The 57,671-nt window shown below is 61.8% G+C and carries 44 protein-coding genes and 3 pseudogenes (2 of these 47 cut by a window edge); 19 read left to right on the forward strand and 28 right to left on the reverse strand.

Annotated elements, in window-relative coordinates; all coding sequences use genetic code 11:
* Together hemA and ACWGS9_RS19485 are read right to left on the reverse strand one after the other, a co-directional pair.
* On the reverse strand, positions 1-448 hold the beginning of the coding sequence (hemA, locus tag ACWGS9_RS19480; protein WP_454506811.1) for a 5-aminolevulinate synthase. Its footprint begins 782 nt before the window's first position; only the first 448 of its 1,230 coding nucleotides appear in the window; it begins with the start codon at positions 446-448; the stop codon falls past the left edge of the window.
* A 65-nt stretch (positions 449-513) separates the two neighbouring features.
* The gene (locus ACWGS9_RS19485; protein ID WP_454506765.1) at positions 514-1,881 is read right to left on the reverse strand and encodes an NAD(P)/FAD-dependent oxidoreductase; all 1,368 of its coding nucleotides are present in this window, start codon (positions 1,879-1,881) and stop codon (positions 514-516) included.
* A gap of 336 nt (positions 1,882-2,217) precedes the next feature.
* Here ACWGS9_RS19485 and ACWGS9_RS19490 point away from each other — a divergent pair, with 336 nt between their 5' ends.
* Both ACWGS9_RS19490 and cydB read left to right on the forward strand, forming a co-directional pair.
* The gene (locus ACWGS9_RS19490) at positions 2,218-3,621 is read left to right on the forward strand and encodes a cytochrome ubiquinol oxidase subunit I (RefSeq protein WP_454506766.1); all 1,404 of its coding nucleotides are present in this window, start codon (positions 2,218-2,220) and stop codon (positions 3,619-3,621) included.
* Positions 3,618-4,628 (forward strand): cytochrome d ubiquinol oxidase subunit II, encoded by a 1,011-nt coding sequence (cydB, locus tag ACWGS9_RS19495; RefSeq protein ID WP_454506767.1) that lies wholly within the window; start codon positions 3,618-3,620, stop codon positions 4,626-4,628. Before ACWGS9_RS19490 ends, cydB begins: the two co-directional genes overlap by 4 nt.
* A gap of 75 nt (positions 4,629-4,703) precedes the next feature.
* Here the strand turns inward: cydB and ACWGS9_RS19500 are convergent, their stop codons facing one another.
* Entirely contained in the window at positions 4,704-5,249 is a 546-nt protein-coding gene (locus ACWGS9_RS19500; RefSeq protein ID WP_454506768.1) for a TetR/AcrR family transcriptional regulator, read from the reverse strand.
* A gap of 78 nt (positions 5,250-5,327) precedes the next feature.
* On the opposite strand from ACWGS9_RS19500, the gene ACWGS9_RS19505 reads away from it, so the two are divergent.
* Positions 5,328-6,029 (forward strand): MBL fold metallo-hydrolase, encoded by a 702-nt coding sequence (locus ACWGS9_RS19505; RefSeq protein WP_454506769.1) that lies wholly within the window; start codon positions 5,328-5,330, stop codon positions 6,027-6,029.
* Between the two features lie 217 nt (positions 6,030-6,246).
* Here the strand turns inward: ACWGS9_RS19505 and ACWGS9_RS19510 are convergent, their stop codons facing one another.
* The 13 genes and pseudogenes from ACWGS9_RS19510 to ACWGS9_RS19570 all read right to left on the reverse strand — a co-directional run.
* Positions 6,247-7,227: a 3-hydroxyacyl-CoA dehydrogenase NAD-binding domain-containing protein gene (locus ACWGS9_RS19510; RefSeq protein WP_454506770.1), complete on the reverse strand. Its 981-nt coding sequence runs from the start codon at positions 7,225-7,227 to the stop codon at positions 6,247-6,249.
* A 22-nt stretch (positions 7,228-7,249) separates the two neighbouring features.
* Positions 7,250-8,158: a 3-hydroxyacyl-CoA dehydrogenase gene (locus ACWGS9_RS19515; protein WP_454506771.1), complete on the reverse strand. Its 909-nt coding sequence runs from the start codon at positions 8,156-8,158 to the stop codon at positions 7,250-7,252.
* 24 nt (positions 8,159-8,182) lie between these two features.
* Positions 8,183-9,415, reverse strand: a complete 1,233-nt coding sequence (locus ACWGS9_RS19520) for a CaiB/BaiF CoA transferase family protein (protein ID WP_454506772.1) — start codon at positions 9,413-9,415, stop codon at positions 8,183-8,185.
* A gap of 174 nt (positions 9,416-9,589) precedes the next feature.
* Complete coding sequence (locus ACWGS9_RS19525; RefSeq protein ID WP_454506773.1) at positions 9,590-10,444, reverse strand: enoyl-CoA hydratase-related protein; 855 nt, start codon at positions 10,442-10,444, stop codon at positions 9,590-9,592.
* Between the two features lie 61 nt (positions 10,445-10,505).
* Entirely contained in the window at positions 10,506-11,729 is a 1,224-nt protein-coding gene (locus ACWGS9_RS19530) for an acyl-CoA dehydrogenase family protein (protein ID WP_454506774.1), read from the reverse strand.
* 559 nt (positions 11,730-12,288) lie between these two features.
* Entirely contained in the window at positions 12,289-12,621 is a 333-nt protein-coding gene (locus ACWGS9_RS19535; protein ID WP_454506775.1) for a hypothetical protein, read from the reverse strand.
* Positions 12,600-13,565 carry a helix-turn-helix domain-containing protein gene (locus ACWGS9_RS19540; RefSeq protein ID WP_454506776.1) on the reverse strand — a complete coding sequence of 322 codons (966 nt, stop codon included), beginning with the start codon at positions 13,563-13,565 and terminating at the stop codon, positions 12,600-12,602. Before ACWGS9_RS19540 ends, ACWGS9_RS19535 begins: the two co-directional genes overlap by 22 nt.
* A gap of 1,042 nt (positions 13,566-14,607) precedes the next feature.
* Positions 14,608-16,128, reverse strand: a complete 1,521-nt coding sequence (locus ACWGS9_RS19545) for a mechanosensitive ion channel domain-containing protein (protein WP_454506777.1) — start codon at positions 16,126-16,128, stop codon at positions 14,608-14,610.
* 22 nt (positions 16,129-16,150) lie between these two features.
* Positions 16,151-17,128: an HlyD family secretion protein gene (locus ACWGS9_RS19550; RefSeq protein WP_454506778.1), complete on the reverse strand. Its 978-nt coding sequence runs from the start codon at positions 17,126-17,128 to the stop codon at positions 16,151-16,153.
* Complete coding sequence (locus ACWGS9_RS19555; protein ID WP_454506779.1) at positions 17,118-19,457, reverse strand: ABC transporter permease; 2,340 nt, start codon at positions 19,455-19,457, stop codon at positions 17,118-17,120. The genes ACWGS9_RS19550 and ACWGS9_RS19555 overlap by 11 nt, the downstream gene beginning before the upstream one ends.
* The gene (locus ACWGS9_RS19560; RefSeq protein ID WP_454506780.1) at positions 19,457-20,413 is read right to left on the reverse strand and encodes an HlyD family secretion protein; all 957 of its coding nucleotides are present in this window, start codon (positions 20,411-20,413) and stop codon (positions 19,457-19,459) included. Before ACWGS9_RS19560 ends, ACWGS9_RS19555 begins: the two co-directional genes overlap by 1 nt.
* 749 nt (positions 20,414-21,162) lie before the next feature.
* A complete protein-coding gene (locus ACWGS9_RS19565; protein WP_454506781.1) occupies positions 21,163-22,257 on the reverse strand; it encodes a patatin-like phospholipase family protein in 1,095 nt (364 codons plus the stop codon).
* Positions 22,258-22,608: 351 nt separating this feature from the next.
* Positions 22,609-22,929 (reverse strand): annotated as a pseudogene (locus ACWGS9_RS19570) (NADPH-dependent FMN reductase); the annotation flags it as partial.
* Positions 22,930-23,579: 650 nt separating this feature from the next.
* On the opposite strand from ACWGS9_RS19570, the gene ACWGS9_RS19575 reads away from it, so the two are divergent.
* Together ACWGS9_RS19575 and ACWGS9_RS19580 are read left to right on the forward strand one after the other, a co-directional pair.
* Positions 23,580-23,678, forward strand: a complete 99-nt coding sequence (locus ACWGS9_RS19575) for a DUF680 domain-containing protein (protein WP_454506782.1) — start codon at positions 23,580-23,582, stop codon at positions 23,676-23,678.
* Between the two features lie 410 nt (positions 23,679-24,088).
* Positions 24,089-24,955, forward strand: coding sequence for a helix-turn-helix transcriptional regulator (locus tag ACWGS9_RS19580; RefSeq protein ID WP_454506783.1), 867 nt, complete (start codon positions 24,089-24,091; stop codon positions 24,953-24,955).
* A 121-nt stretch (positions 24,956-25,076) separates the two neighbouring features.
* Here ACWGS9_RS19580 and ACWGS9_RS19585 read toward each other — a convergent pair whose 3' ends face one another.
* On the reverse strand, positions 25,077-25,328 hold the full coding sequence (locus ACWGS9_RS19585) for a SemiSWEET transporter (protein ID WP_454506784.1): 252 nt from the start codon (positions 25,326-25,328) through the stop codon (positions 25,077-25,079).
* A complete protein-coding gene (locus tag ACWGS9_RS19590; protein ID WP_454506785.1) occupies positions 25,328-25,582 on the reverse strand; it encodes a SemiSWEET transporter in 255 nt (84 codons plus the stop codon). The genes ACWGS9_RS19585 and ACWGS9_RS19590 overlap by 1 nt, the downstream gene beginning before the upstream one ends.
* 264 nt (positions 25,583-25,846) lie before the next feature.
* Here ACWGS9_RS19590 and ACWGS9_RS19595 point away from each other — a divergent pair, with 264 nt between their 5' ends.
* Positions 25,847-28,723, forward strand: coding sequence for an ATP-binding protein (locus ACWGS9_RS19595; protein WP_454506786.1), 2,877 nt, complete (start codon positions 25,847-25,849; stop codon positions 28,721-28,723).
* A gap of 43 nt (positions 28,724-28,766) precedes the next feature.
* Here the strand turns inward: ACWGS9_RS19595 and ACWGS9_RS19600 are convergent, their stop codons facing one another.
* From ACWGS9_RS19600 to ACWGS9_RS19610, 3 genes are all read right to left on the reverse strand, one after another.
* Positions 28,767-30,413, reverse strand: a complete 1,647-nt coding sequence (locus ACWGS9_RS19600) for a dihydrolipoyl dehydrogenase family protein (RefSeq protein ID WP_454506787.1) — start codon at positions 30,411-30,413, stop codon at positions 28,767-28,769.
* Between the two features lie 14 nt (positions 30,414-30,427).
* Complete coding sequence (locus ACWGS9_RS19605; protein WP_454506788.1) at positions 30,428-31,924, reverse strand: cytochrome P450 family protein; 1,497 nt, start codon at positions 31,922-31,924, stop codon at positions 30,428-30,430.
* Between the two features lie 216 nt (positions 31,925-32,140).
* Entirely contained in the window at positions 32,141-33,181 is a 1,041-nt protein-coding gene (locus ACWGS9_RS19610) for an AraC family transcriptional regulator (RefSeq protein ID WP_454506812.1), read from the reverse strand.
* 242 nt (positions 33,182-33,423) lie between these two features.
* Here ACWGS9_RS19610 and ACWGS9_RS19615 point away from each other — a divergent pair, with 242 nt between their 5' ends.
* From ACWGS9_RS19615 to ACWGS9_RS19645, 7 genes are all read left to right on the forward strand, one after another.
* Entirely contained in the window at positions 33,424-33,678 is a 255-nt protein-coding gene (locus ACWGS9_RS19615) for a DUF6489 family protein (RefSeq protein ID WP_454506789.1), read from the forward strand.
* A gap of 397 nt (positions 33,679-34,075) precedes the next feature.
* Positions 34,076-35,722 (forward strand): fatty acid--CoA ligase, encoded by a 1,647-nt coding sequence (locus ACWGS9_RS19620; protein ID WP_454506790.1) that lies wholly within the window; start codon positions 34,076-34,078, stop codon positions 35,720-35,722.
* A gap of 53 nt (positions 35,723-35,775) precedes the next feature.
* Positions 35,776-36,246: a MaoC family dehydratase gene (locus tag ACWGS9_RS19625; RefSeq protein ID WP_454506791.1), complete on the forward strand. Its 471-nt coding sequence runs from the start codon at positions 35,776-35,778 to the stop codon at positions 36,244-36,246.
* Positions 36,243-37,949, forward strand: a complete 1,707-nt coding sequence (locus tag ACWGS9_RS19630) for an alpha/beta fold hydrolase (protein ID WP_454506792.1) — start codon at positions 36,243-36,245, stop codon at positions 37,947-37,949. Before ACWGS9_RS19625 ends, ACWGS9_RS19630 begins: the two co-directional genes overlap by 4 nt.
* Before the next feature lie 58 nt (positions 37,950-38,007).
* The gene (gene phaZ, locus ACWGS9_RS19635; protein WP_454506793.1) at positions 38,008-38,874 is read left to right on the forward strand and encodes a poly(3-hydroxyalkanoate) depolymerase; all 867 of its coding nucleotides are present in this window, start codon (positions 38,008-38,010) and stop codon (positions 38,872-38,874) included.
* A gap of 120 nt (positions 38,875-38,994) precedes the next feature.
* The gene (locus ACWGS9_RS19640; RefSeq protein ID WP_454506794.1) at positions 38,995-39,375 is read left to right on the forward strand and encodes a phasin family protein; all 381 of its coding nucleotides are present in this window, start codon (positions 38,995-38,997) and stop codon (positions 39,373-39,375) included.
* 69 nt (positions 39,376-39,444) lie between these two features.
* Entirely contained in the window at positions 39,445-39,657 is a 213-nt protein-coding gene (locus ACWGS9_RS19645; RefSeq protein ID WP_454506795.1) for a dodecin family protein, read from the forward strand.
* Between the two features lie 256 nt (positions 39,658-39,913).
* Here the strand turns inward: ACWGS9_RS19645 and ACWGS9_RS19650 are convergent, their stop codons facing one another.
* A complete protein-coding gene (locus ACWGS9_RS19650) occupies positions 39,914-40,927 on the reverse strand; it encodes an Lnb N-terminal periplasmic domain-containing protein (protein ID WP_454506813.1) in 1,014 nt (337 codons plus the stop codon).
* 541 nt (positions 40,928-41,468) lie between these two features.
* Here ACWGS9_RS19650 and ACWGS9_RS19655 point away from each other — a divergent pair.
* The 4 genes from ACWGS9_RS19655 (at position 41,469) to ACWGS9_RS19670 (ending at position 45,160) form a co-directional block, all read left to right on the forward strand.
* Entirely contained in the window at positions 41,469-42,116 is a 648-nt protein-coding gene (locus ACWGS9_RS19655) for a hydrolase (RefSeq protein ID WP_454506814.1), read from the forward strand.
* Positions 42,117-42,181: 65 nt separating this feature from the next.
* The gene (locus tag ACWGS9_RS19660; RefSeq protein WP_454506796.1) at positions 42,182-42,460 is read left to right on the forward strand and encodes a XapX domain-containing protein; all 279 of its coding nucleotides are present in this window, start codon (positions 42,182-42,184) and stop codon (positions 42,458-42,460) included.
* A 32-nt stretch (positions 42,461-42,492) separates the two neighbouring features.
* Entirely contained in the window at positions 42,493-44,382 is a 1,890-nt protein-coding gene (locus tag ACWGS9_RS19665) for an amidohydrolase (protein ID WP_454506797.1), read from the forward strand.
* 160 nt (positions 44,383-44,542) lie between these two features.
* A complete protein-coding gene (locus ACWGS9_RS19670; protein ID WP_454506815.1) occupies positions 44,543-45,160 on the forward strand; it encodes a DUF1275 family protein in 618 nt (205 codons plus the stop codon).
* Positions 45,161-45,169: 9 nt separating this feature from the next.
* Here the strand turns inward: ACWGS9_RS19670 and ACWGS9_RS19675 are convergent.
* From ACWGS9_RS19675 to ACWGS9_RS19695, 5 genes and pseudogenes are all read right to left on the reverse strand, one after another.
* Positions 45,170-45,931, reverse strand: a pseudogene (locus tag ACWGS9_RS19675) (SDR family NAD(P)-dependent oxidoreductase); the annotation flags it as partial.
* Positions 45,932-46,004: 73 nt separating this feature from the next.
* Positions 46,005-46,373 carry a GNAT family N-acetyltransferase gene (locus tag ACWGS9_RS19680; RefSeq protein ID WP_454506798.1) on the reverse strand — a complete coding sequence of 123 codons (369 nt, stop codon included), beginning with the start codon at positions 46,371-46,373 and terminating at the stop codon, positions 46,005-46,007.
* A gap of 176 nt (positions 46,374-46,549) precedes the next feature.
* A pseudogene (locus ACWGS9_RS19685) lies at positions 46,550-46,837 on the reverse strand (GNAT family N-acetyltransferase); the annotation flags it as partial.
* Between the two features lie 108 nt (positions 46,838-46,945).
* A complete protein-coding gene (locus tag ACWGS9_RS19690; RefSeq protein WP_454506799.1) occupies positions 46,946-53,416 on the reverse strand; it encodes an MBG domain-containing protein in 6,471 nt (2,156 codons plus the stop codon).
* An 8-nt stretch (positions 53,417-53,424) separates the two neighbouring features.
* Positions 53,425-55,242, reverse strand: a complete 1,818-nt coding sequence (locus tag ACWGS9_RS19695) for a ShlB/FhaC/HecB family hemolysin secretion/activation protein (RefSeq protein WP_454506800.1) — start codon at positions 55,240-55,242, stop codon at positions 53,425-53,427.
* 356 nt (positions 55,243-55,598) lie between these two features.
* On the opposite strand from ACWGS9_RS19695, the gene ACWGS9_RS19700 reads away from it, so the two are divergent.
* Both ACWGS9_RS19700 and ACWGS9_RS19705 read left to right on the forward strand, forming a co-directional pair.
* A complete protein-coding gene (locus tag ACWGS9_RS19700; protein WP_454506801.1) occupies positions 55,599-56,465 on the forward strand; it encodes a hypothetical protein in 867 nt (288 codons plus the stop codon).
* A 64-nt stretch (positions 56,466-56,529) separates the two neighbouring features.
* Positions 56,530-57,444, forward strand: coding sequence for a hypothetical protein (locus tag ACWGS9_RS19705; RefSeq protein WP_454506816.1), 915 nt, complete (start codon positions 56,530-56,532; stop codon positions 57,442-57,444).
* 14 nt (positions 57,445-57,458) lie between these two features.
* Here ACWGS9_RS19705 and ACWGS9_RS19710 read toward each other — a convergent pair whose 3' ends face one another.
* On the reverse strand, positions 57,459-57,671 hold the 3' portion of the coding sequence (locus ACWGS9_RS19710) for an ROK family transcriptional regulator (protein ID WP_454506802.1). 990 nt of this gene lie beyond the right edge of the window; only the last 213 of its 1,203 coding nucleotides appear in the window; its start codon lies beyond the right edge, outside the window — the gene reads right to left on this strand; the stop codon is at positions 57,459-57,461.

Below are 57,671 nucleotides of genomic sequence, written 5' to 3' on the forward strand. Positions count from 1 at the left end.
GGCGGACACCCTCGATGATGGATGAATGGTTGAGCTCGTCAGACAGGATCAGGCAATCCGGCATCAGCTTCGCGATAGTCGAGATGCCAGCCTGGTTGGAGATGTAACCCGACGTGAAGATCAAAGCCGCCGGCCTGCCGTGCAGATCGGCAACCTCATGCTCGAGCCCGACTAGCGGAGAGTTTGTTCCGGCGATATTGCGCGTGCCGCCTGCACCAGCCCCGACACGCATCGCGGTCTTGCACATGGCATCCAGCACTTTCGGATGCTGGCTCATTCCCAGATAATCGTTGGAGCACCAGACGGCGATTTCCCGCGGCCCATCGGGAGATTGCCACATCGCCCACGGGCAGCGGCCGGCTATTCGCTCGATCTCGATGAAGACCTGGTAGCGTCGCTCCTGGCGCAGCCGTGCGAGAGCGCCGGCAAAGAAGCCGTCGTAGTTCAACGCCGTCACTAATGGAGAGTTGCCGGGTTGGCGGCGGCCACCGGTCAGCTCGATTGCTGAGGCCGTCACGGCGCAACTGGCTCCTGTTTCACGCCTTGCGCATTTTTCGCAGGCCGCGGCGGCTCGGCGATCAACCGCGAGCTCCGCTGCCCCGTCACATACGACCATAGCCATTGCGATTGCACCCTCCAGCGATTTTGCAGCTGTGGGAGAGAGGTCAGGTGAACGAAAGCCCAGATGAGCCAGGTGACGAAGCCGCTCGTCTTGATTTTGCCGGCCTCGAGAACTGCGAAATTCTTGCCGACGACTGCCATGTTGCCTTTGTCGTGGTATCTGAAGGCGCCCTTCGGCTGCCGGCCGTTGATCCGATCCGATATCAGACGTCCCACATAGTTGCCTTGCTGAATTGCCGCTTGCGCGACACCTGGGACCGGTCGACCATCTTGCAGAATGGAGGCGGTGTCACCCACGGCGAACACATCCGACATGCCTGGAATGTTCAGGCCAGGCTCCACCACGGCTCTGCCGGCGCGATCGGTATTGGCGCCGAGCAACTTCACGATCGGCGATGCGGCGACACCCGCCGTCCACAGGACGGTGGCGCTTGCGATCCTCTCACCGGCCGCGATCACGCCAATCTCGTCGACCTTGTCCACCTTGACGCCAGTGAGCACCCGAACGCCCAATTTGGCGAGTCGCTTGGCCGCCTTTGCCGACAGCGACGGCGCGAAGCTCGGCAGAATCCGATCGCCGCCGTCGAGCAGGATAATCGTGCTCATTGAAGGGTCGATGCGGCGAAAATTCCCGCGAAGGGTGACCGACATCATGTGGGCCAACGATGCCGCGAGTTCCACACCTGACGGGCCGGCACCGACCAGCACGAAAGTCATTTGTCTGGTCCGCTCGTTCTCGTCATCGGTCGCTTCGGCCGTTTCCAGGGCGCTGAGGATTTTCGTCCGGATCAGATCGGCATCGCCGAGGGTTTTCAGTCCTGGGGCGTGAAGCGCGTATTCGTCGTGACCAAAATAGCTCGGCTGCATGCCGGTAGCGACCACGAGGAAGTCGAACCGGATTTTGCGCATGCCGATGCCTGGGCTCACGACATCGACGGCCCGCCGGGCCAGGTCAGCGCCAGTGACTTCGCCAAGCAGGACATTCAGGTTTGCCTGCTTCACTTCCAGTTGCCGAACCGGTGCCGCTATTTCGGAAGGAGCAAGCACCGCGGTCGCGACCTGATAGAGGAGTGGCTGAAATATGTGATGATTACGCCGGTCGATTAGAAGAACGTCCGCCTCAGATCCTTTCAGGGCTCGCGCCGCGGCAATTCCTGCAAAGCCTGCACCAACGATCACCACTCTGGGACGTGCGGCCTTCCCGCCATCCGTGGGTCCCAGATCCTCTTGAGGGCCATTCTGTGCGTACAGTGCGCTCACCGGGAGATACCTCGCAACATCTTATTCGATCGCGTGTCCAGACTGGCGCCCGGATGCTGATCCAATAGCTCGTGGGCAGACGTCGCTTCTTGTACGGCATTGCCATCGGTTGAACGTCTTCGCCCTGTTCCGCCCGTTGGATGCCTGTTTCAGATCGACTGTTTCCCAACGGATCCGCGTGCTGAATCGTCGACAGTTAGCCGCCAGCCCGAAAAAGGCGAAAACGTTCCTGAAGAGGCAACGCCATACAAGAAACGCGAGCCAATTAGAGCCAAATCCATCAGTCAGTATCCGAGCGCCGTGGCGTCCTGGCGCGCACCGCGGAAAGGCTGCAACATGGACTTCGATCCCGTATTTCTATCTCGCATCCAATTTGCCTGGGTTATTGGCTGGCATATTCTTCTGCCCGCCTTCACGGTCGGGGCTGCATCCTTCATCGCTGTGGTGGAGGGCCTTCACCTGGCGACGGGACGCGCGGTCTATGCACGCATCTCGACGTTCTGGATCAAGATCTTCTCCATCGCCTTCGGCATGGGAGTGGTCACCGGCATCATCATGCCGTTCCAGTTCGGAACCAATTGGAGCAACTATGCCGCCGCGACCTCCAATGTGCTCGCGCCCTTGTTCGCATATGAAGGCCTGACGGCATTCTTCCTCGAAGCCGCTTTCCTGGGGGTTCTTCTGTTCGGCCGCCAGTTGGTGCCGGCGTGGGCCCACTTCGTGGCAGCGCTCATGGTCGCGCTCGGGACCCTGTTCTCCTCCTTCTGGATCTTGTCCGCCAACAGCTGGATGCAGACGCCGGCCGGATACGAGATCATCGGCGGGCAGTTCTTTCCGAAGGACTGGATCGAAGTGATCTTCAACCCTTCCTTCCCCTATCGGCTGGCGCACACCGTCGTCGCCTTCTTCGTAACATCTGCTTTCGTTGTGCTGGCCGTTGGCGCCTACCTCATCCGAAAAAGGCATTCGCCCGAAGAGGGCCGCACCATGTTCTCGATGGCGCTGTGGCTGCTGACGGTGCTGGTGCCTTTGCAGATGTTCATCGGCGATCAGCACGGGTTGAACACACGCGAGCACCAGCCGGCAAAGCTGGCGGCAATCGAAGCGCGATGGGAGACAGGCTCGGGCGTGCCACTGACGCTTTTCGCCATTCCGAACGCTCAGTCGGAGCGCAACGACTTCGCCATCGAGATCCCCTATCTCGGAAGCCTTATCCTGACGCATTCCATCGACGGCGAGGTGAAGGGTCTCAAGGATTTTCCGGCCGACCAGCGTCCGCCGGTCGCCATCCCCTTCTTCGCCTTCCGCGCGATGGTTGGCTGCGCCATGCTGATGCTTGGACTGGTTGTGCTGGGAGGCTGGCTCAGGTTTCGCGGGCAGCTCTTTGACCGCCCCCTGTTCCTGCGGCTGTGCGAGCTCGCGGCGCCGATCGGTTTTGTCGCGGTGATTGCTGGATGGTGCGTTACCGAGGTCGGGCGCCAGCCGTGGACCGTCTATGGGCTGCTGCGCACTGCGGATTCCGTTTCGCCTTCCCTGACCGCCGGCGACGTCGCGCTTTCGCTCCTCGGTTACATAGTGGTCTACCTGATCATCTACCCGTGGGGCCTCGTTCTGATGTTGCGCGCAATCCGCAAGGGTCCGGCGCAATCGACCGAGGAACGCAATGAGATCGAAGGCGGACGGCCGGTCGCGCCCGTCCTGGCCGGAACAGCATCCACCGTGAAAGGAGACATCCTGTGAACGAGATCCTCGACCTGGTGCCGATCTGGACGCTGATCCTGGGGCTCGCGGTTTTCTTCTACGTCCTGCTCGACGGTTTCGATCTCGGAGTGGGAATGCTCTATGGTTTTGCGCCCGATACCGCATCGCGAAACCGCATCATGAATTCGATCGCCCCGATTTGGGACGGCAACGAAACATGGCTCATTCTCGGCGGCGTCGGCCTTCTTGCCGCCTTCCCGACGGCATTCGCCGTCATCATCCCGGCCGTGTATTTCCCGATACTGGTCATGCTGCTGGCGCTTGTGTTTCGCGGCCTCGCCTTTGAGTTCCGCTATCGCGACGGCGCCAACAAGACCTTCTGGGATCATGCCTTCTGCTACGCCTCCGGGATCGCGACCTTCGCACAGGGCCTGGTGCTCGGCAGCTTCATTCAGGGCTTCCAGGTCACCGGTCGGCAATTTGCCGGAACGTCGTTCGGATTTCTGAGCCCGTTCACGGTGCTCACCGGCATTGCGTTGCTGTTCGGCTATGGCCTTCTGGGCGCTGGCTGGCTCATTCTGAAGACCGATGGCGAACTGCAGGCGGCCGCTCGCCGCCAGGGTCGGGTCTGCCTCATCGGCGTGCTCCTGGCGATCGCGCTGGTCAGTGGCTGGACGCCCCTGATGAGCCCGGTCGTGGCCGACCGCTGGTTCTCCTGGCCGAACGCCGTGCTGCTGGCCCCCGTGCCGATTGTCACCGCGGCCATTGCCCTCTTCACCTGGCGCGCACTGAACGGCACCGCCGAGGCCAGCCCTTTCCTTGGCGCGATCGCGCTCTTTCTTCTGTCCTATATCGGCATTGCCGTCAGTCTCTTCCCGATGATCGTCCCCTATCACTTCACGCTCTGGCAGGCGGCCTCCTCTCCCCGCACTCAGGCTTTCCTGCTGGTCGGCACCCTGTTCCTGCTGCCGGTCATCTTGACCTACTCGGCGTGGTCTTACTGGGTGTTCCGCGGCAAGGTGAGGCCCGAAATCGGCTATCACTGACGCATCCCGGCTCGACCTTCGTCCCCTCCGCAACCAAGCAATGGAGATCGTTCGAAGAAAAACGTGTCGAGAGGGCTATTCCATCCCTGCCCCCAGACCGGAGACGAACAGCCTCAGGGCGTTGGCGACATCGTCGCGCTCCGCCGGCATTAGCCTGCCGCTCAGTTCTATCGTCGCCATGCCTTGCACCAATGACCGACAGGCAAGCGTGGCGGCGGTGGCGTGCGCGGGCAGGATGCCGGCCACGCGCGTAGCCAGGACCTCGTACGTGCCCTGTACCGCATGCGTGTCCGCGTGGCCGTATTGATGGCTATACATCAGCCGGAACAGGGCCGGATTCATCCGGGCGAAATCAATGAAGGCCATGCCTTGCGCAAACAGGGCTTCACGGGCGTCGGGCCGATCGTCCGCGGCGTTTAGTGCACTTCGCAACATTTCAAAACCGCGGCTCGCGACAGCTGCCAACAAGCCAGCCTTGTCCGGAAAGTGCCGATAAGGTGCCATGGCCGAGACCCCCGCGGCCCGCGCCACCGCTCGCAGGCTGGGTTCCGCGCTCTCAGCCTCCAGGATGCTGAGCGCTGCCTCGATCAACGTCTCTCGAAGCCCAATTTGATTGTCCACTTGGCAAAGCTCCCAGCAAAGTTTACAGTGTAAACAGAATGGTTGTCTACACTGTAAACGGTATGGGGAGCTATGCCCATGTCCATGAAGCGTGTGATCGACGGGGTACATCTCGTCGCGATGGGCAATGCAAACGCCTACCTGATCGAGGGGCAGGACGGGCTTACGCTGGTCGATGCCGGCTTTCCAAACAAGGAAGCCGTCGTCTTCGCGGCAATCCGCGAACTGGGCCGTGCGCCGGATCAACTCAAGCATCTGATACTCACCCATGGTCATCCCGATCACATCGGCAGCGCCGCCGCGATCGTGCGGGAAACGGGCGCACGGACCTATCTGCATCCACTCGACATTCCGATAGCTGAAACTGGCGGTCCGTTCCGCCCGATGACGCCGGCACCCGGTTTGCTGCGGCGGATGTTGTGCCCGGTACTCTACGATCATAACGAGCGCCTCTCGCCCGTCGCCATCGACGCGCCTTTGGCCGATGGGGAGACTTTGCCTATCGCCGGAGGCATCGACGTCATTCACGTTCCCGGGCATTGCGCTGGACAGGTCGCGTTGCTTTGGCGCCCGGGAAACATGCTTTTTGCGGCCGATGTATTCATGAACATCATGGGGATTGGCGATCCCCTCGGTTTCGAGAGCCTGGACGACGGTCGTGCGAGCCAAAGCAAACTCGCCGCTCTTTCATTCGACGCCGTCGGGTTTGGCCACGGCAAGACCATCACCCGTGATGCGATGGCACACCTGCGAAAGCGGGTCCGAAAGTCGACTTCCTGATCCTTCTCGATACTATCGGAAAGCAAGTGCAAGGGCGCCCGAAACCGGTCCGCCGCCCGAACCAAGGCGGGTGTCACACGAATGCGTGCGCGCACCCGGCATGACATTCATCGGGCACATAGAGTTAGGGCCGACGCCTGTGACGGCACCGGCCCTTGATTGGTGGAGTTATCGCGCCGAGTGCGTCGCGTCGGTTGCGTGCCGACCTAAGCCGCCTTCAAGCGACGCGAGCCGCGTATCTGGCTGGATCAGCCTTGGTGGCCTCCCTGTTGCGCAGCTCAAGCAGTCCAAGCAAGATTTCGTCGCGCTCGGCCGCCAATTCGTCGATCGAGCGTGCGCCAACCTCGGCGTGCACACCGTCGATGAGCTTCCGCTGGAGCTCCTCGGTCATTTCCGGCGACCCAAGCACCTTCCACCATGCCGTCAACGGGCCGATGAACTGCTTGAGGAAATGTTCGATGCCGCCCTGGCCGCCGCCCAGGTGATTGAGCATCACCTGACCCATGATACCCCATCGCAACCCCGGCCCCCAGGACAAGGCCGCGTCAACGTCGGCGACGCTGACCACGCCTTCGCTCACGAGATGGTACACCTCGCGAGCCAGGGCCGCCTGCAGCCGATTGGCCACATGTCCGGGAACCTCCTTGTGGAGGCGGACCGTCTGCTTGCCCATGGCGGTGTAGAATTCCGAGGCTCGGCGGATCGTCTCCTCCGACGTCTTCGCCCCGCCGACAATCTCGACCAGCGGGATCAGGTGAGGCGGATTGAACGGATGGCCGATGACGCAGCGCTCGGGATGGGATGGACAGCCCGACTGGATCTCGCTCATCGTCAGTCCTGAAGAGCTCGAAGCGATGATAACGTCGGGCGGCAACAGCTCGTCGAGCTGGCCGTATAGCTTCTTCTTGAAATCGATCCGCTCCGGCCCGTTCTCCTGCACGAGGTCGGCGCCTTTGACGGCCTCCGGCAGGTTTGGCGTATACGCCAATCTCATTTGCGAGGCGCCCGGCGCCAGACCGAGCCTTTCCAGGGCAGGCCAGGCGGCCTCGACGAAGCGCCGCAGCGCGACCTCCGCATCGGGTGCGACGTCGGTCGCGACGACGTCGAGACCCTTGGCCAGGAAGAGTGCCGCCCAGCTTGCACCGATGACACCTGTACCGATGATGGCGACCTGGCGAATGGGTTTGTTGTTGGACATGATCTGATCTCCTTGAGGATGGTCAAGCGTAGGCGATGCCGGTGAGATTGCCCTGGGCATAGAGAAACATCCGCCGCTCTGAGCCATCGAGCTTCGCGGAGTAGACCGAGCCGCCGAAGTCGGTGACGAACATGCGATTGCCCGGGACATCGAGGGCGATGCCGATGCCCTCCATCAGATCGCTCAGCACGATCTCCTGGGCGGGTGTTGGGTGGTCGATTGAGGCGCAATTCACAGTGTTGCCGGAGGGCGGGTTACCACGATCGGTCCAGTAGAGGACGCGGTTTTCCAGATCGAGTTCGAGATCGATCGGCTCGGGCAGATCGTCGAACAGCACTTTGATATCCGAGCGGGTGTATGGATCTTCCCCCTTCGGCATGTCGAGACTCGCCCGGAATATGCGGCCAAGGCCGGCATTGTCTGGACCCTTTTGTGTCCAGTAGAACTGTCGCCGCACCGGATCGACAGTGATGCCGACGCACCATCTCGTCTGGTCGTGGCGATCGTCGATGCCCTCGCCCGCCTTCACCAGGACCTCGATATCCTTGCCGTCAAGCCCCGCGCGCATGACCCGCATGCCCTCGCGGTCACACCAGTAGAGCTTGCCGCTTTGCCTTTCGAGGTGGAGCTGTTTGGGAGTGAAGGTGACGCCCTGCGGGATGATGGTCGTCCGGTTGCTGCCATCAAGGTCGGCCCGCTCGATCGAGCCGTCGTCCAGATTGGGCACTCCCATGTTCGTCCAGTAGATGTGCCCTGCCTGGATGTCGACCGCGATACCATCCGGATTGCGGCAGTTGGTGACGATCACATTCTTGCCGGAGCCGTCGGGGTTCATGGACAGGATACGGCCGCCGCTGAGATCGAGCACGAACAGTCGATCGATCGCGGCCTGAGAGACACCGGGGGCTGGGTTCGCTGCGGGCTTGGTCATCGTATGGATCTCCTTTTGCCGGCGTCAAGCCGCCGCCACTTTTTGCTGGGCTTTGGGTACCGCGCCAACGGCCTGAAGTTCTTCGGCCTCGCTGGCGCTGAAACCGAGCTCGGCAAGGATTTCCCGGCTGTGCTCGCCGAGCTCTGGAGCCCGCCTCGCCGCAACCTTGGCGACGTCGCGAAACTGCATCGGACTGCTGATCGTGGAGTTGAGCTTCCCGCCAGCGCCCGCCAGGGGAACGACGATGTCGTTTTCGGTGAGCTGCGGATCCTTGATCACGTCGCCTGGCGCCCGCACGACCCCAAAGGTCAGGTGGCCCTGCTCGAAGACTTCGCGCCAATGGGCCATCGGTTGCGAGCCAAAGACCTCATCCAGGATTGCCGTGAGTGCCCCGGAATTCGCTGCCTGTTTTGCCGGGTCGGCAAATCGTGCATCGGACAACAGGTCGGGCCGGCCAATGCCATTGGCGAACGCCGGCCATTTGTCCGGCGTCAGCACGATCAGAAACCAGTTGTCGTCGCCGGCGCGATAAACGTTCAAGGTCGCGTTGGGCGGATTCGCCCGATCATGCAGCGGGAAGAAGGTGGCGTCGCACAGCGCGGCTTGAGCCGAGACCGCACAGGCCCAGATGCCTGCCGCGAGCAACGAGGTCGTGACACATGAACCTTTTCCGGTCTTCTCGCGCCGGTAGAGCGCGGTGACGATCGCGGAATAGAGGCTAACGGCGGTCGCATGATCGCCGCTGCCGGACACCGGCAGCGTCGGGGGAGCGCCAGCGTCTCTCGTCAGCGACAGCAATCCGCTGCGAGCCCAGTAGGCTGTGATGTCGAATCCCGGAAGCTGGGCGTCGGGTCCCTTGTCGCCATATCCGGTGACGTCTGCATAGATCAGCCGCGGATTCAGCGAGACAACGTCGTCGTAGCCCAGCCTCAGCTTCTCTCGCGCCGGGTGCGGGGTGTTGACGATGAGGACATCAGCCCATTTGACCAGCCGTTCCAGCACCGGCCGGGCTTGGGGCGACTTCAGATCGAGCGCCAGGCCACGCTTGTTGCGGTTGTTCAGATGCCAGGGATAATTGTCATGAGCCCGCGGCTGCGGCGGGATCTTGTAGCCAATTCTCCAGGTGTCGCCTGTCGGCGGCTCGACCTTGATGACGTCGGCGCCAAAATCGGACAGGATCACGGCGGCCCCGGGGCCGGCGATGAAGCTCGCGAGATCCACAACCTTCAGGCCAGAGAAAATGTTGTCTGTCGTCACAGCTGCGTTCTCCTTGTTCAATGCAAAATCCGGTGAAAGGAGCGGCCAAAGCCTTGGCCGCCAGGTTCATCGAGCGCGCCCGAAATCCAATCGAACGGCCCTGGACAGAGCTGGCCGCGATTGAGCGCGCTGGGCTTTTCGTCTCGCCCGCGCGCTCTCGCGGTTGCGGGTGTTTCAGTGCCCGCGGAACTGCGGCGCACGCTTCTCGAGGAAGGCCGCCGTGCCCTCCTTTTTGTCCTCCGTGCCGGCGCAAATGCCGAAATAGGAGGCCTCGAGCAACAGCCCCTCCAACTGGCCTCCCTCCATTCCCTTGTTCACGGCTTCGAGGGAGAATTTCACGGCAATCGGGGCGTTGGCTGAAATCTGCTTCAGGATGGCCTCGGCGCGTTCGATCAGGCTGGCGGCCGGAACCACTTCGTTGACCAATCCAATGCGGTACGCCTCCTGCGCGGTGATCATTTCACCGGAGAGGATCAGCTGCAGCGCGCGGCCCTTGCCGACCAGGCGAGGCAGACGTTGCGTTCCACCGCCGCCGGGAAGCAATCCGAGCTTGACCTCCGGCTGGCCAAATCTGGCCGTCTCGACGGCGATCCGGATCGTACAGGCCATCGCTGTCTCGCAGCCCCCGCCGAGCGCAAAGCCATTGATCGCGGCGATCACCGGCTTGCCAAGGTTCTCGATGAGATTGAGGACCTCCTGCCCGAAGCGGCTGGACTCCTCGGCGTCGAACGCGCCGGCATGCGCAAGCTCGCTGATGTCTGCACCGGCGATGAAGGCCTTGTCCCCGCTGCCCGTAAGGATGACGCCAAGCACTGTGGCGTCGTCCCGGGCATGCTGAAATGCGGTTCTGAGGTCCGCCCAGGTGGGCGAGTTCAAGGCATTGAGGACCTTGGGGCGATTGATGGTCACGTAGGCGATTGTCCCCTTCTTGTCGTAGAGGACGTTCTCGAGCGTCAATCCGGTATTCAGCTCCGCGACCGGCGAGCTCAATTCCTGCTGGAGTGTCTGGGTGACGGCTGGCGAACCCATTGGATCGTCTCCTGGGATTAAGTACGGATGAAAAGGTAGCCTGCCCTTGGGCAGGTGCGCCTCAGATGAAGGCGCTGAGCCCGGTGATCGCCTTTCCGACGATCAGGTTCTGCATCTGGTAGGTGCCTTCGTAGGAGTAGAGCGCCTCGATGTCGGCAAAGAACCGGCCGACATTGTAATCGGCCACGATGCCGTTGCCGCCGAGCAGTTCGCGGCCCCAGGCGACCGTCTCGCGCCCCTTGGCCGTGCAGAACGCCTTGGCGAGCGCCGCATGGTGGTCGCTGAGCTTGCCTTCGTCATCCAGTGTCGCGAGACGCATCATCAGGCATTGGCAGGCAGTCAGGTTGCCAAGCATCTTTGCCAGAAGGTCCTGCACGAGCTGGAACGAGGCGATCGGCTTGCCGAACTGAAGTCTGCTCTGGGTATAGGCGAGGGTGTTTTCGAAGGCGCCCATCTGCGCGCCGGTGGACGCCCAGCCCACCATATAGCGAGTCATGCGAAGCACGCGCGCGGTATCACGGAAGGAGTTGCCCGCTTGAAGGCGGTTTTCCTCCGACACCCGGACATCCTTCAGCGTGATGACGCCGTTCTGGACGACCTTGAGGGCGATCTTGTGCTCGATCTTCTCGACGCTGAAGCCGGGTGTCGTCTTGTTCTCGATGATGAAGCCCTTGACCTGGTTGTCGGCGACATCGCGTGCCCAGATGATCGACAGATCGCACCAGGGCGCGTTGCCGATCCAGCGCTTCTGACCGTTGAGCACCCAGGTATCGCCTTCGCGCTTGGCGGTGGTCATCAGACCGCCGCTGGCGCCCGAACCTACCAGCGGCTCGGTGAGGCCGAAGCAGCCGATCTTTTCCCAGCGCGCCATCTGCGGCAGCCATTTCTGCTTTTGCTCCTCGGATCCATCGAGATAGATCGAGCCCATCGCCAGGCCGCTGTGGACGCCAAAGAAAGTGCACATGGAAGGATCGACACGCGCCAATTCCATGGCGACAAAGCCGAACAGTTTCTGGCTGCCGCCAGCGCAGCCATAGCCCTCGTAGCCAAGCCCGCCAATGCCGATCTCCTTGAAGGACGGCAGCAGCTCGAACGGAAAAGCGTCGTCGGCCCAATACTTGTTGATGATGGGCTTGACCTTTGTCTCCATATAGGCGCGCACCTTCGTCACAATCGCGAGCTCGTCGGGAGTAAGAACCTCGACAAGCTGATAGAAATCGCCATTCGGCGCGGGCAATGACTTTGGCTGCGCGGCGTCCTTCGTGACGGCTGCGGTTGCTGGCATCGGGGATCTCCATCTTCTGATAAGGATGCATGTCCGCGCGGTATGTGGGGCAGCCCTGCCGCCTTGACCCGCGTTGTCTGCAGACTGCCGCAGATGTGTCTGACCGTATTTGATGAAGGGCTTGTCGATTGATGAAATCGGTCATGGCGGACCCTGAGCGACGTCGCCGCAATTGGCGCTGCGGTGGCACCCAATAGCCGGCTCTATTGCAAACCGTACTGGCGGCGCTGCCGTCTCTGTTTCGCGAAGTCGACAGTCTCGTCGTCCGATTCTGTCAATCGGCGAGACGTTCATGACATACCTGCCCGACTGTTGGGCCCATCGTTGCCGTGCTTGTTGGGTGCTTCCCCGGCTGCCCAACGCAAACCTGGAACATGACGGTGCTTTGATTCCCCCGTTCCAGACCGACGCGTAACCCGTCCCCCTCCCGGTCCACGCGGTCGGAGTTCTGCTCGTCGGCGCCTTTCTGGCCCCTACCAGATCTCAAGACGCCGACGAGCAGACGTTCGTCAAGTATTGGCAGTTGTTTGCCTCGAAATTTGAAAACAACGCGCCCAAATCAAAGCGCCATCCACTTTCGTTTCAGATACGCAAAGCCAGAATCGATCGGGCCGAATATTTCAACCGGTGAGCTATATTTTCTATAGATGCCTTTTTTCTCTTGCATACTTTCCGTGATGCCGCCACGGATATGCAGGTGACCCCTCAACGTGTTTGGCAGATCGAACAGGCGGCCATTGCCCGACTGCGCAACATGCTCAAAGTGGCCGACGCCAATCGCTGTTGATGCCGGACCTGCCTGCCGCGAGCGCTCGCCTCGAGGACGATACCCGCGGCGAGAATGTGGAGCTCCGCGCAGCGGCCGCTTTGCTATTTCATCAAATCCCGCCACGCGATTGGATTGGCATGTTCGGCCTTCATCAAGGCTCGGGCCAAATGCCGCGCGCTTGAAAAGCCGGCGAGAGCCGCCACGTCCGCAACAGGCATGGTGCCATGCGCGACGAGATCCCTCGCCCTGGCAATCCGCACCTGCTCGAGCCAGTCATGGGGCGCAACGCCGGTTGCACGCCGAAAGGCACCGACAAAGCTGCTGACTGGGATCCCGCATTCATTCGCCAATTGAGCAACGGTGATATCGCCGGCCGGATGCGCTCCCAGAAACTCCTTGATGCGCCGCTCGTGTAATGGCGAAAGACTGATCTCGGCGGAACACCGTTTAGGTTTCCGATCGGCATACCTTTTCAGGACGTGTCCGGCCAACGCCACGGTAATGTGGTCGATGAACAAAGGCATGGCCTCGTCCGGCTTGGCAAAGGCGGGCACGATGGACATGGCCAGGCCGCGCGCAATCGGGTCTTCGGCTCCCAAGCCAGGTTCCACGACGAATTCGCCGACACGCGGTGTCTCGTCGCTGTCGGCGATTGCATCGAGCGCTCGCCGAGGCAAATAGAAGTGAAGGTTGCGGAATGGGCTTGTGCTGTTGACAATGGGATTCTGGCGCAGGTCGTAGACCGAAATCGAGCCGGGAACCAGATGGCCCGTCTTGCGTGGCTTGCCATCGATCCAGAGGTCGTGGGACGGACAATCGCGCATTTGGACCGTGGCGAGAAATGCATCCTCGCGCGGAATAGGTTCAGTCAATCCATTGTTTTCGGCGTCACAGATAATTTGGGTGACTGCGATGGTCGCCTTCTGCAGGGTTTTCGTCACAAGCGCAGGCGCGGCGTCGAGGCCGAACGTTTCCGCTAGCTGCCGGCCATAGGCTCCACCTCGGCTCACCGATGATACCCCTGTTCTGTTGCCCTTTGGCCGTTCATCAGCGACGAACCACGCCACGCGAGGCTTGGGGATTGATCCGGACCCGTCTCGTGAAGACGCGGCCGAGGTGCCACTGGTCCGCGAAGCCACAGGCCTGCGCGACGTCCAGCCCCTTGCGTGAAAGATAGAAGGAGATCGAGTGGAAGAGTGCCAGACGCTGGCCTACCCATGTGCTGTGCAGGCCGAAGATCGAGATCGCCGGCCTTCAACGGGTCCGCCCGGACAGGGCGATCATCGCGCCAAAGCACTGGTTTTTCCCAGTCCCGCATCTGCAGCTTGACGAGAAAACCGTCCTCGCATTCGACGGGCGCCGTCAGCTCCCCGTTCCCGGCGCCGCAGATCAATTGTGTCACCGCAATCTCAGCCTGGTTCCGGCTCCCGGTCACGAAAGCGGGGGCCCTCCGGACATGCAAGGCTTCCGCAAGCCGCCTGCCGTATGCCCCACTGCCGGTCATGAGCGACTCCTGATGCGCGCAATGCCCTTCGCGGGTTCCTGGGCGGAGGACTGGTCAGACCAAGAGCATATGGCGGAACATGGGTACATGATTGAACAATTGCGCCATTTTTTTTCAGGATGGCTGCCACGACAGAGATGTTCCCACTTGCGGCGCCCTCCTGCTCGCGATTGCCGCAGCACTCTTCGCCACGATGCCGCGGTATCGGAACGCACCTGACCGCCATCTCCGCCTAACGGTTCCGCTTATCGGAGGGGGCTCGCAGGTTCGACAGCACGCGCCTCGATTCGACCATCCCGGCACGGCGGGCAACAGCTGGGCCGGGGCCACGCATGTAGTGAAGCTCGGGCCGGTAACGCCGTTTTGCGAAATCAAAAACATCCGAAAACCATCGTGCGAGTAAAGCAGGACGTTTCACCGCAACCATTCCTTTCCTGCCCATGCGCTCTCTGCATGGGCCATCATGAATACCTCCAGCCGGCCGTAATTATTTGAGCACGATTTGACAAGGGAATGCTTTTACGAACGGCCCGAACGTTTCACGTTTCGAACATCGCGACCGCCCGAGACCTCGCGCCAGAGCTTTGCCGTTTGAAACGGCCCGCTCAAAGGTTGAATAGATGCCTGATGCGCGCGGCAAGCCGAGGAACCGACGTCGACAATGCGGCGGCGTGCAGCTGGTCGAATTTGAACCGCTCCGCAGCGGTCCGCTTCGACAGGAGCGAACCGAGCTCGTCGGCAATGGCGGGGCGCTCTCGCATGAGCGGCTCCAGACCCTCCTGGGTAATCTCGTAGACGATGACGGAATCCAGTGCCGTGATGGATCCAAGTTCGCCCGCGCCAGTCAGCAGGCCACCCTCCCCGAAGAAATCTCCCGGCGCCAGTCTCGCCAGTTCCGCTGCCTCTTTCTTTGGATCTTCGTTCTGCCGCGTGACAACCGCCACCCCGCTTCGCAGGATCATCAGGGACTTCAGAATGCTTCCCTGCTCGACCAGAACTTCACCTTTGCGGAAGGTGCGGCGTGTCATCGTCGAGGCAAGAGCTTCCTTCTCGTCCTCGGTCAGGCGGGCGAATAGTGGAACGGAATCAAGTAACCGCAACTGGGTGGCACGCAAATCGGCGGGAGCAGCACTCGGACCTGATGCAGCGACGGTGAGGCTGCCTTCCGAGGGCTGTGCAAGGATCAATCCCGAGGCCTTGGCGTGGCGATAGGTCAGATCGAATATTTCGGTTCTTGCCTTGCCGACCGCAGCTACGCTCTGAACCCTGAACAGCAGCTCGACCTCGACGGCGTTCGCGTCAAGCGACGTCACCTGGACGATAGGCTCGGGAACCATCAAAATCGAGCTGCTGCTCAATAGAACCGAACGCATGACCTCGACCATGACCGAAGGCGCCGTCGTCGGCCGGAAGCGTATCCCCAGCACTACGCCATGGGTGGGCTCGGGACTGCTTAGATTGGTGAGCCTTGCTTTGGCGAGATCGCTGTTGGGAACGATAACCAGATCATTGCAGGCGGTGAGGAGATAGGTCGCCCGCCAGTTGGTTTCGACAACCTTGCCTTCGATCGTATTGCCAAGGACCAGCCAGTCACCTATCCGGTACGGCCTGGCCAGGTTGAGCGCGATCCCTGAGAAGACGTCGCTCAACGTGCTTTGCAGGGCAAGGCCAAGGATCACCGCGACAACTCCGGAAGTGGCGATGAGCGTGCCGACCGGCGCATTGAACACGTACGCGACGACCGACAGCACCGCCCCGACATAGATGACCCCGACGATCAGGTCTTGCAGCAATCGTCCCTCGCGGGCCCGATTCTCGAAGATGAGGAAGACGCGCACGACGCTGATCAGCGACCACGCGGCGTTGGTCCACCATATGATCTTGGCGAGACCGATGAAGAAGCGCTGCAGCGCCGATGCGTCCGGTGATCCGGGCTGATAGGGAATGATGCCGTGCGATGTCAGCAGCACGGTAAGCGCCGCGAAGAATACGAATTGACCGATGAGGCGCGATTTGGGGTGGTCGCGCAAAAGCACACGCGTCACCACCGCGCCTATCGCCGCGAGCGCCCCGGTCTGCACGATCGGGTCGAAGACCATGCCCGTGATGTCGCCATAGTTCAGCATTGGTCCTCGCAAGCCGCCCCGACTACCGTGGTCCGGACAGCCAAACCGTCATCCCGGCCTCAAGTCCGGCAATGCTGCCGGTCGGCTCCAATCGGACACGGAAGGCGTTGAGGTCATGGTCCCCCACGGCGCGCGCCGCTCGCCAGGTCGCAAACTCCCCAAGCGGGCGCAACTCCGTGACTCGGGCATTGACATCACGGCCATCCTGCGCCGACAGCGCGACAATCGTGCCGATCGTCAGACCATGGAGCGCATCCTCGCGGATGGTGAAAGCGAACCACGATTGCTCGTCGGCTTCGACGGTGATCACCGGTTTTCCGGGATCGATTATCTCTCCTGGCTCAGCGACCCGGATGCCGATCGTGCCGTCGACCGGGGCGGTGAGCATCGTCTTGTCCAGTCGCGCCTGGAGATTTGCCACCGTTGCCTCAGCCAGGGCCACCCGCGTGTCCGCAAGGGTACGCTCCTCGGCTGTCGGCCCCGCGCCCGCTTCCGCCGCATGCGCGCGTTTCAATTCGAGGTCGGCCTTCGCCTTGGCGAGCGATGCCGTGCTCTCGTCCAGCGTCTGGTTGCTTGCAAAGTTCTTGCTGGTGAGCGCCGCCGCGCGATCGTAGCGCTGCTGGGCGAGCACGAGATTGGCCTGCGCGGTTTGAACCGCCTGGAGCGCAATGGCCACCTCTTCCGGCCGCACGCCGGAATAGACCCTGGCACGCTCGGCCTTGGCGCTGGCCGCAGCAGCCTTGGCCTCCCCCAACGATGCGGCCAACTCCGGATTGTCGAGTGTCGCCAGCAGATCGCCCTGGCGGACATGCTGTCCCTGCTTGACCGCAATCGATGACAGACGACCGGCAATGTCCGATGCTATGCGGATTTCGGTCTGGCGAACCATGCCGGCGATGCGCGCTCGCGAGCCCTCCTCGCCGCGCGCACCGTTAACCCATGCGGCGCACATTGTCGCGGCGCATATGATCGTCAGGACGTTTTCTATTCTAGCACGCATACGAAGCCCTCCTTGTGGAGCCGAACCGTGCTGCCGCGATCGCCATGACCGCGTAGAACCCCGTCAGTACCCAGAGGCGCGCCCAGTCGCGCGACACATCGGCCACGGATGCGCCCATCTGGTTCAGGCGAACGAGGCCGTCGATCCCGGACGTGCTGGGAAGGATGAAGCTGGCTCTGCGAAGCAATGGCGGAATAGCCTCGAGCGGCCACGCGACGCCCACCAGGAAAAAGACCGGTAAGGAGATAGCGACGAGAAGCAGCACCGCCGTTTCCCGTCGTTCGAACCAACTGCCGACGAACTGACCGAGGAAGCTGACCGAGAGAATGAAAGGAATGGCAAGGGCGAGCAGGTCGAGGACGCGGTCGGTGGCAGAGAAGCCAAAAACGCGCGGCAGCACGACGAGGAACAGTGCAAATCCCGGCAGTGCCAGCGCCATGTGCGCGAGGCTCTGGCCGACGACCGCCGAGACCGCGCCTCTTCGGCGGCGGGCTTCACGGCCGTCCTGCTGAAAGACGGCACCGCCGACGGTTGCCGAACCCATCAGCAACGTTTGCTGCAGGATGAGCAGGAACGCGGCCGGAACGACATAGCTGCCGTAGCCTCCAGTAGGATTGAACAGCGGCTGGTTCAGAATCTCGACCGGGGAGTGCTTGGCCAGGGCGGCTCCGTACAAACTGCCCTCGGGGCGGGCGCTGCGCGCCGCGAGATCCGTCCCGACGGCTCCGACCGCCTCGTGAATGCCTTGGATGGTCCGATTGTAGAGAAGAAAATACGTGGAATCGACGAACGCCGGCAACCTCGCCTTCTCACCCTTCAACACCTCGCGCTCTGTCCCTGCCGGAATGTCAAGAATGCCGAACACCTCTCGACGAGCGAGCGCCATCTTCGCCTCGGCAAGGGTGGCTGGCCGCAACGCGACCTCTATCGCCTCATCGGCGTCGAGGGCTTGAATGATCGTGCGGCTTACATTCGAACTGTCATCGTCGACGACCGCAATGGGCACGTCCTTGAGCAGCTGACCGAGATAAGGCTGCGGGTAGAGCGCGCCGTAGACGATGGGAGCAAGAACGATCAGCCCAAAGGCGGCGGTGTTGCCAAGCACGCGTCCGTACTCGTCGACGAATGCCCCGGCGATGCCGTGCCTGGCCGGCCTGCCGGGCGCGAGGGCCTGTGGGGCTTTTGGAGTCGGCTGGCGCGCCAGGGCGTGCAGCAGGATCGAGGCGAGAACGAAATAGAGTATCGCAAGTCTGCCCATCATCATGAAGGGTTCCGCCGAGTCACGCACCGGCACGCCGCGCGCGGCCTGGTCGAAGAGGATCTGAACGTACCAGCGCAGCGGCAACAACGTGCCCCAGCCGCGCGCGAAGCCGTTCATTGCCAACACCGGGAAGCCGACACCCGCGAAGCCGAATGCAGGCGAGCAGACAATACCCGTCAGGCTGAGGCCAACGGCAAGGTTTTTTACGAGCAGTTGCAAGAGCGCCCCAAGGGACAAATAGCCGATGACGAGGAGACAAGCGGCGGCGCCCATCATGGCCGGATCGCCGCGAAATGGCACATCGAAGATCCCGTGGATAATTGCCAGGCTGACAGCCAAGATGAAAAGGAAGATGACGAAATAGGGAGCAAGTTTGCCGATCAGCGCCGCGAGCGGATCGCCGCCCGCGGTCGTCAGCCATTCACGTACGCTTCGAGCGCCAAACTCCGAGCCGACGGCATAGCCGCCGGCGATCGCGATGATGACGTGGAGCACCGTCGGCAGGATAGCGCGCAGCAGGAATTGCGCGTAGTTCAGGGCGGGATTGGCCAGCACATACTGTTCGACCACGAGAGGACCCGGGGCGAACGCGGCACCGCGAGGTCCGGCAGGCAGGTCGGCCACGGCAGCGGTAACGGCGGCTTGCAATGCGCTCGACGCAACATTACCCGGCGTGAAGTACTGCTTGTTGAAGAAGATGACCAGTTGAGGCCTTCGTCCGTCGATGATGTCGCGTTCGAAATACCGCGGTATGTAGACGGTCGCGATGGCTTCGCCGGAGCGGACGCCGTGCATTGCCTCGTTGAGGTCCGGCGAGCGCTGCGCCACCGTGACGCCGGGCGCCGCGTTGATCGCCTGGACGAATGTCTCCGAAGTCTTCGACCTGTCCTGATCGACAATATCGACGTTGAGATTCCGGATCACCGCGTTGCTGAAGGTTGTGGCCAGCAAGGTAAAGGCAATCAACGGAATGCCGACGACAAGCAGCAATGCCGCCTTGTCACGCCAAATCCAGATCAGCTCGCGGATGGCGACATCAACGATCCCGGAGTTGTAGGCCCTGGCCATCAGCGCGCCGAAGCCCAATCGGCGTAGGCACTCATGCCAGGCCTCAGATTGGGAACTTTGTCGACGGGATAGGCGCGCAGTTCGAAGGTCCGGAGATCGAAATCCCCGGTCGCCCGCGTTGCCCTCCAGCCGGCATACTCGCCGCGGGTGGCGATCGTGCGGACTTCAACGGTTACCGGCGCATCTCCGAGCGCGGGAACCCTGACGGTGAAACGGTCACCCACCTTCAGCCCCTTGACGAGGTCCTCGCGCAGATCGAACCGCAGCCAGACGTCGCTCAGATCCACCAGCGAGAGCAGCGGAACGCCTGGAGAGACGTACTCGCCGAGCTCCGCACTGACCTGGTAAACCTGCCCCCCTATCGGCGCCTTGACGATCATCTCGCCCACTTGCGACTCCAGGGTGGAGATGGCCGCTTCTGCCTTGGCGACAGAAGCTTGAGCGACGCCGCGCTCCTCTGCCGTGTATCCGGCGGTGGCCTCGTCGTAAGCGAGCTTGGCTTGCTCCAGCGAGCGCGTCGCCACGTCAAGAGAGGCAGTCGCCTCGTCAAGCTTCGCCACAGATTCGTATCCGTGCTCGGCCACCTTTTTCACGCGGTCGTAGGTTTGCTGCGCAAGGGTCAAACTGGCCTGAGCCGCGGCAACGGCGGCCTTGCGTTCGGCAACCACTTCGGCCCGCGTTCCAACCAATATTCGCGCCAGGTCCGCGGCGGCCACCACTTTCATGGCCTCGGCCTCATGGAGTTTCATCACCAGTTCCGGATTGTCGATGGCAACCAGAAGCTGGCCGGCAGTAACGTTGTCGCCGCGCGAGACTGGCCGCTGCCCGACACGGCCATCGACGCGCGCGGCAACATCGATGCGGGTAGCATCCGCCTCTCCCTGTATCAGCAGCGGCTGCGGCTGAACCAGATACCAAAGGGACAAGCCAACGATGGCGCACACGCTGAGCGCCACGAAAATCGCGGCTACCCTTGAAGTCTTGGTGGCTACCTCTGCTGCGTGAGACGGCGCCATCGTCTCTAGGGGCCGAAGCCCTGTTGGCGTCGATGGCGAGCTTCCTTCCGACCGCCTCGGAGGCTCCAGCCGGATGGTGGCGTCCGAAAGCTGCGAGGTTCTGTCCGCGGGGGCAACGGACGTTTGCGTGGTCTCGGCGGGCTTCTCGATACCTCTATCCTCGGCTGAAGATACGGACATGCTCGCATTTACCTCGCTGCGTCAGTTGCGCGGCGCTCTGGAATGATAACTGAGCCGCTGAGAAACAAGGGTCGCCTCGCGCGGCGCGGACGTCTTGTCGCTTATGGTCGCTTTTTGAACAAATCTGTCCGGCGGGCGCCACTGGCCCCCGATCTCGATTGCTCAACGAAGCCCGAAACAGGTGCGGCTCAGATCGACACTGCGGCAGTCGATGCCTGAGGCTGCGTCATGAGAAATGGGGATTCCGGCACACGAACGGCCATCGCAGCCAGAGCCGCGACCACTATTGCAAGCACGCCGACCACGGACATCAGGACGAGCGTATCCGTGCTGATCCGAATTCGTCCCTTCCTGTTCATCATAGCGATCACCCTGGTCGAAACGTGTGGTTCAAGGGCTCTTCGAGGATGGACCACACGCATCGAATTGTATCGAGGTTGGCCTGAAAATTCTGTCATGTCGTCGCTGTGGTTTGATGGGATCGGCCGAAGTTCGGGGACGACGACGGCTCAGTTCAGAAATCCCGGAGGAGCTTTCTTCCAAGGCACGCCGCGGCGCCCCATTTCGTAGCCGGTCTGATAGAGCGAGCTCATGAACTTCTTGTCGAACGGGCTCTTGGGCTGAACCGCGAAGTCGGTCGGAATATCGATGAAGCCGTAGTCGATGCCGTCGCGCTTTGAGATCGCGTAGAGCCTGTAGAGATCGCCTATCCCCTGCGTCTTGATCAGGGATGACACAGCCTTCTCGGTGATGTCCGGCAGCGTAGCCTTGACGATGCTCGGCTCCGGTGTCGTGCGGCCGTTGCGGATTACATAGAGCCGGACCTTGATCCTGGTGTGGAAAGTCTGGTCGAGTTCACGCAACCTCAGACCCGCGGGCATTAGAAAGACCTCGTTGCTTGCGCCGCCATCCACATGCATCTCGTGATAGGTCTTGCCGCCCGCCGTCACTGTCAGGTTGACCGGTGGAAAGATGCCGGGGATGGAAGTCGAGGCGAGGATCACCTGCTTGAACAGCTTCAGGCGGTCCGGCTGCTTGCTTGCCGCGATAGCCCCCATGTCCCAGATCACCGCACGGTCGGCGTCGAGATTGGTCGTGCCGATGAAGAGCCGTCGTCCTTTGGCGGACTCCTGCGCAATTTTGGTGAGCACGTCGTCCGTAATGTACTTGTCGAGCATCCTGGCGAGCGGCGCGTTGCTGGTCAAAGAGCCGCTCGACAGCGCGCCGAGAAGGCTGCGCTTGGTATAGATGTTGGCCTCCTGGACATTCGTAAACCCCTCCTTGACTTGCTCGTCATAGGCCGGCCCCAGGAATGCGAAAGGCGCTATCAACGAACCGGCACTGATGCCGGTTACGATGTCGAACTGCGGCCTGGTCCCGGCCTTGGCCCAGCCGGCAAGGATTCCAGCGCCGAACGCGCCGCTGCTGCCACCGCCCGAAAGCGTCAGTGCATTGAGTTCATGCAAACTAATGGATGGATCGATCCTGGCGGCCTTCTCTCGCTCGTCGTGAAATGCGACAAGCCGCTTGGTCGGATAATTGGCGTAAGAGTCGCCCCAGACGCGGATGTCACTTCGATAGCCGGGCACTTCGGCGGCGGACATGAACTGTGTTGGAACGCCATCCGTGGGCATTGCGGCGACGCAGGCCCAAAGTTGCGTCGCGCAAAGACCAAGAACAATCGTCCTTGGGATGGCTCCGACGCGGCGGAAACGTAGCGCCGCATCACTGATGCGGCGACCCGCAAAGACGAACTTGGCCAATCCAACGTTGCGCATGGATGGTACCCTTCGAGGTATAGACAAATGCTGCCGAACCAATCGCACAAGTGATCCGACGGGTCTTTGACAAGCAGGCCCTGGATTGTTGGAATCAGCCATCCGCGCATGTGCCCGCGGATGGCAGGCACATGCGCGCGGGCGGCGGTTGCTCCTATGTGAACCGAAGCGATCTGCCTATGCGTCTTGCGGCAAGACCGTGAAGACGCGTGCGATGAAGGCATGGAAATGCGCCATATAGTTGCGCAGAGATTGCCCGGTGGACGGGGCGGTCATCTGCCATCGTCCGCGATGAGCCCAGGCGTGAACTGGATATGGGCTTCGATGGCGTTCATTGCGGAGAGTTGCAGAAGCTCAGCACGCTTCGCAGGCTCTGCCGCGCTATGGTAGTGCCGATCAAACCCGGCGAGGTTCCAATCATCGCCGAGGGCTTGCGGGTGAACGAATTCTTGCCATGGGGACGACTGCGCAGTCGATGGCATTCTTTAACCTCCTGGGATGGAGTGGCCGCCACCCCAAGTAACCAGATAATATTTTCACGAACAACAACGCCGGTCTTGAACCGCGAGGCACGGATTGTCTAATTCGGTCATGCTCGACATCCGCCCGGTTACTCGCAGGGCGGGATGTCGAGCTCGCCAAGGCCGATTTCATCAATCGGGAAGACCTTCGCTAAATACAGTGCGGCACATCTACTGCAATCTTGAGACAACGCAGCCGAGGGGCTGAGCTCAGGCCACCCCGCGTCCCATGCGTGGCATAAAGCCGGGCCGTGAGGGCTGGCTTTCACGCCATGACGTTCACCCCATGAGAAGATGGAGAACTCAGATGCCAGCGCTCGTTGCGGTCAAGAACGAGGCCGCGCCGCCTATGCAGCCGCCCGCGCCGAAGTGATGCATTTCATAGTCGGCGCGGAAATATCTTTGTGATCGGAACCTAAGTCTGCCACCCGGAGCATCGAGCGCTTTGGCAACAACCGGCACCCGATTCCGGGACAACGATGGTTTCTTCCCAATCCGTCGAAATCCAACACGGAGTACCCCGAAGATGAAGAAGCTCGCTCTTGCTGTTGCCTCCGTCCTGGCATCGTCGGCGCCGCCGCCAGTGACCACTACGGATCCGATGGCTCCAATCAGCCGGCTGCCGTGGTGATCGACACCTCCCGAACGACCTCGATCAAGACGTCTCCTCCGGCTGAAGAGAAGCCGACCGTTCAAGGCAGTGACCGCAATCTCTTCGGCCACTAACCATGCAGGATAATCGGAGCGGCGAGCTCGCCGGCCCGATTATGCGTCTGGCAGTCTCTGCCGCCAGCCAGCCCGGCGAAGCCGGTGATCCGGTAATCATCCACGCCTGGCGTCTGGACGGCATTTCGGGCTCGGCTCATCACTCTTGACCTCGTTGATCGAACTCGACGACCAGACCCTTGGACGGTCCCGCAAGACGGTTATTTTCGCCAGAGGCACGAGGTCCGCCAGTGTCGGCGCATTGAGGCTCGAATCAGGAAGTCCATGGCACGCAGAGGTCCTTCACCGCTGGGCTACTTGGTGTAACGATTACTGTGCGACGCGAGAGATTTTGACCAATGTCGACTGAGCCAGAAACCCAGCATTTCTCGACAGGCGCTCTCCCGCCGGGAATGCGGTTCGATTACTGGATGAGCATCCTGCAACAGTCGCTGTGGCCGGTGTCGGAATGGCGGGAGATTGAAGATTTCACCGTAGACCTGGCGGAAGCCTCGTTCGGAAGCCTCACGTCGATGACGGAGACTATCAGCGCTCATGAGTCGCACCGGACAAAACGCGATGTGGAGCGTAGCGGTGACCGATGCTACCTGCTGTTTGCAAACCAATTGCCCTGGCAGGTCGCCCATAATGGCCACAACGAGAATTGTCTTAGCGGAGATTGCATTCTCGTGGATTCGCAGGGCGAACTCGAGACCCGCGCTCCCACGGGCTATAGCGGCCTCATATTCAAATTGCCCGTAAGCTGGCTGCACAGCTGGCTCCCGGATCCTGACCTGCTCGTTGGACGTCGGATAGCGGGCGACTCCAAATGGGGACAGGCCCTTTCACCCATCGTAAGGCAGACCACGCCCGAATTCCTCACGGCTTCGCCGCTGCCCCATGGCGTATTGGCAGATCAGTTCGGGGCCCTGCTCGCATTGATCGCCGGCGATGCGGAAACACGTGCGATGCCCGAGCTCTTGAAGAGAATCCAAGGCTGCATCCGGCAGCGCTGCTCGGAACCGCAACTGACGGCGACCGATGTCGCTGCTTCGATCGACGTCCCGCCACGTCTGCTGCATCAGGCCTTGGCCGCCAGTGGTCTCACATTCGGCTCCCTGCTGCTCGATGCGCGAGTTGGTATCGCCATGGGTATGCTGCCGTCACCGGCGTTTAAGAACCTTTCAGTGGAGGAGATCGCGCGGCGGTCCGGCTTTGCAAGCGCGGCGCATTTCTCCCGAGCCGTGCACAAGCGAACCGGGCACATGCCACAGGCGCTGCGGCCATCGGCGAACTGAACGGATCGCGATTGCCGTTGCCGACGGATCATTCGGGCCAGAGTGACTTCGTGCACGCCGGCATGCGCTGGTCCGCAACGGCCTATGCCCGCACGCAAAATGCGATGTCAGCGCCCGGGCGTCAGCCGTATCGCGCCTTGAATGCAAGGATGACAGCCGCCAATGGAAGCACGACGACATTCGAGAGGATGATCGGCCAGGCGCCAAGCACGACGCCGTAAACAAGCCAGAGCGCTATACTCGTGGTGAAGATGACATAGGTCCAGAGCGAAATCGCCGCGGTGTCGCGACTACGGATGGTCTTGGCCGCCTGCGGGATGAAGGCGACGGTGGTCAGAAACGCTCCCACGTAACCAAGTAAATCAGGACCCATTAGCCGTATCGCACCTTGAACGAGAGAATGATTGCGGCAAGGCCGAGCACGATCGTGTTGAGGAGGATGACCGGCCAGGAGTGGATCGCGATGCCGTAGGCGAGCCAGAAGGCCTCACCCGCCGTGAAGATCAGATACATCCATAAAGAGATGGCCTGCGTGTCGCCGCTCTTGATGGTCTTGACCGCCTGCGGGACGAACGCAACAGCGGCAAGAATGGCCGCCAGATAGCCGAGTAGATCCAAGGTTTCCATACCAGGAACCTACGCCATGAAATCACACTCGTTGCAAGTGGTGAACCATCCATGCGATCAGCCATCTCAATTGTTGGCACAGTCAGGTTCGATTTAGACGGGTCCACGGCACGCAGGAGTTCTTCCCTCCGACGCCTTCAGTTTATATTCAGCGAGATGCGCGTCAGTCGTTCAGGACACAAAGGCACAGGTAGACCCAACATGAATCGGGCAGCCGGCAGATCGACTGGCCCACGGTCGTGCCGCCCAAAGCGGCAAAATTGAGTGCGCGTGTCGATTGCTATGACAGAGGCACCAAGCCCGGGCGTCGCTTTTGGACCGTTCCGCCTGGTGCCTCGCCAGAAGTTGCTGTTCGAAGGCGAACGGCCTGTTCGGCTGGGCAGCCGCGCATTTGATATTCTCGTCGTGCTGGTCGAACGGGCGGGCCAGGTCGTCGCGAAAGATGAACTGTTGGCGCTGGTTTGGCCGGGAACATTCGTCGACGAAGCAAATCTTCGCGTCCACCTTTCGGCGTTGCGCCGGACCTTGGGAGAAGGGCAGAACGGCGCCCGCTACATCATAAACGAGGCCGGGCGAGGCTACAGCTTCGTTGCGCCGGTGAGCCAGATCGAAGCCGCCAACGGAACGGGTCCGGTGCCCGGGACCTCGAAGCCGGTTCAAGACAGACCTTCCCTGCTGACGCGGGTTTTCGGCCGCGACGGCGCGATCGTGGCCGTCTCGGAATTGCTTTCCCAATACCGGCTGGTGACGATTGTCGGTTCCGGCGGCATGGGAAAAACAACCGTTGCACTGGCGGTTCTAGAGAATCCTGCCGCTCGATTTCAGCACGGCGTCTTCTACATTGATTTCGCATTGATCTCGGATCGTGGCCTGATCGCAAGTGCCGTTGCCAACGCACTTGGAGCGCCGTTCTCATCCGACGCTCCTATCGCGAGTCTGGTTGCGTTTCTTCGGGATCAGGACGCACTTCTTGTCTTTGACACGTGCGAGCACTTGGTCGAGGGATGTGCGGCGCTGGCCGAAGCCATCCTGAAAGGTGCGCCTCGCGTCGGCATCTTGGCGACAAGCCGGGAACCGCTACGCGCCGAGGGCGAGCGCGTATACCGGCTGCCTGCGCTGTCTCTGCCTCCTCAACGCGCGGCTATCAGCGCGATGGAGGCGCTGACCTACCCTTCCGTCCAGCTTTTTGTCGAGCATGCCGCCGCGAACCTGAACACATTCGAACTTCAAGACGCCCAAGCACCGGTCGTTGTGGACATTTGCAGACGGCTCGATGGCATTCCGTTGGCGATCGAAGTGGCCGCGGCCTATGTCGACGTATTCGGCATGCACAATCTTGCGAAGCGGCTTGACGAAATGTTCCTCTCGCTGGCCCATGGCCGCCGCTCAGCGCTTCCGAGGCATCAGACGCTTCGTGGAATGCTCGACTGGAGCTATGGGCTTTTGTCGTCTGCCGAACAGGCCGCGATTCGGCACTTGTCGATCATCATCGGAAGCTTCACGCTTGAAACCGCGGTAGCGATTGCCGGAGGATCCCAAATCGATGACGCGACCGTTGTCGACCACATCAGCAAACTTGTCGGCAAGTCGTTGCTGTCCGCCAACATCAGCTGTACCCCTGCCAGATACCGATTGCTCGATACGACCCGCTTCTATGCGCATGAGAAGCTGGTCGAATACGGCGAGTTCGACGCGGTAGCCCGTCGGCACGCCGAATACTTCCTCTCCCGGTTGACCTGTGCCCAGAGCGAAGGGGGAACGCTATCCCCAACGGACTGGATCGGCATTTACGGCCGCCAGATCGACAATGTTCGCTCGGCGCTCGATTGGGCCTTTTCACCCAGCGGCGATGACGAACTGGGAGTGGCGTTGACCATTGCAGCCGTTCCACTCTGGCAGCATCTGCTTCTGAGCGCGGAATGCCGCTCTCGAGTCGAGACGGCGCTCACGCATCTCTCGTCGCTCGACCGGCGGGAAAGTCGACCCCGCATGCAACTGCTGGCGGCCCTGGGCAACACGCTGCTGTACACGAAAGGTGTAGCCCAACAGGCCAGCAGTATCTGGTCGGAAACCCATGGCATAGCGCAGAAACTTCAGGACATCGACTATCAGCTGCGAGCGCTCCGGGGATTGTGGGCTGATGCGCTCAACGGCGGAGATATCCAGTCCGCCCAGGCGTCCGCCGAGCAATTCGGCAAGGCTGCCGCGCAGTCGCAAAATCCCAACGATGCCCTTGTTGGCGAGCGTCTCAACGCGCAGGTAGCTTATTTTCGCGGCGACCTGGCGGCTGCAATGACATGCTACCAACGCTTCCTGTCTTACTATCCTGCAAATGCAAACAGGCAGGATGCGGTTCGCTTCCAGTTCGATCAGCGTTTGATCGCATCAGCAGACTATTCGAGAGTTCTTTGGGTGATGGGCCATGCCGATCAGGCAATGTGCATGGTCGAGCGTTCCGTCGGCGAAGCGGAAGCAGTCGATAGCACCATCTCGCTGTATTATGCGCTGGCACATGCGGCCTGCCCGATCGCCCTTTACATCGGTGATCTGCCGGCAGCCGAACGGTTTGTCGCACGACTGCTCCAGCACACGTCCAGGACCCTGGTGCAGCCATGGGACCTGTGGGCGCATTGCTGGGAGGGCGTCTTGCTCAGCAAGAAGGGCGACCCGGCAGCCGGAGCACGTATGCTGGCAGGGTCGTTGGACAAGATCCCGCCCAATGCATTTCACATGCGCTACACCAGCTTCCTGCGCCAACTCGCTGAAATCTGGTTTCAGGCAGGAGACGTTGCCAAGGCCCTCGCGGCCATCGACAAAGTGATCGACATTTCCGAACGCCATGGCGAACGCTGGGCTGAAGCCGAACTTCTGCGCGTCAAGGGCGAGCTCATATTGCCTGGAGGTACGGAAGGAACCGCAGCAATGGCGGAGAATTGCTTTGTACGCGCTCTCGAAATCGCCAGGCGGCAGGGCGCTCTTTCCTGGGAGCTGCGTGCCGCGATCAGTCTGGCATCCCTGTTTGCGCAGCGGCGGCAATCGGGTGAGGCAAAGGCGTTGCTCGCTTCAGCGTATGGTAAATTCAAGGAGGGATTTGAAACCGCCGATCTGGTCAAGGCGAAATCAATGCTCGCTGCCCTTTGACCGGGTGCCGGCCAGCGCCAAGCATCCGAGTAGCAGGTCTCCATCAAGCCGCCTCGCCCCGCCGATTTCGCTCCGTTGTTTCGGCGCTGGCTTTGACAGGCTGCACCTGATGCGCTCGCCAGCCGATGTCCAGCCCAATCTGGCCCGCGGCATCGATCGCCGCGCGAACCAGGATGTCGGCGTATGTCGGATATGCGAGCGGGACGCGGGCAAGATCGTCCACCCGCATACCAGCGGACATGGCGACTGCCGCCACCTGGGCGATGTCGACCGCACGTTCTCCAATAACGTGACAGCCCAGGATCAGGCAGGTCTTGCGGTCGGCGATCATCTTGCAGAAGCCAAACTTGCGGCCGTCGACAATGGTTCGCGTCGTCGTGTCGAAATTGACGATCGACTTCACGATGTCATGGTTCTGGCGAGCATGCGCTTCCGTGAGACCCACCTGCGCATATTCGGGCTCCGTGAAGCTGCCGGTCGGGCCGCTGTTGTCGCCCAGCGGCATGGTAGGCCCGAGCACAGCATTGGTAGCGGCGACGAAAGCAGCGCGGGTCGCCTGGGGCACAAGCATCAGCTGACCCGTCACGTCGCCGGCCGCAAATATATGCGACGCCGAAGTCTGCATGTACTCGTCGACCTTGACGAATTTTCGCGCGTTGAGATCGACGCCCGCGGCGGTCAGGTCGAGTGCGGCCAAATCGGCCGTCCAGCCAACGGCAACGACCGCCAGTTCCCCTTCGGCGCTTTCGGAGCATCCGTCCTTCGTGAAATTCATCCGCACGCCCGCAGGCGCCTTTTCGAACGACTCGATCGTGCCGAAATTCTCTCGCACGACTATGCCGGAAGCTCGGAACGCCGTCGCGGCCGCCATTGCCACGTCATCGTCCTCAGTTGCGAGAATTCGCGGGCCTGCCTCGAACAGCTGGACGCGTGTGCCGAATGCGTTGAAGATCGAGGCGACCTGCGCCCCGGTCGCACCCGCGCCAATGACGAGCATCGACGATGGGACCGCGGTCAAACTCCAGGCATCGCTATGAGTGGCTGTCAGTTCGAAACCGGGGATCGGCAATCGCCGGCTGACGCCGCCGCTGCAGATGATGAACTTGCCGCCCTGAAGCTTGAGCCCGCCTTGAGTTTCGACTGTGTGCGCATCGACAAAGCGCGCCGTGCCTGCCCGCTCGTAAATTTCGACATCCAGGTCCTCGAGTTGCTGGCGCAATGACGAATGGGCGCGGACGTCACCCACAACTTCCTTCACCCGTGAAAGCAGCTTCGCGTAGTCGAGCACAGGCTCGCCCACCGCAACGCCATATTGGTTGAGTTGACGGGCGTCCCGCATCAACCTGGCGGCATGCGCCAGAGTGCGGACCGGCACTGGCCCGTCATTAGCCGCCATGCCGCCAAACTCGCCGCAGGCGATGAGTGCGGTCCGCGCGCCCAGATCCGCGGCACGCAGGGCCGCCAGCACGCCGGCTGGCCCAGCGCCGATGACGACGACATCAAACATTTCAATTCTCCGTTTGTCGTGCTTCGCTGTGCATGCCGACTGCGGGTAGCCGCTCGCGCGGCTACGCGACGCTGTGCGCGTTTGGGTTGTGCACTGCCTCGGTGACCTCGTTGTGCAGTTCCAGACGCCCGGGAAATATCTAGTCTTGTCGTGCGATCGAACCGCGGCATCGATGCCTTTCACGGCATCACTAACGACTATCTCCGTGGAGATGCCTGCCTCTCGAAGGCGATGTTGTCGAGGAGAACGGTTCCGGGATTGACCGGCGCCTTCGCCGGGTCGTCGATGTCGAGCCTGCGGAAGGACAGCCCGTCATTCCAGGCTCGGCGCACATACTCCTTGACGAATTCCATCGTCAGGTACTCTCCAGCGCAACGGCGATAGCCGAAGCCGAATGGCGCATAGCCCGCGAAGTCAACCAACGGCTGCGGCTTGCCGTCAACTTCGCCATAGACAGCACCGAAGACGGAGTTGTTTATCTCGCCGTCGCGACCATCCTTGAAAGCAAAGGGCGTCTTGGCGAATGGACACCGCGAGAGGCCCACCTTTTTTGCCGCTTCCGCATCGTTGTCGACCGTGGTCGGGGCGGCCTTGTAGCGGTCGGGATCGAACTTCATCGGCTCATCCCAGTGAAGTGGGCTGAAGCTCGCGGCGTCATGGGGCGTCACCACACCGTTGAGCTGCGCGCCCGTCAGAGCACGACGGCGTTGAAGGATCGACATGCTGCCGCCATTCGGGTTGATCGTCCGGAACAGCTCCATCACGAAACGATCGAGCGGCGTGAATTGCCCGTCAAGCTCGTCCGGTTTGCCGGACATCGTCTTCTTGAACCAGGCGCGGACGTCGGCGTCTCCTTGTGTGGGCTCGAGCCGCTCGCTGATATTGTAGATCATGTTGCCCCATTGGCTGAACGCCAGGAAGTTGTGGAAGCACTCGAAGAGGATGTCGATCCGCCTGAAATTCGGTCCCGTCTGGCCGTTCTTGAGCCAGTAGTAGACCAGCGTGCGGTCAGCGTCCGGCTGCTTGCTGTCGAGAATTCGCTGGATACGCGTGTCGAGCCAGGCTTTCAGACCGTGGCGCGTCGCGCGTGTCTCCATGTATCCGTCGCGAACGGGTTCCGTCGTTGGGAACCAGTACCCGAGGACCGAATTGAAGCCGGAACTGAAACGGCGAACGTCGTCGGGAATATCCTTGCCGGTCGCACCCACGTGCAGATCCCAGTAGAGATCATAGTAATAGTCGAAGTAGTGCTTCATCAGCGGCGTGCCGGCATTGGCAGGCGCCAGCAATTTTTCGAAGAAGGCCTCGATCTTTGGCCTGTATTTGTTGTCGACAAGGTCCCGGGTGGTTGCCGAAACGTAGATCCTCTTTCGTTCGTTGTCCGGGCCCCGGTTCTCGTAGCCTTGAATGAAGACGGTCCGGCCTTCCTCCTCCGGGTTCGGTGTCCAGCCGTCGTAGAGCATGCCCCAGAAATGCGCTGGCGCCGCCTTCTCCTTGCTGAAAACGAAATCGATCATCGGCAGATGTGGCGTCTCGCCGGTGAACTCCGTGCTCAGGAGAAACGGCGCGACGACACCGGCGACATAGTCGTCCGGAAAGGAGGGCGGCAGAAGTCCCGCGGGTCGTGCGTCCTCGGCAACCTTGATCGTGATCATCTCGGATTCGTTGTGAGTGTCGCTGTGCAAGTCGTTCATCTTGGTCTCCTGGTCACGCGTCACCGGTAAAATGCCCGAGATGCGCGTCGCAGTATGTGACAAAGGTCTTGGAGTTTGCTCGAATCGGACTTTGCACGCGAAGGCCGACGGCGTCTTCTCGCGAACCCGGACCTGTTTTGGCCGATGAAAGGGCAAACGATTTGGTGGGGAGCGGTGCGCACGAAAATGCCAGCCTGCACAACGCACGCCAGACGGCTAGCTGCCGCGAAATTCGCTCGGCGTTTTGCCAGTCCAACGGCGGAAAGCGTGCCTGAAATTCGCGGCATCGGCGAAACCCAGTGCGGAAGCGATGTCCTCATTCGTCAATTCTGTCTGGCGAAGGTATTTTATGGCGACCTGGCTTCGCACCTCATCCATCAGCTCGCGAAAGGAAGTCCCCTGCTGGGAGAGCTGCCGCCTGATGGTTCTGGTGGTGGTACCGAGGAGCGCCGCGATGGCATCGAGCGTCGGCCCGTTCGCGATATCCTGCAGGAGAATCTTTCGAATCCTGCCGGCTACACCGGTTCGCCGTGTCATGTCGGCCAGCAGAGCATCGCAAAGATCCACGACCGCGGAATAGGTCGTCCGGTTGCCAAATTTCGGCACCTCATCCAGCCATCTCGATTGAAAGACCAGCCTGTTAGCCGGCTGTTCAAATCGCACGGGACATCCGATCAACGCCGCCGTCAGGCGAAAATCATCGGCCGGCGGGTAGGTGACAGTGATTTCCCGCGGCGCAAATGACGCTCCCATGATATCGCGGTGAAGCGAGGCGTGGATGCCGATCTGCATCTCCGCGATGAAGCGATAAAGGCGAGGATCGGCCCCGCGATCGATGATCGGCTCGATCTCCCAGGCAGCCATCCCCTCCTGTTCTGAAAATGAAATGGCGGCCAGCGGCGCGGCCAGTGGATGATAGTTTGCCGCGAACCCCATCGCCCGGCGAAAATTCGTGCTGCACAGTATCGCGTAGCCGTACATCCCATACGTCGAGACGTGGATTGCCGAGCCTATCGCGTAGGGCAACGAAGGATCCCGCGACAACTCGATGGCGTTCCGGCAGGCGATGATCAATTGTTTCAGGGAGACAAGCGTTTCGGGAGAATGCAACTCGTCCGGCTGCACACCTACCCCCGATAGCGCGCGAAGCGCCGAGATGCCCTGCCCGCCAAGTGTATCGACCACCGCCGCCAGCTTGGTCGATCCATGGATTTTCTGGCTGGATCCAGGCGCATCCACCTTTGGGGATTCTGACATCGTCAAGACCGACAGCTAGCTTTCCATTTCTGTCATCAAAGAAGACCGAATCGCGCAAGCTTGTAAAGAAACCTTGCGATGGCCGGCAATAACGCGCTCAACCATGTCCGCTGTGAACCCGATCTGTCCGTTGCGAACCTTTGAAGACCTCGCCTTTCTGCCAAAGTGATGTACTGCGCCCGAAGGCTCGATACTTGGACCTTCCGCGTCATCTTAGCGTCGGATGAAGGAGGCAGACCGCGATGAAGATAACCGTCAACATCGATTGCACCTCCGCCGAGGCCCGGGAATTGCTTGGTCTGCCGGATGTGCAGCCGCTGCAAAACGCATGGCTTGCCGAAATCGAAAAGAAGATGATGGCCAATCTTGCACAGTTCTCCCCGGAAGGCCTTGCGCGAAGCTGGCTTTCGGGCGCACCGGCGGGGGCCGACTGGATCCCCAACATGTTCAGCACCCTGCTCAACGAACGGAACCAAGGCAAGGACGTCAAGCCCTGACGCCCGATGCCGGCGCGACATCGCTACCGGCGCGACGGCCCGGAATGTAAGAGCCGAGGGCAGGCCGATCATGGGCATGATGCTGTTGCGGCTGGAACAGTTGCAGAACGACGAGCACGCCTCGCTGGCGAAGGCCTTTTTTGAGCGCTTTCGTTTGGTTGGATAATTTCGGATCACGACCGGCAAGGGCCTCGCGAGCGTGAAAGCACGCCCGATCTTCGGAGAAGCACTTTGTCCGATTCGACCCCTTCAGAGGTCGGTTCGGACCTTCACAAATATCGTACGGCGCGCGACGGTTCTGACCGTGGCGCACAAAAAAACGGACAACCGTGCAAGCGGCTGCCCGCAAGGAAAGACAGAACAAGCGCGAACGCGCGACAGCCGGGAGGATACCGCCGTGACTGGAAGGCTCATTCAAGTCGCCAAATCAGCCTACCAATATCCGTTGCTCATCAAGCAGATTTGGCACACCCCCCTCAGAAACGCACCCGACCAGGAAATCGTGTATCGGGACCTCCAGCGTTTCACGTACCGACAGTTGTGGGACCGTATCGGACGGCTGGCTTCCAGTCTGGCGAGGCTCGGCGTGCGGCCTGGCGACACCGTGGGCGTGCTTGACTGGGACAGCAACCGGTTCCTCGAGGCCTTCTTCGCCGTTCCGATGATGGGAGCCGTCCTGCAGACGGTAAACGTGCGACTGTCGCCTGAGCAGATCACCTACACCATCAATCATGCAGGCCCGTCGGTGCTGCTGGTCAACGACGAGTTCGTCGGAATGCTGGAGGGCATCAAGCCGCAGCTGCCCAATGTGAGGACGCTGGTCGTGATGTCGGACCGGCCCGCTCCGCAGACGGGCGGCCTGTCCTTCGCTGGAGAATATGAAGAGCTGCTGGCCGCCGCTTCGCCGGACTATGACTTCCCCGACTTCGACGAGAACACGCTTGCCACCACCTTCTACACCACCGGCACCACGGGGTCGCCGAAGGGCGTCTACTTCAGCCACCGCCAGCTGGTGCTGCATTCGCTCGGTGAACTGGCCTTCTTCGGCATGGCAGCCAAACAAGGGCGGTTCTGCCGGGACGACGTCTATATGCCGATCACGCCGATGTTCCATGTCCATGCCTGGGGATTTCCCTGGACCTCGACGCTTGCCGGGGTCAAGCAGGTCTATCCCGGCCGTTATGATCCGGCGCTGCTCCTCAAGCTGATCAAGACGGAAGGCGTGACGTTCACGCACTGCGTGCCGACGATCTTGCAGATGCTGCTTGGCGCCGCCGCGGCGGCGAATACCGACCTCGCCGGCCTGAAGATGGCAATCGGTGGTTCGGCACTGCCGAAGGCACTTGCCAAGCAGGCCATTGAGATGGGCGTGGACATCTATGCCGGCTACGGCATGTCGGAGACGGGACCCGTACTCTGCGTCAGCCAGGTCAAATCGGCGGACCTTACCGGCGACCTCGACAAGGAGATCGACATCAGGACCAAGGCCGGGATCCCGGCGCCGCTGGTCGATATCCGCATCGTCGATCCGGACATGAAGGAGGTAGCGCACGATGGCAAGGCGTCCGGCGAAATTGTCGTGCGCGCGCCCTGGCTCACTCAGGGCTACTACAACAACCCCGAGGCCTCCGAGCAATTGTGGGCTGGCGGATACCTCCACACCAACGACATCGCGGTCATCGAACCGAACGGATATCTCCACATCACCGATCGCATCAAGGACGTCATCAAGACCGGCGGCGAGTGGGTGTCCTCGCTGCAGCTGGAGGACCTCATCTCACAGATCAAGGGCGTGCTCGAGGCGGCGGTCATCGGGGTCAAGGACGACAAATGGGGCGAGCGGCCGCTGGCGCTCGTCGTCAAGGACGCCAAGGCCGGCGTCGACCTGAGCGACACCGCGATCAAGACACATCTCAAGACGTTCGCCGATGCAGGGGTGATCTCGAAATTCGGCATCCCCGAAAAGATCCTTTTCGTCGAAGCGCTCACCAGGACAAGCGTCGGCAAGCTCAACAAGAAGGAGCTGAGAGAAAAGTTCGGCTAGAAGTGGCTAGTTAACAGAACAACCCTGCCGGACAATACGTGGAGGAGACAAGGATGGGCGATCTTACACTTTCTTCGATCGGCGACTATGTTGGAAGAGAACTTGGCGTATCGGACTGGGTTGCCATCCATCAGCCGCGCATCGATGCCTTCGCCGCCTGCACGGGCGACGATCAATGGATCCATGTGGACGTCGAACGCGCCAGACGCGACAGCCCCTTCCGCGGTCCGATAGCCCATGGATACCTGGCTCTTTCGATGGTCGCCGCGCTCGCCATGCGCATGGGCGCCATCCCGCGAGACGCGGCTGCGGGCGTGAACTACGGTATCGACCGGGTTCGCTTTCTCGCCCCGGTGCCGGCCGGGGCACGCGTGCGGTTGAATGTCGTGCTGCTTGGCGTCGAGCCGAAGGACGCCGGACAGATCGTCATGAAGATGAAGAACACGCTGGAGATCGAGGGTTCGCAAAGGCCTGCACTCGTCGCCGAGACCCTGGCTCTCCTCATCCCGGGTAAACAGCCATGAGCAAGCAAGACCGCACCGACAGATCGGCTCCGGAGGACATGTTCGAACCGGCGGCCCGAAGCACATTGGCGCTCAACCCGCTGATCGGCCTGCGGGGAAAGGACCTGATCGAGAGCACCGGTATTCTCTTCAAGGCCATGGCAAACGAGCCAAGAGCCGCGGCGGACCAATGGCTCTCTCTCATAGCCGAATTGAGCAGCATCGGCGGCGGCAAGTCAGAACTCGAACCTCAGGCCGGCGACAAGCGTTTCTCCGACCCGACCTGGAAGAACAGCGCGCTCCACAGCGGCCTGCTCAAGGCCTATCTCGCCTGGGGCCGCGCACTCGATGGTTTCGTCGACCAGACCAGCCTGGACGACGCCGACAAGGCGCGCGCCCACCTGATAACCACGATCATCATCGATGCCCTCGCGCCGACCAATGGCCTGCTGACCAACCCAGCCGCCGTGCGCAAGCTGCTCGACTCCGGTGGCCAGAGCCTATGGCAAGGCCTGGAGCACTTTCTCGAGGACATGACCAAGCACGCCGGCTTGCCTTCGCAGGTGGATTCCACCGCTTTCAAGGTCGGCGAAAACCTCGCCGCGACACCTGGCTCGGTTGTGTACCGCAACGAGCTTCTGGAACTCATCCAATATAGCCCCACCACGTCGAGCGTAAAAAGACGGCCGCTGGTGATAACGCCGCCGCAGATCAACAAATTCTATGCTGTCGACCTGACGCCGGACAAAAGCCTGGTTCGCTTCCTGACGGAAAGCGGGATATCGACATTCTGCGTCAGCTGGCGCAACCCGACCGTCGAGCAGCGCGACTGGGGGCTCGACACCTATGTCACTGCCCTTGACCAGGCGGTCGATGCCGTTCGCGAAATCAGCGGCAGCGAGGACATCACCATGATGGGCTCCTGTTCCGGCGGCATCACATCTGCCGCCTATCTCGCCACCCAGGCGGTTGGCGGGACAAGGAAGGTGAGGAACCTGGTGCTCGCCGTCTGCATGCTCGATACCGACATCGCCGGCGACAGCGCGTTCGGGTCACTGATCACACCAGAAACCATGCACGCCGCCAAGGAAGCGTCGCGCCTGCGCGGGGTTCTCGACGGGCAGGACCTGGCACGCATGTTTGCCTGGATGCGGCCGAACGACCTGATCTGGAACTATTGGGTCAACAACTATCTGCTCGGCAATGCACCGCCGGCGTTCGATATCCTCTACTGGAACGCGGATACGACCCGGCTGCCGGCGCGCCTGCACGGCGATTATATCGACCTCTATTTCACCAACCCGTTCGCCAATCCGGGCAAGCTCACCTTGAACGGCAAGACGGTCGACATGAGCAAGGTCAAGGCCGACTGCTATGTCATTGCCGGCGTCACCGACCACATCACGCCGTGGAAATCGGTTTTCAGGACGGCGCGCATCTTGGGCAAGAACACGACTTTCATCCTGTCCAACAGCGGGCACCTTCAAAGCCTGATCAACCCGCCAACCAACCCGAAAGCGTCGTTCATGACCGGTCCCATAGGCCCCGACGGGCCAGATGCTTTCCTGGCTGGAGCGGAAAAGCGGGCCGGTAGCTGGTGGCCGCACTGGCGCGACTGGCTTTACGAAAGGTCCGGCGAGGACGTTACGGCGCCGGGGTCGACGGGCAGCGAGAGCTTTCCGGCAATCGCCGCGGCGCCCGGAAGTTACGTCTTCGAAAAATAGAATCGCGTTGCTTTGAGGCATGCGCGCTGCCTGCGGTGGGAAGGGGTCTTCGTCCAACATGGCTTCAGACGATACCATGACCGAGATCGAGGTTCGAACAGTCCAGATTGGATCTCAGCTCCTCAACGTGGCCATCCGGCACGGCAGAGGTTCGCGGCCTCCCCTCCTCCTGTTCAACGGAATTGGGGCCAACTGGGAGGCGGCGAAGCCTTTCCTCGAAGCCCTGTCGGATACCACGGCGGTCATCTTCGACGTCCCAGGTGTCGGCGGCTCCCCGATGCCCTCATTGCCTTACCGTCCTTCGACCATTGCCAGCCTCGCCGACCGGCTGGTCTCGAAGCTTGGATTCGACAGGGTCGATGTCGCCGGCGTGTCATGGGGCGGCGGCATCGCACAGCAATTCGCGCATCAATTTCCGGCAAGGTGCCGGCGACTGGTGCTGGCCGCGACCTCGCCGGGTGCGATTATGGTGCCGGGCAGCCCCGGCGTCCTTCTCAAGATGGCCACGCCGCGTCGCTATATCGACAAGGCCTACATGAGCGAGATTGCTCCCGAAATCTACGGAGGTGCGTTCCGCGAGAATCCAGCTCTGATCGCGCGCCATGCGAGCGCGCTAAGGAAGGTCAGCGGCACCGGCTACCTCTACCAGTTGATCGCCATGACGGGCTGGACGAGCCTGCCATGGTTGTGGTCGCTGCGCCAGCCGACGCTTGTCCTCACGGGGCGCGACGATCCGCTGGTTCCTGTCGCCAACGGAAGGATCTTGGCGCACCTCATACCGAACGCCCGGCTTGAAATCATCGACGACGGCCACCTGTTCTTCGTGACGCGGCCCGCGGAGACGGCCGCGACGGTCGAACGGTTCCTGATCGAAGATGAGACGCGCCAGGAATCGGGCTCCGAGCATCAGGCCTCGCCCGGATAAGCAGGTCAGGCGGCACAAGCCAATGGTCAACCAACGGAGGAAATGATGACCAAGGATACGCAAACCTACATCGAGATGCTGCGGAATTTCGGTAGCGATATCGGCTTGCCGAAGCTGGACGTGGACAAGCTGATCGAGGGCCACCGCAAGAACATCGACGCCCTCGGCCATTCCGCCGAAATTGCCGTCAAGGGCACGCAGTCCGTGGCGCAGAAGCAGCGGGAGGTCCTGGAGGCGGGGCTGCGCGAGGCGACGGCACTGGCGCGCGCCTTTCAGCCGCTCGGCAGTCCGCAGGAAACCCTTTCGAGGCAAACGGAGTTCGCCAGAAAGGTCTTTGACATCGCCGTCGAGGGCACCAAGGAGACTGCCCAGATGACACGGCAATCGACGGCCGACGCCGTCAAGATCATCAAGGACCGTTTGAAGGACAATCTGGAGGAAATTCGCGGAAGCGTCAGCCGGTCCGCTGCCGCGGAAAAGAACGCCAAACCGGGTAAATGAGCTGACATCCCGGGTCGAGCCAAATTGTCTCGACCCGGACCTCGCCACCAAGCAACGGAGGAAAGCGCCATGGCTGAAAGCGTTTACAAAATCATCGAGATCGTGGGAACCAGCACGGAGTCCTGGGAGAGAGCCGCGGCTGCGGCTGTCGAACGGGCCGGCCAGTCCCTGAGGGATCTCAGGGTTGCAGAAGTTGCACAACTGGATCTGCAGATCAGAGACGGCAAGGTCGAGGCCTACCGGGCGAAATTGAAGGTCTCGTTCAAGTACGAAGCTGACTAGCCCCGGGATCACGGATCCGCAGACGAAATGGCGTTGGCGCTCGATTTTCGCCGACAAGCACGTGTTCGTGTTTGATTCGGCGCTATCGATGACGGTCGCGCTCGAGCGGCCTGGAGAGGTCTAGTCCAACCAACTTCCGGTCAGTACTCGCCAACCCTGGGCACGAAGCGGAGATCGCCCGTCGATTTCTGAGTCTCCGCCTCTGGTTCGTCGGTTTGGTCAACTGCTGACGCGGTTGCCAGACATTATGCGGAGATCAATTTCCATTTTGGACCGGAGACGGTACGCCAACCCGGATCAATCTGGAAAAATCCGGCGAAAGGCCCGATACCCGCGCACGCTCGTCTATGTGGGCTAAGTCCCTCAAAGCCGACAACGGCAAACGAGTGTCGAGTGCCCCCCGTGCATATGCATAATCGGGAAGGTAGCCGTTGACGATGAGGCGCCAGTCGAGAGGAACCACGCCACCAACCGCGCGCATCATTTTGACGATCGTCGTCGTGCAGTTCGTGGTGAGGGAGTTGTAGAATTCTGGAGTCGTGGAAAGCGCATTTGCATCGGAGACGTACTCCAGCAAGAGCGCTCGGGCGGCATTCGTCGACGCATTCAGGCGAAAGATCTGGACGTCCTCTCCCCGAACATTCGACCTGACACCAACCACATCTCGCTCATCGGCGGCGATGATGACGAGGGGATTGCTCTTGAACAGGTCCGCTAGTGGCGAGAATTCGCCACCGGCACGCCGCCGCACCTCAATGGACCAGGCAAGATAATCACCACCTGCGAAGCCAAAGCTCACGATGACGTGGGCGATTTTGGTCCCGGACCAATAAGACATGAAGAGGTCGGTCGTCTGAAGTGCGGATAGGTCGTAGGTCCGCGTCGTCCAGCGTTCGGTGAAATCGGTGTCGCTACGCCATTCAAAGTCGCGCACGTCTTTTAGCGTCAAGAGATTTCCGTCGCGCGTGCCGGTTAGTTGACGAGCGACATCTGGCGCCCAGTCGGCATGGTCCAAGGGCTTGATGGAGCTCCACCAAACCAGAACCACAGCAAAAGCAGCGACAAACAGGATAAACGCCCCGATGCGAAAACGGCCGTAGAATGCGATGACTGTCGCGAGGCCGAACAACATGCAGAAGCCAGCGGCAATAGCCCGTCCGAGCTCTGCCGCGGGCAGGCGGTACCACACGGCAAGACCGGCCCAGGCAGTCAAAATTGCAACGGTCAATGAAAGGATGACGGTGAGCGAGGTCCGAGCGATGCGATGCATTGAACCCTCTTTCAGCCAGGCAGCCTCGCTATACGTCCATCGACGGCCGCGCTGGTAAACGGTTTGATCGCCGCCACGCGCTGAGAGGATATAGACCAGTTGCCTTTCATCGACCATGAGGTCGAGATAGTTGTGATGAATCTCTTCTCTCAATCAGCAGACAAGCGGTCGACAGGGCTCGCGGCGGTTAGTCGTTGCCCGTCTCGAGGCCTTCGTGAGGACCTTTGATCACGAGCCGATATACGGCGCTTGTACAAACGTTGGGTATTTTGACGTTTCGTGCACCGATCGACATCCGAACTCGCCCGCCTCGCGAATCTCGAACGCAGCGATGCGATCGATGCCATCGAGGGAACAGTTCGCATCCTGCGAGAAACGTCAAAGGGGCAGGCGCTTTGTACAAGTCTTGAATTTGAAATCGTGATCAGGTGCGACCAGAAAACGAGACTTCCCCCGACGCTTTCGAGTGGAACAGCAGAATACGCGTTGGGATGGTTCTACGCCGAATGTCAATCCACCTAAAACGAGGACGACCACGCCGATGAACGCCACTCCCACGCCCGGTTCAAAGCTGATTTCACCCAAGAACCACACACTGATCATGATCGATTTTCAGTCGCAAATGGCCTTTGCCACCAAGTCGATCGATGCGATCGTGCTGCGCAACAATGCCGCGCTGGTCGCTCATGCCGCCGCAGGTTTCGGGGTTTCGACGATCTTGACAACCGTCGCCGAGAAGACCTTCTCGGGGCCGATGTTCGACGAGATCACGGCTGCTTTCCCCGGCCAGGCGCTGCTCGATCGCACTTCCATGAATACCTGGGAGGACGCCGCGGTCATCAAGCAAGTCAACGCGATTGGCAAGAAACGTCTCGTCCTGTGTGGCCTGTGGACCAGCGTCTGCATCGTGGACCCAGCACTCTCTGCCCTCGACCAGGGATTCGAAGTCTACGCAATTGCGGACGCCTGCGGTGATGTCTCGGACGAAGCGCACGAGCGCGCCATGCAGCGGATGCTCCAGGCCGGCGTGCGGCCGCTGACATCGTTGCAGTATCTGCTGGAGTTGCAGCGCGACTGGGCTCGTGGCGACACATATGAACTTACGACGGGCATAGCCAAGAGATTTGGCGGCGCCTACGGGCTCGGCGTCATCTATGCCAAGAACATGTTCGGCGCGCACGAAAGTTAGGCGGTCCCGAAATGGCGCCGGTGGTTTCGCCGGTGCCACGATTTCTTCCGTCTCGTGGAGGCTCCATGAAAGCCCACTTCATCTCGCTTGCCGCCGGCCTTCTCGTTGGCATCATTTATGGACTGCTGAATGTGCGGTCCCCGGCCCCGCCCATTATCGCGCTTGTCGGACTTCTTGGCATCTTGGCCGGCGAGCAGCTTCCGCCGCTTGTCAAGAATATGTGGCGTAACGAACCCGCGGTTCTTTCGTGGCTCCACCAAGTGCGTCCGCATGTGTTCGGCCATTTGCCGCAAGGCGGATTGCCTTCGCAGCCAGCAATCCAGCGTTCGGACAAGAACGCATAAGGCTGAACTCCAACATTGCGAGGCGACGGACCATGGCTGAAGCCACAACGGCCGACCTGATACTGCATCGTGGGCTGATCACAACCCTCGACCGTTCCAACCCAACCGCGAGCGCCGTCGCCATCGCGGACGGCAAGTTCCTGGCCGTGGGCCACGACCACGAAATCATGGCGTTTGCCGATGCCAACACCAGGATTGTCGACCTCAAGGGCAAGCGGGCGCTGCCCGGGTTGATCGATAACCACACTCACGTCATCCGGGGCGGCCTCAACTATAATCTGGAGCTCCGCTGGGACGGCGTCCGCTCGCTTGCTGATGCCATGGCGATGCTGAAACGGCAGGTTGACCTCACTCCCCCGCCGCAATGGGTGCGGATCGTTGGCGGCTTCACCGAGCATCAATTTGCCGAGAAGCGCCTGCCGACCATCGACGAAATCAATGCGATCGCCCCCGAGACCCCGGTCTTCATCCTCCATCTTTATGACCGCGCTCTTCTTAATGCCGCAGCACTCCGAGCAGTCGGCTACACGAGGGACACACCTAACCCGCCAGGCGGCGAGATCACCCGCGACTCGGCTGGCAATCCGACCGGCCTCTTGCTCGCCAAGCCGAACGCCGGCATCCTCTATGCCACGCTTGCCAAGGGTCCCAAGCTGCCCTTCGAGTACCAAGTCAATTCCACCCGCCATTTCATGCGGGAACTCAATCGTCTCGGCGTGACCGGCGTCATCGACGCAGGCGGCGGGTTTCAAAGCTATCCGGACGATTATGCGGTAATCCAGAAGCTTGCTGACGACAACTTGCTGACCGTGCGTCTTGCTTACAACCTCTTCACCCAGAAGCCGAAAGAGGAGAAGGACGACTTCCTCAAGTGGACCGCCTCTGTGAAATACAAACAGGGGACAGACTATTTCCGCCACAACGGGGCCGGCGAAATGCTCGTCTTCTCGGCGGCTGATTTCGAGGATTTCCGTGAGCCGCGCCCAGAGATGCCGCTGGAAATGCAAGGCGACCTCGAGGAAGTCGTCCGTATCCTTGCGCAAAATCGTTGGCCATGGCGACTGCACGCCACCTACGACGAGACCATTAGCCGAGCACTCGACGTCTTCGAGGAGGTCGACCGTGAGGTTCCGTTCGAAGGGTTGAACTGGTTCTTCGACCATGCCGAAACGATTTCCGAGCGCTCGATCGATCGGATTGCCGCGCTGGGTGGTGGTATCGCCGTCCAGCATCGTATGGCCTACCAAGGCGAATATTTCGTCGAACGCTACGGCCGGCGTGCAGCCGAGGCGACACCGCCGATCGCAAGGATGCTGGAACGGGGCGTCCACGTCTCGGCCGGCACGGATGCCACTCGCGTCGCATCCTACAACCCGTGGGTGTCACTCTCATGGATGATTACGGGGCGCACTGTCGGAGGCATGCGGATCTATCCACGCAGCAATTGCCTCGACCGTGAGACGGCTCTTCGTATGTGGACCGAGAATGTCGCTTGGTTCTTGAACGACGAGGGGAAAAGAGGCCGCATCGAAAAGGGTCACCTCGCCGATCTCATTGTTCCGGACAAGGACTTCTTCGCCTGCTCTGAGGGAGAGATTTCCGACCTTACGTCGGAACTCACGATTGTTGGTGGCAAGGTAGTCTATGGCGCCTCTGATTTTGCCGAACTCGACGAGAGCACGGTTCCGCCCGCGATGCCGGATTGGTCGCCGGTGCGCGTCTTCGGCGGCTATGGCGCCTGGGGCGAACCGAGGGGTGGCGGACACAATTCGCTGCGTCGGACCGCGATCACCTCCTGCGGCTGTTCTTCCGCGTGCGGCGTACACGGTCACGGTCATGCCGACGCCTGGACTTCGAAACTGCCCTTGTCCGATCCCGCCGGCTTCTTCGGTGCGCTTGGCTGCAGTTGCTGGGCTGTCTGACCTGGTAGCGCCTCATGAACACCAATGCCATACTCGCAGTGGGACAGGGCCTCGCGGGCGAATTGCTCACGGCGCCTGCCCTGCGCACGTAGCGGAGACCTTCATGACCAGACCGTCGCTTGGCGTGCTTCTCAGTTTCAACGGCGGCTACGTCGATACGATGGGTTTTCTGGCCCTAGCCGGTCTCTTCACAGCCCACGTCACGGGGAACTTCGTCACGTTGGGCGCTGCTATCGTCTTCGGAACGACGGGAATCATCGCAAAACTGCTCGCTTTGCCGGTTTTCTGCCTCGTCATTCTTTTAACGAGGGTGCTGTCCCAGCGCCTCGAGCTGCACGGGCGGAAGGCCATCACTGCGCTTTTGTCACTCAAGCTGGTATTGTTCACGATCGCCGCCGTCGCCGCCTTCCTTCACGGCCGTGTCTCCGATGGCGACTCGCCCGTCGCCATAGCTATTGGAATGATACTTGTGACCGCGATGGCGATCCAGAACGGGCTGCACCGGGCCTACCTTTCCAAACTGCCACCGACGACGCTGATGACGGGCACGACGACGCAGATCATGATCGATCTCGCAGACCTTGCGTCCGGCACGGCAATCGACCACGAGCACGACGTCAAGGAGCGACTTAGGCGCATGACGACCAGCCTTGTCAGCTTTGCAAGCGGATGCGCGGCCGCAGCGCTCGCCTTCGTCGCTTCGCCGATCTGGTGCTTCGTCGTGCCTCCTGTTCTGATAGCCTTGAGCTTCTTCGCCCGTTCCGGCGAATCCGCGTAGGCTTGGGGCGCCCGGCTGGCAAAGATAGTGGATGAAGGAGGCGATCTCTTCCACCTGGATGAATCTTGCTCTGTTCCCTTGCGGATAGTGCCCCAGCAGCCGGCGCTTGTAGCCGTCGGGGTCGTCTGCGCCATAAGTCCTGGCCTGATATTCGATCATCGGCGTTGCCGTGTCGCCGGGGCAAACGGCGTTGACCCTGATGCCGTGCGGGGCGAGTTCCAGGGCGAGCGCCTTGGTCAGCAGCACCAGCCCGCCCTTCGAAGCGCAATAGACGGCCGCCCCATTGTTGCCGACGATGCCGGCGTCGGACGCGATGTTGACGATCACGCCTTGCGCCGCCGACAGATGGGGAACGGCCGCCGAGATCAGGAAGAACGCTCCCTTGAGATTGACGTCCAGCACCAGGTCCCATTGGTCTTCCTCGACCCCGTTTGCCGGTCCCTCGAGCCAGACCCCGGCGGCGTTGACGAGAATGTCTATGGCGCCGCCCCAGTTTCGCGTCATGCCCACCACGTCGCGGCAGGCGGCGACGGAGCGGATATCGAGCGGCAAACCGATCGCATCCGCTCCGGTCGAGGCGATCTTCGCCACGGCGGCGTCGAGTTTGGGGCCTGGAAGATCGGCAAGCGCGATCCGCTCGCCGTCAGCCGCGAGGCGCAGTCCGGTCGCCAGACCCATGCCCCCGGCGCCCCCGGCAATCAGAACTGTCCTGCCAGCCATTCGACAACTCCACCAAACGCAAGCAAAGGCAAACCATGTCCCCCAAACCATGTCATTGGGCCATGTCGCATGGACCAGTCAGGCAAAACAATGATCTCAGCGGCTTCGGCTGGGCAGCCCGCGATCATCCCAACTCAAGCGTCGTGATGCCGAAGACCATCGACGGGGCATTACCGGGTTTGCCGCCCTTGTACATGCGCGTCGTCGTGAAGCCCGCAACCATGCCGGCGGCCTGGAGCATGGCGGTGAATGCAAGCTGGCTGACCGGCACGTCGATGTGCAATGCTTCATTGCCGATCCTGGCCGAGAGGCCTGCCACCAATGCCAGGGCCAGATCCGTCCGGTCGGCGAACAGCGGCCCGACCTTGAAACCTTCCCGGCATCGACGCGCCACGCCGTAGCCGGCAATGCCGGCCGACCCGGCAGAGAGCAGCGCCAGCCGGGGCTGCCGCAGCCACTCCAGAAGGAAGGCCTCCCGGGCGCCGGGAAGCACTGGCGATCGTAAGCAAATATCTCCTCCATGCCGGCCGCCGTCACCGGCCGTATGTCGCTGCCGTCAGCCAATCCGGCGGGGCGACCGCTGTAGCGCACGGTCTCATAGGCAGGCACGAAGCCCATGCGCTGGTAGTTGGCCCGCTGCTCGGCCACCCCGTCGAGACCGATGATGCGGTTGCCGAGGCGCGCCATGCCGGCATCCCAGACTGCCTTGCCGTGACCTTCGCCACGCCGGTCGGGCCGGCAGATATAGAGGCCGATGAAGCCGAGGCCCGGGCCGTAGGCGACAGCCGAAATGCCGGCCACCATCTCATCGCCGACGAAGGCGCCGATGAACCCCTCCGGATCGGCCAACCGTAAAGCGGCAGCGTCACCGAGCCCAGGATTCCAACCCTCCCCCGCCGCCCAATCGACGAGCGTTTCCACTTCGATGGCGGTCAAAGTCCGGATTGTTCTCGGCATCGTCTCATTCGGAGGCTGTGGCAGTGCCTTGGCAAGGACCCTCAAGCCGTCAGGATAGGCCGTCGCTTGCAGGCTGCAAAGTCCAACGAGAGCTTCCGCACCCTTACACTATTGACCGGCGCCGGTCTGCTCGGCCGACGCCACCAAGCACACGGCGGAAATCGCTCCCATGGCCCGGCAGAACGCGGCTTCGTCGAAGCGCGGATCCTCGACGATCGTTTGCGGATCGCCGGCAGAGACGGCCCCTGGAAACATGATCGGCAGCGAGGCACCGCCACCATGCGCCACAAAATTGTAAGCCACGATGCTTGCCGTATCGGTCGTCGCACCGACTTCGCTTGGCTGCACCACCAGATTGGCGCCGACATAGGTCAGATCGTAGTTCGCCGAGGCGCCGAGGCTGCCTTGCTCGATGGCGTAAGTCCCGGGTGCGCTCGAGGTGGTCGCGCCGGTTGAAAGCGCGCCGGCGAGTGTGTCGCCGTCAGCCAGGCCGAGCCCGCCGATCGTGTAGGTCAGCGGCGGATTGACCTTTCCCTGCGGCCGGCTCTTGGCATCGGCCGTGATGGTGATCGCACGCTTGGCGACGCTGAAGTCGGCGCCGGCGAAGGTGATGTCGTAGTTCGAATTGTTGGCGTCGGTCAGCGTGCCCTGGCCGATCGCGTAGTCGCCGACATTCTCGCCCGCCGCGCGACCGAGCGTCCCGACCAGCGCAACACCGGTGCCGAGATCGCTATAGGTGTAGCTATAGGACGAAGGATCGGCATTGCCGTAGATCTTGCCCTGGTTGGCATTGGCGGTGACGTTCACCGAGCGTTTGCCGATGTTGAAGGCAGCACCCACAAAGGCGATGTCGTAGTTGGAATTATTGGCGTTGGTCAGCGTGCCCTGGCCGATGGTGTAGCTGGCGACATTCTCACCCGCATCGCGATCGAGAGCACCGACGAGAGCCGCGCCGCTGCCGAGATCGCTATAGGTGTAGCTGTAGGACGACGGATCGGCATTGCCGTAGGTCTTGCCCTGGTTGGGGTCGGCCGTGACCGTCACCGAGCGTTTGCCGACGGTGAGATCGGCGCCGACATAGGTGATCTCGTAATTGCCGTTGTCGAGACTGCCCTGCGTGATGCCGTAATTGCCGACATCCGAGGTTGCCGTGGCTGTCGTCGACAGCGAACCGGCCAGGCTGTCGTTGTTGACCAGATTGCCAGAGGTGACCTGATAGGTCAGCGTCGGATTATCGTCGCCATAGGCTCGGCTCTTCGCGTCGGCGGTCACGGTGATCGCGCGCTTGCCGACGGTGAGGTCTGCGCCGACATAGCTGATCGCGTAATTGCCGTTGTCGAGGCTGCCCTGCGTGATGCCGTAATTGCCGACATCCGAGGTTGCCGTGGCTGTCGTCGACAGCGAACCGGCCAGGCTGTCGTTGTTGACCAGATTGCCCGCGGTGACCTGGTAGGTCAGCGCCGGATTGGCGTCGCCATAGATGCGGCTCTTGGCGTCTGCTGTTACCGTGATCGCGCGTTTACCGACAATGAGGTCGGCGCCGACATAGCTGATTTGGTAGTTGCCGTTACTAAGTGTCCCTTGCGTGATGCTGTAGGTGCCGACGCCGGATGCTTGCGTTGCCGACGTCGCCAGGGAACCACTCAGCACGTCGCTGCCGACCAGGTTGCCTGACGTAACCTGATAGGTCAGCGCCGGGTTGCTATCGCCATAGGCGCGGCTCTTGGCATCGGCTGTGATCGTGACCGCGCGCTTGCCGACGGTGAGGTTGGCGCCGACATAGGTGATGGCGTAGTTGCCGTTGGCGAGCGTACCCTGCGTGATGCCATAACTGCCCACGCTGGATGCCGTCGTGGCAGTTGTCGTCACCGAACCGCTCAAGGAGTCGCTGTTGACCAGACTGCCCGATGTCACTTGGTAGGTGAGCGCCGGGTTGTCGTCGCCATAGGCGCGGCTCTTGCTGTCGGCCGTAACCGTGATGGCGCGCTTTGTCACCGACAGATTGGCGCCGACATAGGTGATGGCATAGTTGGCATCGGCGAGCGTGCCTTGCATGATGCCGTAACTGCCGACGGCGGAAGCCGTCGTGGCCGTTGTCGCCAGCGCGCCGCTGAGGCTGTCGCCGTTGACCAGCGAGCCCGAGGTTACCCGATAGGTCAGCGCCGGATTGTCATCGCCGTAGACGCGGCTCTTGGCATCGGCCGCCACCCAGATCGCGCGCTGCGTCACCGACAGGTTGGCGCCGACATAGCTGATCGCATAGTTGTTGTTGTTGAGTGTGCCTTGAGTGATGGCATAGCTGCCGACGTCGGAGGTCGTTGTCGCCGCCGTCGTCAGTCCCCCGCTCAGATTATCGCCACCGACAAGGCTGCCTGACGTGATCTGATATGTCAGGGACGGATTGCTGTTGCCGTAGATGCGGCTCTTGGCGGCCGCCGTCACGGTGATGGCCCGCTTGGCTATGGCGAAATTGTCGCCGGCATAGGTGATGTCGTAGTTCGAATTGTTGGCGTTGGTCAGCGTGCCCTGCCTGATGGCGTAGGTCCCCACATTCTTGCCGCTCTGGCGGGTGAGACTGCCGACCAAGGCCGTTCCGGCGCCGAGATCTGAGACGGTGTAGGTATATGACGAGGGATCGGCATCGCCATAGATCTTGCCCTGCCCCGGCGTGACCGTCACCGTCACCGCGCGCTTGCCGATGGTAAGCAGGCCCGCGCTGTTGTAGGCGAAGCCGTAGCCGCTCAGAGCCGTAAGGTTGCCGGCACCGACGGTGATTGCATAGGATCCGGCGCCGACCTGTGTGTTGGCTGGTGGATTGACGGAAGTCACGCTTGGCCCGCCGTTGAAGGTCGTCGCCGCGGTATCGCCGAGATAGGCGCCGATAACGCCCGTCTGGTAGCCCGCCACCGAATAGGTCAATGTCGGCAGCGCCGTGTCGCCGTAAGTCTTGGTCGCGTTCTCGGACGTGAAGGTTAGCGTCGGCTGATAGGCGAAGACATAGCGGTCGCCGCCCGCGCTGACCGCGCCGCCGGCGGCTGTATTCCAGATTGCGGTGTTGCCGCTGTCCAGGTTGCCATATGTGTTTCCGGTCGGTCCCGCGGCGTAGACCAGCCAGCGGCCGCTGGTCGCGGTGACGGCGTCGCTGCCGCGATTGTTCACGAACAGGCCCGCGGCCGCCAGAACCGGATTGGCCCCACTGACGGTCCCGTTCGCGGCGATCGTAAGGTCGCCCGTGGTTTGGAGTTTTACCGGACCGGTGGCGTTGACGCCATTTGCGCTAACACCACGGGCGCTGGATGCGCTGCCGACCGTGAGGCTTGCACCGTCGCGCAGATCGACGGAGCCGGCATTGCCGGCGACGCTGCCGATCTGGTTGTCGGCACCGTTGAGCGCGAACGAACCGGTGCCGCTGAGCCATAGCGAACCGGCTGTGATGGCGTTGCCGGTGGCGCCTTGCGTCACGGTGCCGTCGGACGACAGAGCCAGCGTGCCGGTGTCGACCGAAAGCGCCTGATTGAGCGCGAAGGTCGTTGCCGCCGTCTCGATCTGGCGATTAGCAAAAGACAGGCTGCCCACGGAGGCCGATCCGATCGCCGTTGCGTAGGCGCTGTTCAGCGCCGACAGCGACGTGATCGAACCATCGACCTCGTCGAGGCGCCAGTCGCCATAGACGTTGAGATTGGAGATGTTGCCGCCGGAGAGCCCGGCGCGGAACGTCACGCCATTCTTGGCGCCCGAGCTGTTATCCACGTCGTTGTCGGCAACCGTATAGGCGACCACGTTGCCGGAGACCGAGCCATTCGGCAGAACGAGGTAATAGTAGCCGTTCACGCCGGTAGACACCGTGCCAAGCGTGGAGCCGTTGGAGACGACCGTAACCAGACCCGGATTCTTCGTGTAGAAAGGCTGCCCGGTAGCGGAGAGCAGCGGTGTGCCGCCATTGTCCTTATAGGCGATTCCGGAAATTGCCTGGGCGCCGTTGGGATAGAAACTCTTCAGATAAGGATAGAGGCCGCCGGTTCCGCCGCCATAGGCGGCGCTCAGCCCGCTGACACCGCCATTCTGGAAACTGGAAGTGGTGAGACCGACGACATTGACCGAGCCGCCCGTGGTGCCGCCGCCGATCGCGGGCTTGGCCGATGACGAAGTGTTATATGGGCCCGATGTCGATATGTCATAGGCGCCGGTGACGACGCCGTCGTAAAGATTGTTGCCTATAAATGCTCCGACATTCCATCCGCCGCTGACCGCGCCGGTCGAGTAGCTGTCGGTGATCCTGCCACCCTGGCCTACGAACGAGTAACCATAGTTCGCCCCGACGAGACCGCCGGAATTGGCCCCCGCGCTGCCGCCATCGACGGCGCCCATGGCGTAGACGCGATCGATGGCTCCGAAATTGTTGTAGCCCACCGCTCCGCCGGCGCTGTTGCTGTCACGCGCATTGACGGCAACGGTAGAGAAGCTGGCGGACAGCGCGCCACCGTTTTCGCCGATTAGGCCACCCGAGTTGGATCCGTACTCCGTCGTGAACAGCTGACCGGTCGAATAGCTCTGAGTAACCGTGCCGGCATTGAAACCCACAATCCCGCCGAGTGTCTTGAACCCTCGAACCGTCGCATTGGTGACGCCGACATTCTGGACGAGGCCGCCCGCGCCGACATAGCCGAACAGGCCGACATACTGGGCGCTGGGCTGCGTCACCGACAGTTTGTCCACGGTGTGACCAAGCCCGTCGAACGTTCCGGTGAAGCCGTTGCCGCCGTTCTGAACATTGCTGTTGCCGTCGGTGCCCAGCGATATGAAGCCGAGGCCACTGTTCCAGCCGGACGTAGCGCTCGCATCGATGTTCCTGGCCAGCGCATAGCGACCCGTCAGGCCGCTGTTGATTGCCTGCAGGCCATTGACGTCATAGATCAATGTGTAGCTTTGGCCATTGATCGACAGCGCCTGTGATCCCGGCGTGCCGGTGAAGGTCGCGGAAGCCCCCAGCGCGTAGGAGATGGTGCCGCCGGTACCGCCGTTGTTGGTGACCAGCGAGAGCCCGCCGACGCCGCCGATCGTGGCGCTGGCGTTGAAGACGATCGAATGATAGGCGTCGAGCGTCAGCGTGTTGGCGCTCCAGCTGATCGGCGCGGCGACGGTGATGTCGCCGGCCTGCGCGCCGCCGCTTCCAGTCGAGATGGTGACGTTGGCCGTCGCGAGCAGGTTCTGCAGCGTGGCGACATTGATGACGCTGTCATTGGTGTTGGCGCTTATGCTGCCGCCGGTGTTGCCCGCGGCATTGGAGATGGTCACGTTGTAGGGGTCGAGCAGGAGGTCGCCGATGTCGCCCAAGCGGGCGCGCAGGTCGACAGAGCCGGTGAAATCGAGCCGCTGCTTGCCGGAGACCTCCGCGAAGCCGCCATTGCCGCCGTCTTCGCCGCCGCGCGCTGAGCCCTTGCCGTCGAAACTCGTGACTTCGTCGGACCAGACGATGATCGTGCCGCCGTCGCCGGTGCCGGTCGCATTGGCGCTGATCGTCGTATCCTTGTCGATCTCGGTGGTCTCGGCGCGCTGCAACGCGCCAGACCCTTGCTTGTCGCCGCCGATCTTGACCGCGCCGCCGCCATTCTTGCCGGAAGCGTCAACGGTCGCCCCCTTGAGCTTCAGCTTGCGGCCGGTGACCGTGACTTTGCCGCCCTTGCCGCCGGCCTTTGCCGACGCATCGAGCTTGCCCGAAACCTCGACCACGCCTTGGTCGCCACCGAGCACGATCTCGCCGGACTGCCCGGACACGGTGCGCGCCTCGACGAACCCCGACATGTTGACGGCCCGCCGGGCTGCTTCCTTGGCCGCCGCCGCCTTGATCTCGACACGGCCGCCATCGGCGCTGATCACGCCCGAATTGCCGACCAGCGCGCCGGAGCCGTCGGCCTTGGTCGGCACCGCCACCTGGAGGAAACCATCGCCGGAAAGATCGAGCGCCGCCTCCTCGCCGGAGCCCAATCCAACCTTGCCGAGCGGCACGCTGATGGTGCCGGAATTGTCGACGCTGCCGCCGATCAAGGCCGCATAGCCGCCTGAGCCGATCGAGACGGAGCCCTCGTTCGTAACAGCGGCGGAGGTGCCCGTGCCTTTGAACTTGATCTTACCGGCCTTGAAGTCCTCGTCGCTGATATCGAGCGAGGAGCCGACAAAGCCGGCGGCGCTCACCTTGCCGGTCTTCGAAATTGCGATGCCGTTCGGATTGACCAAAAAGACCCGGCCGTTGGCATTGAGCTGGCCGGCGATGGTCGACTTGGTGTTGCCGGTGGCGCGGTTGAGCATCACCGAGGATGAATCCGGTTGATCGATATCGACCCTGGCGCCGGCACCGATGGAAAAACTCTGCCAGTTGACGATGGCCGAATTGGTCGACTGCTTGATTGCAAGCTGCGAGGCCGACGGCTTGGAAATGGTCACGCCGCCGGACGCTACGCTGCCTCCGGTCGGCAGTTCCTGCGCTCGCGCCGACGCGAAGCCGACAAGCGCCGTCGAGGCTAGAAGCAAAGCCGTCAGCGGCAGGTTCACAACGGGAAGAATCGGGAAGGTTTTGCTCATGGCCGGACCTAAAACTGGATGGAGCCGTTCAGTGAAAAACGGTCGCTGTCGGATTGCTGATCGTCGCGGTGCTGGCGCCCCCATTCGAGGGTCAGGCTGGTGTTGGTAGGATCGCTTGCGAAGGCGGTGCCGAGCTTGATCCCAAGCCCGTAGGAGGCACCGACAATGCTGGCTTTCTCGAGCGCCGTCGGCATTTCGAGGCGGATCTCGCCGACAGCCCCGAAGACATAAGGCGAAAGCTGGACCACGCCGCCGGTGAAGGGGAAATACCAGGGTGAGGACAGTTCACCGCGGACCACGTAACCGGAATCGCCCTGCAGTGCGCCGGCATCGAAACTTGACAGGCCGGTTGCGCCGGTAAGGCCGATTTGCTCCGACTGCAGCAGCGGCTTGCCGAACGAGGTCTGCGCACGGGCGAACAGATCGAGCCCGACATGCTCGACAAGCGTCTGGCTATAGCTTGCCGAAACTTCGAGTTTCTGGAACGTCGCGTCGGCGCCCTGGCGCGACAGCGGCAGAAGCGGCGTGGCGTCGGCGGCCATACGCGCGCCGAGGCCATCTATGCCGAAGGAAGCCGTGACGTTGCCGACGAAGACGCCGCCAAGCGGCGTGAACCAGGTGGCGTCGGTGCCGAAGCGGATGATGCGCAGCCGGTCCTCGGCGATCGGCAACGAGATCGGCGTGACGGCGTCGAGATAGTCGTTCTGCGCGTCGAAGGACAATTCGCTGCTTACCGTCAGCGCGCGGCTGCGGATCCAGGGATAGCGCAGGCTTGCAGAATAGCGTTCGAACTCGCTGCCGAAGCCGAGCGAGCCCGCCTCGGCATTCGGATTGGCGCGGGTGCGGCTGGCTTCGAGATTGAGCGTCAGTCCGTCATAGCCGATCGGAAGAACGATGCCGGCGGCATAGTTGCGGTTGCGCGGATCCTCGCTGAACAGGCCTTGGTCGCCGCCACTGGGATATCCGCCGGCCCGCAGATAGACGAGCTCGCCGAGGCCGAGCAGCGAGTTGAAATCGATGCCGACGCCGGTGGACCAACGCTGCAACGAAGGCGACAGCGAATTGCCGACGGTGAGCTGCCCGCCGATCGGCCGGTATTTGCCGTCGATGACAAGCACGCTGGCGCCCTTGGTCGAGCCCACCTTCAGCGTCGAGCGCAGCCTGGCGCCCGGCGTGTCGCCGGCCAGCAGCAGCTTGCGTTCGATCGCGGACAGCTTGATGCTTTTTTTCCCGACCAACGGCGCCAGCGTCGCCTCGACCCTACCCCTTATCCGTTCCGGCAAATTGCCGGTGTCGATCTTTTCGAGGAAGCCGTCGACGACGACGAGCCGCAAGGTCGCGCCGTTGGTCAGTTTCTGCGCCGGCAGCACCACCCGCGCCAACACATAACCGGCGCGCGCGTATTCGGCTTCCAGCTGCTGCGCCGCGGCGAATATCTCCGCCGCCGTGACGGTACGGCGGGAAATCCCAGCGGTGACCTTGCGCGTCGCATCCGCCATCTCGGCGAGGCCGCCCTCGATATGCACCCCGGCCAGCTTGACCTTCAGCTTTTCGGCGCCGGGAGGTGCCTCCAGCCCCTCGCTCTCGGGGATGGAGACACCTGCCGTGTCCGGCCCGGGTGGAGGCCGAAAGGTGGGCGGGGTGATCTGGCTTGCGGTCTGGGCGAAAGCGCTGGCCGAAAGCCAGAGGCAGGCCGAAGCAGCGGCAAGCGCCATCTTGATGCAGCGGCCGACACGCCATCCGGCGGCGCCAGGCCGGGGCTGGGCACCATGTCGGATGTCGCGGTTTTCATCGGCGTGCAGGCCGGTTCCACCTATATGGCTCACGCAGTCACTCTTGATCTGGGACGAAAGATCCGGACGCAAAGCGTTGCCACCGCCGATGCCGCGCATCGGGCGCCAGACCCTGTCCTTGTTTCTTCTTTTTCCCGGGAAAGCGCTCCCCGCAGCCCCGATGGCGCGAACCCTATGCCTGCCCGGCGGGGCTCGTCAATTCAACCCAGGGCTGCGGACCGGACTATTATTGGGACGGGTTTCCCGGAGCCGATGCAAATAGTTAGCCAGGAATGCACCGCTTGATCGGTTTTGAGCGGCCGTTGTTCCAATGGGCAACTGGACACGACCGGCGAAGACTGGGAATCTTCATTTGTCGTTGCTTGGAATCGCATGGAGTGCCGCAGGAAATGCCGCTGAGTGCCGCAGAGATCGCCCGTCATCCGGCAGCGCTTCGCGGTGTCCAGGAACAGGCTAAGGCGCTCATCCATATTTATGAGACAAGTCCGCGGCTGGCTGCCGTGTTTGCCACACAGCAGCGCTGGCTGCTCGCTCATGTCGGCCTGGCTCTGAATTTCCGGCGCGATCCCAACGACCGCCGCACCGAAATGACGGTGGCGCGTTTCATCGAGATCGTGCGCCGCCATTCCGTGGCCAGCCGCAACACCGCCGAGGCCTTCGTCAAGGAGATGCTGCACTACGACATCGCCGAATATATTTCGGCCAGCGGCGACGGCCGCGCCCACCCGTTGCGGGTCACGGCGGGCACCATAGAGACCTTCACCGGCTGGATTTACGCGCATCTGAGGACGCTCGACCACATAGACGGCGGAACCCGGCTGGCAGCCTTCCTCGATCGGCCCGAAATGTTGCCTGTATTGCAGCCGCTGATCGCCGACGGATTGCTGGCCAGTGAGGGCGTGCGGGAGCCTGGGCAGACTTTTTCATTGTTTATCTGGCTAAACAACGGCGGCATCGTCATGGACTGGCTGATGTCCGGCATCGATCCTGAGGACGTCCATCTCGACAGGATACCGACCGGCGTCATTTCGGTCAGTGAATTCGCCCACTGGCTGAAGCTCTCACGCACCCATCTGGCGCGGAAGCTCCATGATGCCGAGGCGCTCGGCAACATCGGCTGGGTCGGCCAGCGCGGCCATTCCGTGATGTGGGTTTCGCGGCAGTTCTTCGACGAGTACATGGCCGTCCAGGCAACCAAGCTCGCGGTCGTCGACGAGGCCTTCGAAGCCTGCATCTCAGCTCTGAAAGATCGCTGACCGCCCAAAGCTCGGCGCGGCGTTGCGCAAAACCGGCACCCGCGCTGGCCGGTGCGGGCCGAAAATGCTATCCGCAACCTGCGAGCATACAGCATCTTTGGGTGGAAGCTGGGAGGGGGAGTTGACCTACGAAGACATTGCCGGTCACCCGGCATTGCACGCTTGCGTGCGTGCGCAAGCCCTGGCGATGCAGCAGGCCTATGAAGGCAACCCGCGGGCATCCTCCGTCTTTGCCACCCAGCAACGCTGGCTGATGGCCCATATCGGTCTCGCCCTGCATTTCCGCAGGGACCCCAGCGACTACCGAAAGGAACTGACGGCGGCGCGTTTTGTCGACGTCACCGTTCAGCACGCGGTGGCAAGCCGGAACACGGCTCATGCCTTCATCAAGGAAATGCAGCACTATAATTTCATCGAGGTCGGCCCGGCGGGCGACGACGGCCGCATTCGACCCCTGCAACTGCCCGGCATGACCTTGGAGCCGTTGATCGGCTGGATTCATATCCATCTGAGCACGCTTGACGCTCTGGACGGCGCGAACCGGCTGGAGACGTTTCAGGCAAGGCCGCAAATGCTGGCCAAGTTGCAGCCGCTGATCGCGGACGGCCTGATTTCCTCTGTACCGGTGCGCGAGCCGCAACAGACTTTTTCGCTGTTCACCTGGCTCAACAATGGCGGCGTCGTCATGGACTGGCTGATCTCTGGCGTCGACCCCGAAAATGCCGGCCAGGAGCGTATCCCGACCGGCGTCCTCTCGATCGGCGACTTCGCCCGGTGGCTGAAGCTGTCGCGCACCCATCTCGCGCGCAAACTGCGCGACGCCGAGGCGCTCGGCAGCGTCGGCTGGCTCGGGCGGCGCGGCCACTCCGTGATGTGGATCTCGAACGAATTTTACGGCGAATACGTCGCTGCGCAGGCGGTCAAGCTCGCCATCATCGACGCCGCCTTCGCCGCCAGCATAAAGCAAGCGACCGACTGAGCGTTTGCGCCTTTCTATCCGGCCTTCAGGATAGCGGAAAACCGGGGATCGAAGGCCCGGCTGATCGGCTCGGCCGCGGCGCCCACGGCAATCGCCCAAGGATCCGTGGTGCCGAGTTGCAGGCGCGGCAGGCGTCGCGCCGGACGATCCGCGATCGACGGCAGCAGCGGATGCATGGCCTGGACCAGAAGCCGGGCCAGCGCCTCGGGCGCGCTGCTGGTGAGGAT

It is taken from the genome of Mesorhizobium sp. Arg314 (assembly GCF_053714275.1).

Coding starts and splice junctions, on each gene's coding strand:
- ACWGS9_RS19690 (WP_454506799.1), bottom strand. CDS start 53,416: ATGAGCAAAACCTTCCCGATTCTTCCCGTTGTGAACCTGCCGCTGACG.
- ACWGS9_RS19645 (WP_454506795.1), top strand. CDS start 39,445: ATGGCTGAAAGCGTTTACAAAATCATCGAGATCGTGGGAACCAGCACG.
- ACWGS9_RS19550 (WP_454506778.1), bottom strand. CDS start 17,128: ATGCGTGCTAGAATAGAAAACGTCCTGACGATCATATGCGCCGCGACA.
- ACWGS9_RS19660 (WP_454506796.1), top strand. CDS start 42,182: ATGAAAGCCCACTTCATCTCGCTTGCCGCCGGCCTTCTCGTTGGCATC.
- ACWGS9_RS19665 (WP_454506797.1), top strand. CDS start 42,493: ATGGCTGAAGCCACAACGGCCGACCTGATACTGCATCGTGGGCTGATC.
- ACWGS9_RS19565 (WP_454506781.1), bottom strand. CDS start 22,257: ATGTCCGCCGCCGAAGTGCCCGGCTATCGAAGTGACATCCGCGTCTGG.
- ACWGS9_RS19605 (WP_454506788.1), bottom strand. CDS start 31,924: ATGAACGACTTGCACAGCGACACTCACAACGAATCCGAGATGATCACG.
- ACWGS9_RS19630 (WP_454506792.1), top strand. CDS start 36,243: ATGAGCAAGCAAGACCGCACCGACAGATCGGCTCCGGAGGACATGTTC.
- ACWGS9_RS19705 (WP_454506816.1), top strand. CDS start 56,530: ATGCTATCCGCAACCTGCGAGCATACAGCATCTTTGGGTGGAAGCTGG.
- ACWGS9_RS19555 (WP_454506779.1), bottom strand. CDS start 19,457: ATGGCCAGGGCCTACAACTCCGGGATCGTTGATGTCGCCATCCGCGAG.
- ACWGS9_RS19625 (WP_454506791.1), top strand. CDS start 35,776: ATGGGCGATCTTACACTTTCTTCGATCGGCGACTATGTTGGAAGAGAA.
- ACWGS9_RS19510 (WP_454506770.1), bottom strand. CDS start 7,227: ATGTCCAACAACAAACCCATTCGCCAGGTCGCCATCATCGGTACAGGT.
- ACWGS9_RS19650 (WP_454506813.1), bottom strand. CDS start 40,927: ATGCATCGCATCGCTCGGACCTCGCTCACCGTCATCCTTTCATTGACC.
- ACWGS9_RS19670 (WP_454506815.1), top strand. CDS start 44,543: ATGGGTTTTCTGGCCCTAGCCGGTCTCTTCACAGCCCACGTCACGGGG.
- ACWGS9_RS19505 (WP_454506769.1), top strand. CDS start 5,328: ATGTCCATGAAGCGTGTGATCGACGGGGTACATCTCGTCGCGATGGGC.
- ACWGS9_RS19615 (WP_454506789.1), top strand. CDS start 33,424: ATGAAGATAACCGTCAACATCGATTGCACCTCCGCCGAGGCCCGGGAA.
- ACWGS9_RS19700 (WP_454506801.1), top strand. CDS start 55,599: ATGCCGCTGAGTGCCGCAGAGATCGCCCGTCATCCGGCAGCGCTTCGC.
- ACWGS9_RS19525 (WP_454506773.1), bottom strand. CDS start 10,444: ATGGGTTCGCCAGCCGTCACCCAGACACTCCAGCAGGAATTGAGCTCG.
- ACWGS9_RS19585 (WP_454506784.1), bottom strand. CDS start 25,328: ATGGGTCCTGATTTACTTGGTTACGTGGGAGCGTTTCTGACCACCGTC.
- ACWGS9_RS19545 (WP_454506777.1), bottom strand. CDS start 16,128: ATGCTGAACTATGGCGACATCACGGGCATGGTCTTCGACCCGATCGTG.
- ACWGS9_RS19490 (WP_454506766.1), top strand. CDS start 2,218: ATGGACTTCGATCCCGTATTTCTATCTCGCATCCAATTTGCCTGGGTT.
- phaZ (WP_454506793.1), top strand. CDS start 38,008: ATGGCTTCAGACGATACCATGACCGAGATCGAGGTTCGAACAGTCCAG.
- ACWGS9_RS19515 (WP_454506771.1), bottom strand. CDS start 8,158: ATGACCAAGCCCGCAGCGAACCCAGCCCCCGGTGTCTCTCAGGCCGCG.
- ACWGS9_RS19580 (WP_454506783.1), top strand. CDS start 24,089: ATGAGCATCCTGCAACAGTCGCTGTGGCCGGTGTCGGAATGGCGGGAG.
- ACWGS9_RS19655 (WP_454506814.1), top strand. CDS start 41,469: ATGAACGCCACTCCCACGCCCGGTTCAAAGCTGATTTCACCCAAGAAC.
- ACWGS9_RS19530 (WP_454506774.1), bottom strand. CDS start 11,729: ATGCCAGCAACCGCAGCCGTCACGAAGGACGCCGCGCAGCCAAAGTCA.
- ACWGS9_RS19610 (WP_454506812.1), bottom strand. CDS start 33,181: ATGTCAGAATCCCCAAAGGTGGATGCGCCTGGATCCAGCCAGAAAATC.
- ACWGS9_RS19590 (WP_454506785.1), bottom strand. CDS start 25,582: ATGGAAACCTTGGATCTACTCGGCTATCTGGCGGCCATTCTTGCCGCT.